This window comes from Nitratireductor pacificus pht-3B (genome assembly GCF_000300335.1).
GTDB classification, from domain to species: Bacteria; Pseudomonadota; Alphaproteobacteria; order Rhizobiales; family Rhizobiaceae; genus Nitratireductor; species Nitratireductor pacificus.
On record NZ_AMRM01000008.1, the window covers coordinates 55368 to 110152 of the forward strand.

59 protein-coding genes and 1 pseudogene (2 of these 60 cut by a window edge) are annotated in these 54785 nt (G+C 66.7%); 29 read left to right on the forward strand and 31 right to left on the reverse strand.

From position 1 onward, the window contains the following. Positions 1-799, reverse strand: partial view of an adenosine deaminase gene (locus NA2_RS08790; RefSeq protein WP_008596272.1) — the 5' portion only. The gene continues 188 nt to the left of window position 1, outside the view; the window shows 799 of its 987 coding nt (coding positions 1-799); it begins with the start codon at positions 797-799; its stop codon lies off the left edge, out of view. A gap of 108 nt (positions 800-907) precedes the next feature. On the opposite strand from NA2_RS08790, the gene ubiE reads away from it, so the two are divergent. The 5 genes from ubiE to NA2_RS08815 all read left to right on the forward strand — a co-directional run bounded on the left by ubiE (position 908) and on the right by NA2_RS08815 (position 6257). Continuing rightward, on the forward strand, positions 908-1684 hold the full coding sequence (ubiE, locus tag NA2_RS08795; RefSeq protein WP_008596273.1) for a bifunctional demethylmenaquinone methyltransferase/2-methoxy-6-polyprenyl-1,4-benzoquinol methylase UbiE: 777 nt from the start codon (positions 908-910) through the stop codon (positions 1682-1684). A gap of 10 nt (positions 1685-1694) precedes the next feature. Next, complete coding sequence (gene ubiB, locus NA2_RS08800; RefSeq protein WP_008596274.1) at positions 1695-3269, forward strand: 2-polyprenylphenol 6-hydroxylase; 1575 nt, start codon at positions 1695-1697, stop codon at positions 3267-3269. Positions 3270-3399: 130 nt separating this feature from the next. After that, positions 3400-4644: a bifunctional phosphopantothenoylcysteine decarboxylase/phosphopantothenate--cysteine ligase CoaBC gene (gene coaBC / locus NA2_RS08805; protein WP_008596276.1), complete on the forward strand. Its 1245-nt coding sequence runs from the start codon at positions 3400-3402 to the stop codon at positions 4642-4644. After that, positions 4641-5171: a GNAT family N-acetyltransferase gene (locus NA2_RS08810; RefSeq protein ID WP_008596278.1), complete on the forward strand. Its 531-nt coding sequence runs from the start codon at positions 4641-4643 to the stop codon at positions 5169-5171. The genes coaBC and NA2_RS08810 overlap by 4 nt, the downstream gene beginning before the upstream one ends. A 168-nt stretch (positions 5172-5339) precedes the next feature. Then, complete coding sequence (locus tag NA2_RS08815; RefSeq protein WP_008596279.1) at positions 5340-6257, forward strand: pirin family protein; 918 nt, start codon at positions 5340-5342, stop codon at positions 6255-6257. A gap of 23 nt (positions 6258-6280) precedes the next feature. Here NA2_RS08815 and NA2_RS08820 read toward each other — a convergent pair whose 3' ends face one another. From NA2_RS08820 to NA2_RS08845, 6 genes are all read right to left on the reverse strand, one after another. Next, on the reverse strand, positions 6281-6772 hold the full coding sequence (locus NA2_RS08820) for an SRPBCC family protein (protein WP_008596280.1): 492 nt from the start codon (positions 6770-6772) through the stop codon (positions 6281-6283). Next, positions 6765-7331, reverse strand: a complete 567-nt coding sequence (locus NA2_RS08825) for an SRPBCC family protein (protein WP_008596282.1) — start codon at positions 7329-7331, stop codon at positions 6765-6767. Before NA2_RS08825 ends, NA2_RS08820 begins: the two co-directional genes overlap by 8 nt. Positions 7332-7373: 42 nt before the next feature. After that, positions 7374-7727: an ArsR/SmtB family transcription factor gene (locus NA2_RS08830; protein ID WP_008596284.1), complete on the reverse strand. Its 354-nt coding sequence runs from the start codon at positions 7725-7727 to the stop codon at positions 7374-7376. Positions 7728-7787: 60 nt separating this feature from the next. Further along, complete coding sequence (locus NA2_RS08835; protein ID WP_008596285.1) at positions 7788-8138, reverse strand: MliC family protein; 351 nt, start codon at positions 8136-8138, stop codon at positions 7788-7790. A gap of 137 nt (positions 8139-8275) precedes the next feature. After that, entirely contained in the window at positions 8276-8935 is a 660-nt protein-coding gene (locus NA2_RS08840) for a peroxiredoxin (RefSeq protein WP_008596286.1), read from the reverse strand. A 182-nt stretch (positions 8936-9117) separates the two neighbouring features. Further along, on the reverse strand, positions 9118-10707 hold the full coding sequence (locus NA2_RS08845) for a peptide chain release factor 3 (RefSeq protein WP_008596288.1): 1590 nt from the start codon (positions 10705-10707) through the stop codon (positions 9118-9120). A gap of 191 nt (positions 10708-10898) precedes the next feature. On the opposite strand from NA2_RS08845, the gene dut reads away from it, so the two are divergent. The 4 genes from dut (at position 10899) to NA2_RS08865 (ending at position 15133) form a co-directional block, all read left to right on the forward strand. Then, on the forward strand, positions 10899-11384 hold the full coding sequence (gene dut / locus NA2_RS08850; RefSeq protein WP_008596289.1) for a dUTP diphosphatase: 486 nt from the start codon (positions 10899-10901) through the stop codon (positions 11382-11384). A gap of 233 nt (positions 11385-11617) precedes the next feature. Beyond that, positions 11618-12574 (forward strand): TAXI family TRAP transporter solute-binding subunit, encoded by a 957-nt coding sequence (locus tag NA2_RS08855; RefSeq protein WP_008596290.1) that lies wholly within the window; start codon positions 11618-11620, stop codon positions 12572-12574. An 82-nt stretch (positions 12575-12656) separates the two neighbouring features. Beyond that, positions 12657-14777, forward strand: coding sequence for a TRAP transporter permease (locus NA2_RS08860; RefSeq protein ID WP_008596292.1), 2121 nt, complete (start codon positions 12657-12659; stop codon positions 14775-14777). Continuing rightward, complete coding sequence (locus tag NA2_RS08865) at positions 14774-15133, forward strand: DUF1850 domain-containing protein (RefSeq protein WP_008596293.1); 360 nt, start codon at positions 14774-14776, stop codon at positions 15131-15133. The genes NA2_RS08860 and NA2_RS08865 overlap by 4 nt, the downstream gene beginning before the upstream one ends. A gap of 106 nt (positions 15134-15239) precedes the next feature. On the opposite strand, the gene NA2_RS22390 is transcribed toward NA2_RS08865, so the two are convergent. From NA2_RS22390 to NA2_RS08875, 3 genes are all read right to left on the reverse strand, one after another. Then, on the reverse strand, positions 15240-15374 hold the full coding sequence (locus NA2_RS22390) for a hypothetical protein (protein ID WP_008596295.1): 135 nt from the start codon (positions 15372-15374) through the stop codon (positions 15240-15242). A gap of 212 nt (positions 15375-15586) precedes the next feature. Next, positions 15587-16633 (reverse strand): M42 family metallopeptidase, encoded by a 1047-nt coding sequence (locus NA2_RS08870; RefSeq protein ID WP_008596296.1) that lies wholly within the window; start codon positions 16631-16633, stop codon positions 15587-15589. Positions 16634-16742: 109 nt separating this feature from the next. After that, entirely contained in the window at positions 16743-17432 is a 690-nt protein-coding gene (locus NA2_RS08875; RefSeq protein ID WP_008596297.1) for an ArsR/SmtB family transcription factor, read from the reverse strand. Between the two features lie 67 nt (positions 17433-17499). Between NA2_RS08875 and NA2_RS08880 the strand changes: the two genes are divergently transcribed. From NA2_RS08880 to NA2_RS08890, 3 genes are all read left to right on the forward strand, one after another. Then, positions 17500-17739, forward strand: a complete 240-nt coding sequence (locus NA2_RS08880) for a DUF1127 domain-containing protein (protein WP_008596298.1) — start codon at positions 17500-17502, stop codon at positions 17737-17739. A gap of 68 nt (positions 17740-17807) precedes the next feature. Next, complete coding sequence (locus tag NA2_RS08885) at positions 17808-18140, forward strand: NIPSNAP family protein (protein WP_008596300.1); 333 nt, start codon at positions 17808-17810, stop codon at positions 18138-18140. Next, entirely contained in the window at positions 18137-18484 is a 348-nt protein-coding gene (locus NA2_RS08890; RefSeq protein ID WP_008596301.1) for an antibiotic biosynthesis monooxygenase family protein, read from the forward strand. Before NA2_RS08885 ends, NA2_RS08890 begins: the two co-directional genes overlap by 4 nt. Positions 18485-18490: 6 nt before the next feature. Here NA2_RS08890 and mbfA read toward each other — a convergent pair whose 3' ends face one another. The 5 genes from mbfA to NA2_RS08915 form a co-directional block, all read right to left on the reverse strand. Next, positions 18491-19474, reverse strand: coding sequence for an iron exporter MbfA (gene mbfA, locus NA2_RS08895; RefSeq protein ID WP_008596302.1), 984 nt, complete (start codon positions 19472-19474; stop codon positions 18491-18493). Between the two features lie 99 nt (positions 19475-19573). After that, positions 19574-20707 carry an ABC transporter permease gene (locus NA2_RS08900; protein WP_008596303.1) on the reverse strand — a complete coding sequence of 378 codons (1134 nt, stop codon included), beginning with the start codon at positions 20705-20707 and terminating at the stop codon, positions 19574-19576. Further along, complete coding sequence (locus tag NA2_RS08905) at positions 20704-21621, reverse strand: ABC transporter ATP-binding protein (RefSeq protein ID WP_008596304.1); 918 nt, start codon at positions 21619-21621, stop codon at positions 20704-20706. Before NA2_RS08905 ends, NA2_RS08900 begins: the two co-directional genes overlap by 4 nt. Before the next feature lie 117 nt (positions 21622-21738). Next, entirely contained in the window at positions 21739-22707 is a 969-nt protein-coding gene (locus NA2_RS08910) for an HlyD family secretion protein (RefSeq protein ID WP_008596305.1), read from the reverse strand. Beyond that, positions 22707-23414, reverse strand: coding sequence for a CerR family C-terminal domain-containing protein (locus tag NA2_RS08915; RefSeq protein ID WP_008596307.1), 708 nt, complete (start codon positions 23412-23414; stop codon positions 22707-22709). The genes NA2_RS08910 and NA2_RS08915 overlap by 1 nt, the downstream gene beginning before the upstream one ends. A 293-nt stretch (positions 23415-23707) precedes the next feature. On the opposite strand from NA2_RS08915, the gene NA2_RS08920 reads away from it, so the two are divergent. The 5 genes from NA2_RS08920 to NA2_RS08940 all read left to right on the forward strand — a co-directional run bounded on the left by NA2_RS08920 (position 23708) and on the right by NA2_RS08940 (position 29211). Then, complete coding sequence (locus tag NA2_RS08920) at positions 23708-24523, forward strand: YiiX/YebB-like N1pC/P60 family cysteine hydrolase (protein ID WP_008596308.1); 816 nt, start codon at positions 23708-23710, stop codon at positions 24521-24523. Further along, entirely contained in the window at positions 24523-25731 is a 1209-nt protein-coding gene (locus NA2_RS08925) for a cation:proton antiporter (protein ID WP_008596310.1), read from the forward strand. Before NA2_RS08920 ends, NA2_RS08925 begins: the two co-directional genes overlap by 1 nt. Positions 25732-25863: 132 nt before the next feature. After that, a complete protein-coding gene (locus NA2_RS08930; RefSeq protein WP_008596311.1) occupies positions 25864-26655 on the forward strand; it encodes a DUF2189 domain-containing protein in 792 nt (263 codons plus the stop codon). 140 nt (positions 26656-26795) lie between these two features. Continuing rightward, positions 26796-28160, forward strand: a complete 1365-nt coding sequence (locus tag NA2_RS08935) for a cytochrome ubiquinol oxidase subunit I (protein ID WP_008596312.1) — start codon at positions 26796-26798, stop codon at positions 28158-28160. 46 nt (positions 28161-28206) lie between these two features. Further along, positions 28207-29211 carry a cytochrome d ubiquinol oxidase subunit II gene (locus tag NA2_RS08940; protein WP_008596313.1) on the forward strand — a complete coding sequence of 335 codons (1005 nt, stop codon included), beginning with the start codon at positions 28207-28209 and terminating at the stop codon, positions 29209-29211. A 6-nt stretch (positions 29212-29217) separates the two neighbouring features. Here the strand turns inward: NA2_RS08940 and NA2_RS08945 are convergent, their stop codons facing one another. Further along, positions 29218-29673, reverse strand: coding sequence for a MarR family winged helix-turn-helix transcriptional regulator (locus NA2_RS08945; protein ID WP_008596315.1), 456 nt, complete (start codon positions 29671-29673; stop codon positions 29218-29220). 171 nt (positions 29674-29844) lie between these two features. Between NA2_RS08945 and lepA the strand changes: the two genes are divergently transcribed. Further along, on the forward strand, positions 29845-31653 hold the full coding sequence (gene lepA, locus NA2_RS08950) for a translation elongation factor 4 (RefSeq protein WP_008596317.1): 1809 nt from the start codon (positions 29845-29847) through the stop codon (positions 31651-31653). 33 nt (positions 31654-31686) lie between these two features. On the opposite strand, the gene NA2_RS21920 is transcribed toward lepA, so the two are convergent. The 4 genes from NA2_RS21920 to NA2_RS08965 form a co-directional block, all read right to left on the reverse strand. Beyond that, positions 31687-31839: a hypothetical protein gene (locus NA2_RS21920; protein WP_157188175.1), complete on the reverse strand. Its 153-nt coding sequence runs from the start codon at positions 31837-31839 to the stop codon at positions 31687-31689. 25 nt (positions 31840-31864) lie between these two features. Beyond that, positions 31865-32218 (reverse strand): hypothetical protein, encoded by a 354-nt coding sequence (locus NA2_RS08955; protein WP_008596318.1) that lies wholly within the window; start codon positions 32216-32218, stop codon positions 31865-31867. Positions 32219-32338: 120 nt separating this feature from the next. Continuing rightward, entirely contained in the window at positions 32339-32854 is a 516-nt protein-coding gene (locus NA2_RS08960; protein ID WP_008596320.1) for a hypothetical protein, read from the reverse strand. Next, positions 32851-33552 carry a CGNR zinc finger domain-containing protein gene (locus NA2_RS08965; RefSeq protein ID WP_244423617.1) on the reverse strand — a complete coding sequence of 234 codons (702 nt, stop codon included), beginning with the start codon at positions 33550-33552 and terminating at the stop codon, positions 32851-32853. Before NA2_RS08965 ends, NA2_RS08960 begins: the two co-directional genes overlap by 4 nt. A 107-nt stretch (positions 33553-33659) precedes the next feature. Between NA2_RS08965 and NA2_RS08970 the strand changes: the two genes are divergently transcribed. Continuing rightward, on the forward strand, positions 33660-34163 hold the full coding sequence (locus tag NA2_RS08970) for a cytochrome b (protein ID WP_008596324.1): 504 nt from the start codon (positions 33660-33662) through the stop codon (positions 34161-34163). Positions 34164-34189: 26 nt separating this feature from the next. Here the strand turns inward: NA2_RS08970 and gyrB are convergent, their stop codons facing one another. Then, positions 34190-36637 (reverse strand): DNA topoisomerase (ATP-hydrolyzing) subunit B, encoded by a 2448-nt coding sequence (gyrB, locus tag NA2_RS08975; protein ID WP_008596325.1) that lies wholly within the window; start codon positions 36635-36637, stop codon positions 34190-34192. Positions 36638-36961: 324 nt separating this feature from the next. On the opposite strand from gyrB, the gene NA2_RS08980 reads away from it, so the two are divergent. After that, the gene (locus NA2_RS08980; protein ID WP_008596326.1) at positions 36962-37936 is read left to right on the forward strand and encodes a complex I NDUFA9 subunit family protein; all 975 of its coding nucleotides are present in this window, start codon (positions 36962-36964) and stop codon (positions 37934-37936) included. An 8-nt stretch (positions 37937-37944) separates the two neighbouring features. Continuing rightward, positions 37945-38712, forward strand: a complete 768-nt coding sequence (locus NA2_RS08985) for a sulfite exporter TauE/SafE family protein (protein WP_008596327.1) — start codon at positions 37945-37947, stop codon at positions 38710-38712. A gap of 22 nt (positions 38713-38734) precedes the next feature. Here the strand turns inward: NA2_RS08985 and NA2_RS08990 are convergent, their stop codons facing one another. The 9 genes from NA2_RS08990 to NA2_RS09030 form a co-directional block, all read right to left on the reverse strand. Beyond that, positions 38735-40078: a bifunctional folylpolyglutamate synthase/dihydrofolate synthase gene (locus NA2_RS08990; protein WP_008596328.1), complete on the reverse strand. Its 1344-nt coding sequence runs from the start codon at positions 40076-40078 to the stop codon at positions 38735-38737. A gap of 34 nt (positions 40079-40112) precedes the next feature. Continuing rightward, positions 40113-41066, reverse strand: coding sequence for an acetyl-CoA carboxylase, carboxyltransferase subunit beta (gene accD, locus NA2_RS08995; protein WP_008596330.1), 954 nt, complete (start codon positions 41064-41066; stop codon positions 40113-40115). A 54-nt stretch (positions 41067-41120) separates the two neighbouring features. Continuing rightward, a complete protein-coding gene (gene trpA / locus NA2_RS09000) occupies positions 41121-41960 on the reverse strand; it encodes a tryptophan synthase subunit alpha (RefSeq protein WP_008596331.1) in 840 nt (279 codons plus the stop codon). 111 nt (positions 41961-42071) lie between these two features. After that, positions 42072-42314, reverse strand: coding sequence for a hypothetical protein (locus NA2_RS09005; RefSeq protein WP_008596333.1), 243 nt, complete (start codon positions 42312-42314; stop codon positions 42072-42074). 3 nt (positions 42315-42317) lie between these two features. Further along, a complete protein-coding gene (gene trpB / locus NA2_RS09010) occupies positions 42318-43538 on the reverse strand; it encodes a tryptophan synthase subunit beta (RefSeq protein WP_008596334.1) in 1221 nt (406 codons plus the stop codon). Positions 43539-43548: 10 nt separating this feature from the next. After that, positions 43549-44214: a phosphoribosylanthranilate isomerase gene (locus NA2_RS09015; RefSeq protein ID WP_008596335.1), complete on the reverse strand. Its 666-nt coding sequence runs from the start codon at positions 44212-44214 to the stop codon at positions 43549-43551. Between the two features lie 76 nt (positions 44215-44290). Continuing rightward, positions 44291-45052: a M48 family metallopeptidase gene (locus NA2_RS09020; RefSeq protein ID WP_008596336.1), complete on the reverse strand. Its 762-nt coding sequence runs from the start codon at positions 45050-45052 to the stop codon at positions 44291-44293. A 99-nt stretch (positions 45053-45151) separates the two neighbouring features. Further along, positions 45152-45583 (reverse strand): DUF2852 domain-containing protein, encoded by a 432-nt coding sequence (locus NA2_RS09025; protein ID WP_040677302.1) that lies wholly within the window; start codon positions 45581-45583, stop codon positions 45152-45154. Between the two features lie 163 nt (positions 45584-45746). Then, positions 45747-46520 (reverse strand): alpha/beta hydrolase, encoded by a 774-nt coding sequence (locus NA2_RS09030; RefSeq protein WP_008596339.1) that lies wholly within the window; start codon positions 46518-46520, stop codon positions 45747-45749. A gap of 179 nt (positions 46521-46699) precedes the next feature. Here NA2_RS09030 and infC point away from each other — a divergent pair, with 179 nt between their 5' ends. The 7 genes from infC (at position 46700) to NA2_RS09065 (ending at position 53765) form a co-directional block, all read left to right on the forward strand. Next, a complete protein-coding gene (infC, locus tag NA2_RS09035) occupies positions 46700-47239 on the forward strand; it encodes a translation initiation factor IF-3 (RefSeq protein ID WP_040677305.1) in 540 nt (179 codons plus the stop codon). A gap of 285 nt (positions 47240-47524) precedes the next feature. Continuing rightward, on the forward strand, positions 47525-47725 hold the full coding sequence (rpmI, locus tag NA2_RS09040) for a 50S ribosomal protein L35 (RefSeq protein ID WP_008596341.1): 201 nt from the start codon (positions 47525-47527) through the stop codon (positions 47723-47725). A gap of 38 nt (positions 47726-47763) precedes the next feature. After that, complete coding sequence (rplT, locus tag NA2_RS09045; RefSeq protein ID WP_008596342.1) at positions 47764-48165, forward strand: 50S ribosomal protein L20; 402 nt, start codon at positions 47764-47766, stop codon at positions 48163-48165. Positions 48166-48251: 86 nt separating this feature from the next. Beyond that, positions 48252-49133, forward strand: coding sequence for a BUD32 family EKC/KEOPS complex subunit (locus tag NA2_RS09050; RefSeq protein ID WP_008596343.1), 882 nt, complete (start codon positions 48252-48254; stop codon positions 49131-49133). 5 nt (positions 49134-49138) lie between these two features. After that, positions 49139-50224 (forward strand): phenylalanine--tRNA ligase subunit alpha, encoded by a 1086-nt coding sequence (gene pheS / locus NA2_RS09055; protein WP_008596344.1) that lies wholly within the window; start codon positions 49139-49141, stop codon positions 50222-50224. 12 nt (positions 50225-50236) lie between these two features. Further along, positions 50237-52642 (forward strand): phenylalanine--tRNA ligase subunit beta, encoded by a 2406-nt coding sequence (gene pheT / locus NA2_RS09060; RefSeq protein ID WP_008596345.1) that lies wholly within the window; start codon positions 50237-50239, stop codon positions 52640-52642. 136 nt (positions 52643-52778) lie between these two features. Continuing rightward, positions 52779-53765 (forward strand): Gfo/Idh/MocA family protein, encoded by a 987-nt coding sequence (locus tag NA2_RS09065; protein ID WP_008596346.1) that lies wholly within the window; start codon positions 52779-52781, stop codon positions 53763-53765. 54 nt (positions 53766-53819) lie between these two features. Here NA2_RS09065 and NA2_RS09070 read toward each other — a convergent pair. Next, positions 53820-54230: pseudogene (locus NA2_RS09070) on the reverse strand (cell wall hydrolase); the annotation flags it as partial. A gap of 455 nt (positions 54231-54685) precedes the next feature. Here NA2_RS09070 and dnaK point away from each other — a divergent pair. Continuing rightward, positions 54686-54785, forward strand: the start of a protein-coding gene (gene dnaK / locus NA2_RS09075) for a molecular chaperone DnaK (protein ID WP_008596348.1). 1814 nt of this gene lie beyond the right edge of the window; the window shows 100 of its 1914 coding nt (coding positions 1-100); its start codon is at positions 54686-54688; the stop codon falls past the right edge of the window.

Below are 54785 nucleotides of genomic sequence, written 5' to 3' on the forward strand. Positions count from 1 at the left end.
CGGAGTTCAGCGTCACCCGGCATCCGGCCGCCAGCAGTTGCGGCAGGGGATGGCTGGCGAGGTCGGCGAAGACCTTCAGCGTCACGTTCGAGACGGGGCAGACCTCCAGCACGACGCCCTCCTCCGCGAGCCGCCGCACCAGGTCCGGATTCTCGATGGCGCGGACGCCGTGGCCGATGCGCGCCGGGCGGATATGGTCGAGCGCCGCGGCGACGCTTTCCCAGCCGGCGAGCTCTCCGGCATGGACGGTGATGCCGAGGCCGGCCTCGCGCGCGAGGTCGAAGGCGGCCGCATAGTCGCGTGGATGGCCGAACCGCTCCTCGCCCGCCATGCCGAAACCCGTCACGAGCGGATGGCCGCAGCGGACCGCGAAACGCGCGGCCGCTTCCACGGAGGACGCGCCGAAATGGCGGATGCCGGTGACGATCATGCGCCCCTCGATGCCGGTCGCGGCGCGCGCGCGGGCGATCCCCTCGCCGAGCGCATCCGTGTAGGCGTCGGGCGACAGGCCGGCCTTCACCGCGTGGTCGGGCGAGATGAAGATCTCCGAATAGACCGCGCCGTCGCGGGCGAGGCCGGTCAGATAGTCCTCGGCGAGGGCCGCATAATCCTCCTCGCTGCGAAACAGGCCGGCGGCTGCGTCATAGGCGGCAAGGAAGCCGGTGAAGTCGCCCCAGACATAGGCGCCGTCCCTGATGAAGGACGATGGATCGACGCCATATCTGCGTGCCTGCGCGAGCACGAGATCGGGTGACGCCGCGCCCTCGATGTGGCAGTGCAGTTCGGCTTTGGCGACCATTGCGGCTCCGTTCTCGACCGGCCGCCGGCGCGGCTCTTCATCGCATGATTGATCATAGCGCCCCGGCTGCCGATGGGCTATGGTCCCGGCGTTTTTGAAAGGCTTGCAATGTCGGAACAGCGTACCACCGCCGGGGGCGGCATGGAGACCGCCTATGGTTTCCGCCAGGTCGGCGAGGGCGAGAAGCAGGATCTGGTCAACACGGTCTTCCACCGGGTCGCCGAACGCTACGACACGATGAACGACCTGATGTCCGGAGGGCTGCACCGGCTCTGGAAGGATGCCATGGTGGCCTGGCTGGCGCCGTCGAAGCGGCCCGGCTACAGGGCGCTCGACGTGGCCGGCGGGACCGGCGACATCGCCTTCCGCATCGTCGACGCCTCGCGCGGCCATGCCGACGTGACCGTGCTCGACATCAACGGCTCGATGCTCGAGGTGGGCCGGGCGCGCGGCGAGAAACGCGGCATCGCCGACCGGCTGACCTTCGTCGAGGCCAATGCCGAGGAACTGCCCTTCGAGGATAATTCCTTCGACGCCTATACGATCGCCTTCGGCATCCGCAACGTGCCGCGCATCGACACGGCGCTGAGCGAGGCGTTCCGCGTGCTGAAGCCCGGCGGACGCTTTCTCTGCCTGGAGTTCTCCGAGGTGGACATGCCGCTGCTCGACAAGGTCTACGAGGCATGGTCGTTCCACGCCATTCCGCGCATCGGCAAGGCGGTCACCGGCGACGACGAGCCGTACCGCTATCTCGTCGAATCGATCCGCAAGTTTCCGAACCAGGAGAATTTCGCCGCCATGATCACGAGCGCCGGCTTCTCGCGCGCCACCTGGCGCGACTATTCGGGCGGCATCGCCGCGCTGCATTCGGGCTGGAAGATTTGACGGCGCGACCATGAGTGCCATCGGCGCATATTTCCGCCTTGTCCGCGCGGGCTGGATCCTCGTCCGCGAGGGCGTCGTCGCCGCGCTTCCCGGCGACCAGCTCGAAGGCATGCCGCGCTTCGGCTGGCGCATCGCGACCCTGATGTCGCGCCGCCGCTCGACGCGCCGCGCGCGCCCCGAGCGCCTTGCCAAGGCGGTCAACCGGCTCGGCCCGTCCTACGTCAAGCTCGGCCAGTTCCTGGCGACGCGGCCCGATGTGGTCGGGCACGACCTGGCGCGCGATCTGGCGAGCCTGCAGGACCGCATGGACACCTTCCCCGAGGCGCAGGCGCGCGCGGCCATCGAGGGTTCGCTGGGCCTGCCGGTGGAGGCGCTCTACAGTGAATTCGGCGCCCCGGTGGCGGCCGCCTCCATCGCCCAGGTTCACGAGGCGCGCATCGCCGACGAGAACGGGACGCGGCACGTCGCGGTGAAGGTGATCCGCCCCGGCGTCCGGCGGCGTTTCGCCAACGACCTCGAAAGCTATTTCCTGGCCGCCCGGATGCAGGAGCGGTTCATGCCCGCGGCGCGCCGGCTGAAACCGGTGAAGGTCGCCGAGATGCTGGCGCAGGTGACCAAGATCGAGATGGATCTGAGGCTCGAGGCCGCCGCCATTTCCGAGCTGCACGAGAACACCAGGGACGATCCCGGCTTCCGCGTGCCGGAGGTGGACTGGCAGCGCACCGGGCGCGACGTGATGACGCTCGAATGGGTCGACGGCACGAAGATGTCGAATGTCGAGGCCCTGCGCGAAGCCGGGCACGATCTGGAAGCGCTGGCCCGCACGCTGATCCAGTCCTTCCTGCGCCACACGCTGCGCGACGGGTTCTTCCATGCCGACATGCATCCCGGCAATCTGTTCGTCGAGGCGGACGGAACCATCGTCGCCGTCGATTTCGGCATCACGGGCCGCATCGGCAAGAAGGAACGGCATTTCCTGGCGGAGATCCTCTACGGGTTCATCACGCGGGATTTCCGGCGCGTCGCCGAGGTGCATTTCGAAGCCGGCTATGTTCCCGCGCACCATGACGTGGCGGCCTTCGCGCAGGCGCTGCGCGCCATCGGCGAACCGATTCACGGCCAGTCGGCCGAGACGATCTCCATGGCCCGCCTGCTGACGCTGCTGTTCGAGGTGACGGAGCTGTTCGACATGCAGACGCGGCCGGAGCTTCTGCTGCTGCAGAAGACCATGGTCGTGGTCGAGGGCGTCGCGCGCACGCTCGACCCGCATTTCAACATGTGGAAATCGGCCGAGCCGGTGGTGTCCGACTGGATCGCCGCCAATCTCGGCCCGCGCGGCATGCTGAACGACGCGCGCGACGGCATCACCGCCATTGCGGCCTTCGTCCGCCAGGCGCCGGAGCTGGCGGCGCGGACGGAGCGCCTGTCGCGCGAGATCGACGGCATGGCCGAGCGCGGCCTGCGCTTCGACCCGGAGACGGCCGAGGCTATCGGCCGCGCCGAGGCGCGCCATACGCGCAGCGGCCGGCTCGCGCTGTGGACGATCGCGGTTCTGCTCGCCGTGATCGCCTGGCAGGTCTCCTGACGGGCGTCGCGAGGCGCCGCCGCCGGCCTGGACCAAGCCACCCGGCGCCAGCGCTTCTTTTCAAGAACGGCGAATTCGTCCATACCGGTGCGGAACCCGCCCCGAAACCGGCGTGAGAGAACTTGGTGCCATGCCTGACGAAACGCTTGGGACAAAGCGCATCCTGCTGATCATCGGCGGCGGGATCGCGGCGTATAAATGCCTCGACCTGATCCGCCGCCTGCGCGAGCGCGGCGCCGCGGTTCGCTGCGTGATGACCCAGGCCGCGCAGGAATTCGTGACGCCGCTTTCGGTCGGTGCGCTGTCGGCGGACCATGTCTTCACCGATCTCTTCGACCGGCAGGACGAGCAGGATGTCGGCCATATCCGCCTGTCGCGGGAGGCGGACCTGATCGTCGTCGCGCCGGCAACGGCCGACCTGATGGCGAAGCTCGCCGGCGGCCTTGCCAACGATCTGGCCTCCGCGGTCCTTCTGGCGACCGACAAGCCGGTGCTGATGGCCCCGGCGATGAACCCGCGCATGTGGCAGCACCCCGCCACAAGCCGCAATCTGGCGACGCTGAAGGGCGATGGTGTCGCTTTCGTCGGACCGAACAGCGGCGAGATGGCCGAGAGCGGGGAGGCCGGCCCCGGCCGCATGGCCGAACCGCTGGAGATCGTCGCGGCAATCGAGGCCATGCTGGGCAAGCGGTCCGGTCAGCTTGCCGGGCGCAGGATCATCGTCACCTCCGGCCCCACCCACGAGCCGATCGACCCGGTGCGCTATATCGCCAACCGGTCGTCTGGCCGGCAGGGCCACGCGCTGGCCGGCGCGCTGGCGCGGCTGGGCGCGGAAGTCCATCTGGTCTCCGGCCCGGTCTCGATCGCCGATCCGGCAGGCGTCTCCGTCACGCATGTGGAGAGCGCCCGCCAGATGCGCGATGCCGTCGAGGGGTTGCTGCCCGCCGATGCGGGCATCTTCGTCGCCGCCGTCGCCGACTGGCGGCCGGAAACGGAAACCGGCGAGAAGATCAAGAAGAAGAAGGGCGAGGCGGCACCCGCCCTGCAGCTTACCGAGAACCCGGACATCCTCGCCGGCGTCGGGCACCACGGGAAGCGGCCGGCGCTGGTGGTCGGCTTCGCCGCGGAAACGCAGGACCTGCTCGACAACGCCCGCGCCAAGCTCGACCGCAAGGGTGCCGACATGATCGTCGCCAACGACGTCTCGCATGACAGCGGCGTCGGCCCCGGCGGCGTGATGGGCGGCGCGCGCAACCGCGTCGTCATCGTCGGCCGGGACGGGCACGAGGCCTGGCCCGAGATGAGCAAGGACGAGGTGGCGTCGCGGCTTGCCGCGCTGATCGCCGAAACGCTGGAAAAGAAAACCGCCCGATGACCCTGACGCCCGTGCTGGAAACCGAGCGGCTGGTGCTGCGCGCCCACCGCATCGAGGACCTCGACGCCTTCGCCGAGATGTGGACCCATCCCGAGGTCGCGCGCTTCACCTCCGGCCAGCCGCTGAGCCGCGAGGACGCCTGGCGCCGTCTCGTCGGCCACCGGGGCATGTGGAGCCTGATGGGCTTCGGCTATTTCGCCATCGAGGAGAAGGCCAGCGGCGCGTTCGTCGGCAGCGCCGGCGTGCAGGAGTGCCGCCGCGCCATCACGCCCTCGCTCGAAGGAACGATGGAGGCGGGCTGGATTCTGGCGCCGCAGGCACATGGCAAGGGCTACGCCCGCGAGGCGATGGAGGCCGTGCTCGCCTGGTGCGGCGAGGCGCATCCCGGCCGGGCCGTCACCTGCATCATCAACGAGGAGAACACGCCGTCGCAGAAGCTCGCCACACGCCTCGGCTTCCGCGAGCGGGCGCAGACCCACTACAAGGATCGGCCGACCACGGTCTACGCCTATGGCGATGGCGCCTGACCTTCGTGGAATTGTGTAGGAACGGGGAGAGGGAGTGTCCGGATGGACGCCTGCCACTCCAGTTCCTGCCGGTTGTTTCAAAATAGTGAACACCGCGTCACCGCCGGTGCCGATGCGCCGGGGCAGGGGAAGGCCTATGTTTGCCGCAAGCAACCGATGGAGGTTCCCATGTCCATACGACCCGTAAAGCAGATCTCCCAGGCGCAGCCGACGCTGGAAGGCGCCGGCGTACGGCTCGACCGTGCGTTCGGCTTCGGCGATCCGAAGCTCGCCGATCCGTTCCTGCTGTTCGACGACTTCCGCAACGACCGGCCGGAAGACTACCGGGCCGGCTTTCCGTGGCATCCGCATCGCGGCATAGAGACGATCACCTATGTGCTGGCCGGCTCGGTCGATCACGCGGACAGTCTCGGCAATGCCGGATCGCTCGGCGCCGGCGACGTGCAGTGGATGACCGCGGGCAGCGGCATCCTGCATCAGGAAATGCCGCAGGGCGACCAGAAGGGCCGCATGCACGGCTTCCAGCTCTGGGCCAACCTGCCGGCGAGCCAGAAGATGACGCCGCCGCGCTACCAGGACATCAAGTCGGGGGAGATCCCCGAGATCGTCGATGACGACGGCACCCGCGTGCGCGTCGTGATGGGCGAATTCTGGGGCAAGCGCGGCCCGGTCGACGGCATCGCCGCCGATCCGCAATATCTCGACATCTGGGTGCCGCCCGGCAAGCGCAAGGTGCTGCCCGTCGACACCTATCGCAGCGCCTTCGCCTATATCTTCGAGGGATCGGGCACGTTCCGCGACGCCTCGAAACCGTTCGGCGTCCTGCTGGAGAAGGAGCTGGACGGGCAGGAGATCCACCTGCGCGACCTCTCCGGCGACCGCACGCTGGTGGTGTTCGACACGGGCGACGAGGTGGTCGTGCAGGCCGGCGAGCGGGGTATACGCTTCCTGCTGGTTTCCGGCAGGCCGATCCAGGAGCCGGTCGCCTGGCACGGGCCGATCGTGATGAACACGCGCGAGGAGCTGATGCAGGCCTTCTCGGAGCTGAACGCCGGGACGTTCATCCGCGAGCGCGCCACGACATAAGCCGCAATACCGCAGGGCGCTGTTCAATCGATCGCGGAACCGTTTCCGATCACGCGGTCGAGCTGTTCGAGCACCAGCGGCCAGGCGCGCTGATGGTTTCCGGCGGCGGCCTCGTCGGCGAAGCCCGCATGCGTGAGGCTGAGATGCGTGCCCTTGCCGCGCGGCGTCAGCTCGACCGTGACGACCGTTTCCGCACCGCCCGTGCCCTCCGCACCGGTCACCCAGGTGAGTTCGACGAGGCGGCCGGGACTGAGCCGCAGGAACCGGCCATAATGCGGATATCGCGTCGCGGGCTTTCCCTCCTCCATGTCGATCACGGTCTCGAAGAAGAACGGCATGCCGACCCGCGCCTGCATCACGACCGAGCCCGGCGCGGCGAACCAGCGGTCGAGCTGTTCCGTCCAGGCGCGATAGAGCGCCTCCGGCGGCGCTCTCATGACCCGCGAAACCGCAAGGCGATGGGGACGCCGCGAAAGCTCCGGCGGCGCGGCGCGGATGACCGGATGATCATTCACCGGTCGTTCCTCCGGAATCCCTGCCGTAGCGCTGCGAATAGTCGGCTTCGAGGCGTTCGATCCGGCTCCAGAAGGGCGGCGTTTCCGCGCCTTCGAGCAGTGCGGCGAGCACGTCCAGATGCGCGTGCCAGCCGCCCGAGACATTGGCCATCTCGGCGCGGCCGGCAAGCCGCCTGTGGGTGATCACCAGCAGCACGTTCTTGCCTTCGGGGAACAGCTCGAAGACCACTTCGCTGTCCACCCCGTCGCCGGGCCAGGTCATCCCGAGCACGCGCGGCGGATCGAACGCGGTGATGCGGCCGTGGGCGTGAAAACCGTCGGCAATGTCCCTGAAGCGCTCCGGCACCGGCTCGTCGGTGAAGTCGGAATGGCGGAAGAACAGTTCCGCCCGGCCGCCAAGCCTCGGTTCCATCTCTCCGCCCGCGAGCCACTGCCGGCGCTTGCCGGCCTCGGTCAGATAGGCCCAGAGCCGTTCGGCGGAACCGGGCAGAAGGCGCTCGAAGCGCACCGTGTCGGGCGCTGCGACAACGCCGTAGTCGTCTCGATCGCTTGTGTTCATCTGTTCCTCCCAGACGGTTCGATCGCCACAAGGTCCTGCGGGTTACCCTTTGCCGTCGCGTTTCTGCCGGTCCTCCGCCACCAGCAGCGCTTCCAGCGCATCGAGCCGCCCGGCCCAGTAACGCTCATAGCGGCGCAACCAGGCCTGCGCCTCCGCCAGGTGCTGCGCCTCCAGGCGGCAGTAGTGGGTCCGGCCGGCGACGCGGCGGCGCACCAGCCCGGCGGTTTCCAGCACCCTGACGTGCTTGGATGCGCCCGCCAGCGACATGTCGAACGGCTCGGCGAGCTGCGAGACGCTCTGTTCGCCATCGGTCAGCCGGTGCAGCATGGAGCGCCGTGTCGGATCGGACAGGGCATGAAACACGGCGTCGAGATGCGGGGATTGAAATTCAACCATATGGTTGAATTATAGGGTCGGGCGAAAAATGTCAACCGATTGGTTTAATATGGGCGGCGGTCACTCCCGGACGGTGCAGGAGACCGGATCGGCGTCGTCTCCCTGGGAGACATCGTAGAGGTCGCCCCGATCGCCCTTGGTCCACCAGACGAGCGTGCCGCCGGCATATTTCGCGCCCGAGGCGGAGAGCACGTTGACCATCACCACGCTGCGGTCCTCGAAGGCCAGCACAGCAAGCGCGTTCTCCCCGGCGTTGTAATAGGTCACGTCGAAGCTCTGGTGCGGGCAGGTATAGGACGCGGCCTTGGTCTCGACCGCGTCCGCGAAGGGCAGGTCGATTTCCAGCATGGCGGCGCGGGCGCCGGTTGCGGCAACCAGGGCAATGGAAAGGATGGAGAAGAATCGGCGCATGGCAACGGGTTCCTGAAACGGCGTCAAAACGGCAACCGAACCCCGCAAGGTGGCCGTTTCAAGGCTATGCCGATGCGCACCTGCCGCATGACCCCGCGGCGTGCCGCGGGGCTGCGTTCATCGCCTTCTGCCGGGCGTCAGGACGAAGGCTGCTTGGTCTTGCGCAGATAGGGCAGGATCGTCTCGAAGGAGCCGAAGCGTTTTACGGCGTCCTCGTTCGACACGGCCGCCGTGATGATGACGTCCTCGCCCTGCTGCCAGTTCGCCGGTGTCGCCACCTGGTGCTTGGCGGTAAGCTGGATCGAATCGATGGCGCGCAGGATCTCCGCGAAATTGCGCCCCGTCGTCATCGGGTAGGTCAGCACCAGCTTGATCTTCTTGTCGGGCCCGACGACATAGACCGAGCGCACCGTCTGGTTGTCGGCTGGCGTCCGGCCCTCGGACGAGTTGCCGGCGTCGGCCGGCAGCATGTCGTAGAGTTTGGCGACCTTGAGATCCTTGTCGCCGATCATCGGGTAATCGACGCCGTGGCCGGTGGCCTTCCTGATGTCGTCCTTCCAGCGCACATGGTCCTCGACCGGATCGACGGAAATGCCGATGATCTTGGTGTTGCGTTTGGTGAACTCGCCCTCAAGCCCGGCCATGGTGCCGAGTTCGGTCGTGCAGACCGGGGTGAAATCCTTGGGGTGGCTGAACAGGACGGCCCAGCCGTCGCCGATCCAGTCATGGAAGCTGATCGTGCCTTGAGTGGTCTCGGCGCTGAAATCGGGCGCCGTATCGTTGATACGCAGACTCATCGTTCTCTCCTCTGGTAAGACAAAACGCGGATGACCGTGCCTGACCGCACAGGATAGTGAGGTAAGCACGGGCCGTGGAGCCTGATCTAGGGTTAAATCGACGCATCCGCCTGGAATCTCATTCCCAAAGCGCGCTCCTGAAGGGAATATCCTTCCTCGGCGCGCGCGGCGGGCGGTTCCGCTCAGGCGGCCTTGCGCGTCTGGTAGTCCTTGACGGCGGTGAAGGTGACCGCCTTCCAGCGGTCCGCCTCGTAGTTGAGGCCGAATTCATGCGGCGCCAGGAACACCGGGTCGTCGTCGAGATCGCGGGCGATGTCGCCGCGATGGGCGGCGATGAAGCGGTCCACCTCGCCCTTCTCCTCCGACGCGATCCAGCGGCAGACGGAGAAGCGCGCCATCTCGAAATCGACGGGCAGCGCATATTCGATCTTCAGCCGTTCCTTCAGCACGTCGAGCTGCAGCGCCCCGACGACGCCGACGATGGCCGGTGATCCGTCCTCCGGCAGGAAGAGCTGGACGACGCCCTCCTCGGCCATCTGCTGCAGCGCCTCGCGCAGCTTCTTCGCCTTCATGGCGTCGCCGAGCCGCACGCGGCGCAGGATCTCCGGCGCGAAGTTCGGCACGCCGCGGAACAGGAGCTCCTCGCCCTCGGTCAGCGTGTCGCCGATCCTGAGCGTGCCGTGATTGGGGATGCCCACCACGTCGCCGGCGAAGGCCTCGTCGGCGGTGATGCGGTTCTTGGCGAAGAAGAACTGCGGCGCCGACAGGCTGATCGGCTTGCCGGTGCGCACCAGCTTGGCTTTCATGCCGCGCTTCAGCCGGCCCGAGCACACGCGCACGAAGGCGATGCGGTCGCGGTGGTTGGGGTCCATGTTGGCCTGGATCTTGAAGACGAAGGAGGTCATCTTGTCCTCCGTCGCCTCGACGCGGCGCGAATCCGCATCCTGGGCGCGCGGCGCCGGCCCGATGGCGCCGAGCGCCTCGATCAGGTCGCGCACGCCGAAATTCCTCAGCGCCGAGCCGAAATAGACCGGCGTCAGATGCCCCTCGCGAAACGCCTGCATGTCGAACGGCCGGCAGGCCTCGCTCGCCAGCATCATCTCCTCGAGCAGCGCCTCGCGTTCGTTCTCCGGCAGCAGGCCGGCGACCCTGGCGTCTTCCGGGCCGTCCACGGCGATGGGCTCCACGTCGTCGTCTGAGCGGCGCATCGTGCTGTTGGCCAGATGATAGGTGCCGGCGAAGCTCTTCCCGCGGCCGATGGGCCAGGTGACGGGCGCGGTGTCCAGCGCCAGCTTCTGCTCGATCTCGTCGAGAATCTCGAAGGGATCGCGGCTCTCGCGGTCGAGCTTGTTGACGAAGGTGACGATCGGGATGTCGCGCAGCCGGCAGACCTCGAACAGCTTCAGCGTGCGCGGCTCGATGCCCTTCGCCGCGTCGATGACCATGATGGCGCTGTCGACGGCGGTCAGCGTGCGGTAGGTGTCGTCGGCGAAGTCCTCGTGGCCCGGCGTGTCGAGCAGGTTGAAGACATGGTCGCCATATTCGAAGGTCATGACCGAGGTGACCACCGAGATGCCGCGCTCGCGCTCGATATTCATCCAGTCCGAGCGGGTCTGCACGCGGTTCTTCTTCGCCTTCACCTCGCCGGCGAGCTGGATCGCGCCGCCGAACAGCAGCAGCTTTTCGGTCAGCGTCGTCTTGCCCGCGTCGGGATGCGAAATGATGGCGAAGGTGCGGCGGCGCGCCACCGCATCGGAGATTTTGTCGGTCATCTCAGCTTGAATGTGTTTGAGGCCGGGCGCTTTTAACAATTGCCCGCTCCGCTGTCGAACGGAAAGTGGACCGCGCGGCGCGGCCAGATAGCGGTGAAGAGATGACCCCTTTGCCACGCTGGCGGTTGAATTCCGGCGCAAAAAGCGCGAGACGATCATGACGTCCCGCTCGCCGAAACAGGATCACCGTCATGTCCAGCCCCTCCTCTTCCATGCCCGTGATCGGAACCACGCTCGGCGTCATCCGCCTGCCGCACGGCGAGGGGCTGCCGCTGCCGGCCTATGAATCCGCCGGCGCTGCCGGCATGGATCTGCGCGCCGCCGTTCCCGAGGACCGCCGCATCGTCCTCCTGCCGGGCCGCCGGGTGCTGGTGCCGACGGGTTTCACGCTGGAGATTCCGGAGGGTTTCGAAGGCCAGATCAGGCCGCGCTCGGGCCTGGCGCTGAAGCACGGCATAACCTGCCTCAATGCGCCGGGCACCATCGATTCCGACTATCGCGGCGAGGTGCAGGTGCTCCTGATCAACCATGGCGAGGACGATTTCGCCATCACGCGCGGGCTGCGCATCGCGCAGCTCCTGATCGCGCCGGTCTGCCGGGCCGTCGTCGAGGAGCGGACCGAGGCGGGTGAGACGGCGCGCGGCGCCGGAGGATTTGGCTCGACGGGCGTTGCCTGACGCCTCCGGGTCATTCGTCTGCCGTACTATACTATTGTACTACAATGATGCTGAAACTGCCGCGGCGTAAGGCTTTGCGCCGCCTCGGACAGGTCGTTTTTCGCGTTGAAATTGTCTTCGAGGCCCGTTATTCGCCCCTTTTCCGGTTGGCAAGGGCGCAGCGTGCTCTACAGTCTTCCGATGGCTTGGGCCCGCGGGCTTGCCAGCAACGTTCGACACTGGAGGAGACAATCATGTTTCACACAAGCAGGAAGATCTTAGCAGCCGGCGCTGTCGCGCTGTCGCTGGGCATCGCGCAAGGCGGCGCCGTGGCGCAGGAGTTCATCAACGTCCTGACCGGCGGCACGTCGGGCGTCTACTATCCGCTCGGCGCGCAGCTCGCCAAGATCTACGGCGAGAAGATCGATGGCGTGCGCACGCAGGTGCAGTCGACCAAGGCTTCGGTCGAGAACCTCAACCTGCTCCAGCAGGGCAAGGGGGAGATCGGCTTCGCGCTCGGCGATTCCGTCAAGTCGGCCTGGGAAGGCGACGCGGAGGCGGGCTTCTCGGCCAAGCTCGACAAGCTGCGCGGCATCGCCGCCATCTATCCCAACTACATCCAGATCGTCGCCTCGCAGGAGTCCGGCATCAAGGACTTCGCCGACCTGAAGGGCAAGGGCCTGTCCGTCGGCGCGCCGAAATCCGGCACCGAGCTCAACGCGCGCCGCATCTTCGAAGCGATGGGCATGAGCTATGAGGATCTCGGCCAGACCGAATACCTGCCCTTCGGCGAATCGGTCGAGCTGATCAAGAACCGCCAGCTCGACGCCACGCTGCAGTCGGCTGGCCTCGGTGTCGCCTCGATCAAGGACCTTGCGCTCTCGCTGCCGGTCACCGTCGTGTCGGTTCCGGCCTCGGTCGCCGAGACGCTGGGCGCGCCGTTCCTCGCCGCGACCATTCCGGCCGGCACCTATGAGGGCCAGGCCGAGGACGTGCCGACGCTGGCCATCACCAACATCCTGGTCACCCATTCCGACGTGTCGGACGACGTGGCCTACGAGATGACCAAGCAGCTCTTCGAGAACCTGCCCGACATGGTGGCCGCGCATGCCGCCGCCAAGGCGATCGCGGCCGAGAACGGCGCCAAGGGCCTGCCGCTGCCGCTGCATCCGGGCGCCGAGCGCTACTACAAGGAAAAGGGCCTCCTGTAGAGGCTCCGAAACGAGCCCCGCCCGGAATCCGGGCGGGGCTCATTCGTCTGATCAGCCCACTCGACACAGGTAGCAGCGTCCGATGACGAATATTCAGCAGGGCCAGGCGGAAAGCCCGGCCGCGCCAGAACTCTTAGAAACCGGCCATGGCGAATTCGGCACGGACCAGATGGGGCGCATTCTGTTCTGGATCGCGGTCGCCTTCTCGGCTTACCAGATCGCCACCGCCGCCCATGTGCTGAACCTGCCGAGCCAGGTCCAGCGCGCCTATCATGTGGGCTTCCTGATGCTGCTGGTGTTCCCGCTGGTGGTGCAGGCGCGCGACAAGGGCAGGGCGCTGAAAGCGCTGGCCTGGGCGCTCGCCGCCGCCGGCGTCGCGGTCGCGCTGTACCAACATATCGAGTACAAGCCGCTCCTGCTGCGGGCCGGCGATCCCCTACCGCTCGACATCGTCTTCGGCGTGGTCGCGCTGGTGACCGTCTTCGCCGCCGCCTATGTGCTGATGGGTCCGGCGCTGCCGATCATTTCGGGCGCCTTCCTCGCCTACTGCCTGTTCGGCGAATACCTGCCGGCGCCGCTCAACCATCGCGGCTACGATTTCGCGCAGGTCATCGACCACATGGCCTACGGCACGGAAGGCATCTACGGCATCCCGATCTACGTGTCGGCAACCTACATCTTCCTGTTCATCCTGTTCGGCTCCTTCCTGGAGCGGGCGGGCATGATCCGCCTGTTCACGGACGTCTCGCTGGGTCTCGTCGGCCATGCGCGCGGCGGCGCGGCCAAGGTGTCGGTCATCTCGTCGGGGCTGATGGGAACGATTTCCGGCTCGGGCGTCGCCAATGTCGTCACCACCGGCCAGTTCACCATTCCGCTGATGAAGCGCTTCGGCTATCGCGCCGCCTTTGCCGGCGGCGTCGAATCGACCGCGTCGATGGGCGGACAGATCATGCCGCCGGTGATGGGCGCCGTCGCCTTCATCATGGCCGAGACGCTGGGCATCGAATATTACGAGGTGGTCAAGGCGGCGATCATCCCCGCTTTGCTCTACTTCGCCTCGGCCTTCTGGATGGTCCATCTGGAAGCCGGCAAATACGGTCTGTTCGGCCTGCCGCGCTCGGAACTGCCGTCGCCCCGCGCCGCGCTGCGCAGGGGCTGGTATCTGATCCTGCCGCTGGCCGTTCTCGTCTATCTCCTGTTCACCGGCTACACGCCGCTGTTCGCCGGCACGATCGGCCTGTCGCTGACGGTGCTGCTGATCCTCGGCGGCTCGGTGGCGCTCGGCCTGCCGTCGCAGGTGCTGCGCATCATCTTCTGGGTCGGCCTCGGTGTGGTCGCCGCCAGCTTCTTCCGCTTCGGCATCCAGCCGATCCTGATCGCCGCGGTGCTGCTGATCCTCGCCAATGTCTTCGTCGACGGCGGCCGCAGGACGCTGGCGCTGTGCCGGGATTCGCTGGCCGAGGGCGCCAAGACGGCGCTGCCCGTCGGCGTGGCCTGCGCGGTTGTCGGCATCATCATCGGGACGATGACCCTGACGGGCGTGGCCAACACGTTCGGCCAGTTCATCGTTTCGGTCGGCGAGACGAGCCTGTTCCTGTCGCTGGTGCTGACGATGATCACCTGCATCGTGCTGGGCATGGGCATCCCGACCATCCCCAACTACATCATCACCTCGACCATCGCCGGGCCGGCGCTGCTGGAGCTGGGCGTGCCGCTGATCGTCAGCCACATGTTCGTGTTCTATTTCGGCATCCTCGCCGACCTGACGCCGCCCGTGGCGCTGGCCTGCTTCGCCGCGGGGCCGATCGCCAAGGAGAGCGGGCTGAAGATCTCGATGGAGGCGATCAAGGTCGCCGCGGCGGGTTTCGTCATCCCGTTCATGGCGGTCTACACTCCGGCGCTGATGCTGCAGGATGGCGGCCCGCTGGCGGAGGCCATCGGCTACTATCCGGCGGTCGCCTACATCGTCTTCAAGACACTGGTCGCGATCGCGCTGTGGGGCGCCGCGGTGATCGGCTTCCTCCGCGCCAGGCTCGCCATCTGGGAACGCCTGCTGGCGGCCGTCGCCGCGTTCACCCTGGTCGCCGCCCTGCCGATCACCGACGAGATCGGTTTTGCGCTGGCGGCCCTGTTTGCCGGGGTGCACTGGTACCGCACGCGCGGCCGGGCGGCTGAACCGGCGGTGGAACGGACGCCCGAATGAGCCTCTGCGTCCTGGCGGGCGGCAAGGCGGCGACCATCGCCGCCACGCTGTTCACCCTGTCCTGGACGCATTCGGTGGAGAAGATCCGCTGGGAGGAGGACTGGCGCGTCTCGCCCGCCGGGCTGGAGATCGTTGAGGCGCGCGTGCAGGGCTCCGGCGCGGGCATGGAGCCGCCGCCCGAGGCGCGCTTTTCGGAAGGCTGGTGGCGCTATCGACCGCCGCTGCCGCCGCAGGCCGAGCTCGTGCTGGCCGCATCGGGTGCGACCGGCTCCGGCTGGCGGCTCTGCGCTGCCGGGACCTGCCACGAGATCGGCGCCGAAGCCGGCAAACCGGTGATCCTCAGATACTGCGGGTAGGGAGCCGGACTGAAAGTGGAATCCGGTTTTCGGTTGTTCCGATGCCCGTCTATGATTCAGATCGTCCTTTGTGCGTCCGAAGGGATGCGCGGCGATCCAGCCGGCGTCAGGCGGCTTTGGGCGAGCCGTCGCTGCGCTTGCGGCAAGCCGGGCCGGGACCACGCATGTAGTGGCGTTCCGGGTGATAGCGCGGCGCGATGAATTCGCGAAGAACGGCAAGGAGGCGAATGATGAGTGCCATGGTTCATGTCCAACCGGTGGCGGCTCCTCCAAAAACCGCCTGTTTGATTTATAGGGTCATAAGTACACGCACGAAGTGAACGCTCCGTGAATGCCGGCCGGATTTCGCTGTGATTTGTGCCGCTTTGATGGCGCAATTCGGGTCTTGTTGCAGCAAGGATGGATGGTGTGGCCGCCGCGCCACAGTCGGCGCGGCGCGGCGGCGGTCGGGATTCACTTCTCGCCGAGATAGGCGACGATGATGTCGAGCGCGGCCTGAAGGTCGTTGCGGTCGACCATCTCGGTCACCGTATGGATGTAGCGCGTGCCCACCACGATGCCCACGGCGCGCGCGCCGGCCGCCGCCTGCTGCGCCGCCGCGCCATCCTGCCCGCCGCGGGCCAGAATGGTGCGCTGATAGGGGATCGCCTTCTTCTTGGCGAGCTGCTCGACCTCGCGCACCAGCGCCTGGTCGGCGATGAAGGACGAATCCTTCACATGCAGGCCGAAACCCTGGCCCTGCCGCGTCACGGCCTCGTGCTCACCGATGCCCGGCGTGTCGCAGGCGAGCGTCGTGTCGATGCCGAGGCCGATGTCGGGTTTCACCGCATAGGCGGCCGTGCGGGCGCCGCGCAGGCCCACCTCCTCCTGCGCCGTGAAGGCCACGTGGATCTCGCAGGCGTGCTTTGCGCCCGCCTTGTCGAGCGCCCGGATCGCCTCGATGCCGAGCCAGCAGGCGACACGGTTGTCGAGCGCCTTGGAAACGAACTTCTCGCCCATCTCCAGGAATGGCTCGTCCATGACGACGAAGTCGCCGACCTGCACCAGATCGCGTGCCTTTTCGCCAAGCCCCATGTCGACGATGAACTCGCCGGGCTCGGGCACCTTCTTGCGCTCGTCCGGTCCCTGAATGTGGATCGGCTTGCCGGCCGGGTTCATCACGCCCTTGTGGTCGCCGCTCTCGGTGCAGACGAGCACGCGGCGGGAAAACAGGTTGCGCGGATCGAAACCGCCGACGGGGTCGAGATGGAGGAATCCCTTCTCGGTCACATGGGTGACGAGAAAGGCGATCTCGTCCATGTGGCACAGAAGCATGACCTTGAGCGGGTCGCCCTTGGTTTTCTTGCGCGGCTTGCGCACGCACAGGAGAGAGCCCATCGGATCGGTCCGCACCTCGTCGAAAAGGCCGTCGATCTCCTTTTCGATGAGGGCACGGACGCGCGTTTCATGACCCGGCGCACCCGGCGTCTCGCAGAGCCTGCGCAGCAGTTCGGTGTTCATCAGTGTCCCCGGCAGAGTTTTGTTGGAATCAATGGTGGACCGCGACCATGGCGCAGGGCGGCGCGGAAGGAAACGGCCACGTCCCCGTTTCACGCTGGCTCAGGGGCGGCTAACCCGCATCATCGCGCAGCATCCTCTCGAAGCCCGCGCGGCCGGGCGGCGTGAAGTGCATGACGCGCGAATTCTTCTCGCGGCGTGCCCATCCGAGCGCCACGAAGCGCTCGAGGACCGCGGCGCCGAGGCCGCCGGCCAGATGCGAGCGGCGCACGCTCCAGTCCAGGCAGGAGCGGCAGACCGGCCGTCGCCGGCCTTGCATGGCGGCGATGTCGATGCCGAAATCGCAGAAGAACGCGGTTCCCCGCTCCGTCAGGCCGACATCCTCGCCGCTGACGGCCAGAAGGCCGCGCCCGACGAACGCGTCGAACATGGCGACGCCCCTCTCGCCGGCCAGATGGTCGTAACAGACGCGCGCCTCGCGCATGGCGTTGTCGCGCGGTCCGGGCAACACCTTCTTCGGCCCGAGGGACGCCGCCACGCCCATGATCGATTCCAACATGCCGGCCACCTGATGGTCGGCGAGGGCGTAGTAGCGGTGCCGGCCCTGGCGCGTCATGCGCATCAGCCCGCCCGTGCTGAGCTTGGAGAGATGCGCGCTCGCCGTCGGCAGCGTGACGCCGGCCTCCGCCGCCAGTTCGCTGGCCGTCAGCGCGCCGCCGTTCATCAGCGCCGCCAGCATGTTGGCCCGCGCCGGGTCGCCGACGAGGCTGGCAATCTGCGCAAGGTCGGTTCCTGCTTTCATAGTTAGACGATAACCAAACTATGCCGGTCGATCAATTGCTATTCTGTCCTCATCGAAGGAGAGAGCGATGCGCAGCACCGGCCATTCCCCAAAACTGTCCGCCACCGGGCCCGACGCGCCTGCCCCCGGCCTTTTGCGCCGCATCGGCGCCCGGATTGGAACATTGTGCATCCGTCTCGCCAGGGCATCCGCCCGCTATCGCCAGCGCCGCCATCTGGCGGAACTCGACGACCATCAGCTTGCCGATATCGGCCTCACCCGGCGGGACGTGGAGCGCGAATGCGCAAAACCCTTCTGGAGAGCCTAGCGCGGATTGCCGCCGCATATTTCCATGCCGAACGAAGCATGGCAGCATCCAGAACCGGAGGACCATCCATGAGCATCACCTGTTTCATCCGCTACGAGATCGACCCGTTCAAGCGCGAGGCGTTCGAGGCCTATGCGCGCAACTGGGGACAGGCGATCCCGCGTGCCGGCGCCGGTCTCATCGGCTATTTCGCCCCGCATGAGGGGTCCGCGACGACGGCCTACGGCGTCTACACGATCGACAGCCTTGCCGCATACGAGGCCTATCGCGCGCGGCTGGCCGCCAGCCCGGAAGGGCGCGCGAACTATGAATTCGCGAAGCGGGAGCGCTTCATTCTGAGGGAAGACCGCATCTTCCTGAAGCTCGCCTCCGCGCCGCACGGCGAGAGGGTGGCGGCATGATCGCGGTCATCTTCGAGGTCGAGCCGGCGGAAGGCCGGCGCGACGCCTATCTCGGCATCGCCGCCGACCTGCGCCCGCTGCTCGACGGCATCGACGGGTTCATTTCCATCGAGCGGTTCCAGAGCCTCGCCGATCCGAACCGCGTCCTGTCGCTGTCCTTCTGGCGCGACGAGGAGGCGGTGAAGGCGTGGCGCAACACGGAAGAGCACCGGCAGGCGCAGCGGGCCGGCCGGGGTGGCATATTTGCCGGCTACCGGCTGCGCATCGCCCATGTGCTGCGCGACTACGGCATGGCCGAGCGCGCGGAAGCCCCGCAGGACAGCCGCGCGCTGCATGGCGCATGAGCGGCGTCAGGCATTGCCGATCAGCATGCCTGCGGCGAAGACCAGCGCGCCGCCGAGCACCACCTGGAAGGTGGCCCGGCTCCACGGCGTTTCCATGTAGCGGTTCTGGATCCAGGCGATCGCCCACAGCTCGATGAAGACGATGGCGAAGGCGATCACCGTCGCGGTCCAGAAATGCGGGATCAGGTAGGGCAGGGCGTGGCCGAGGCCGCCGAGCGTCGTCATCAGGCCGGTGGTGATGCCGCGCTTGATCGGCGAGCCGCGGCCCGAGATGACGCCGTCGTCCGAGGCGACCTCCGTGAAACCCATCGAGATGCCGGCGCCGATGGAGGCGGCGAGGCCGACCAGGAAGGTCTGCCACGTGTCGCCCGTGGCGAAGGCGGCCGCGAAGATCGGCGCCAGCGTCGAGACGGAGCCGTCCATCAGGCCGGCGAGGCCCGGCTGCACATAGGTGAGGACGAACTGCTTGTGCGCCGCCGTGTCTTCCTCGGCGCGCTCCTCCTCGCCCAGGTGCTTTTCCGAAAGGCGGCGGGCGAGCGACTCGTGGCTCTTCTCCGCCGCGGCGAGGTCGCCGAGCAGCTTTCGCGTGCCCGCATCCCCGGTGCGCCTGGCGGCTTCCAGATAGAAGCGGTGCGCCTGCTCCTCCATCGCCTCCGCCTGGACGCGCACCTTGTCGAGGCCGAGCGGCCGCACCAGCCAGTCGGGCTTGCGGTCGTAATAGCCGCGCACATGCTCGCGGCGGATCAGCGGAATGCGATCGCCGAAACGCTTCTGGTGCAGGGCGATGAGGGCGGCGCGGTGCCCGTCCTCTTCCTCCGCCATCTCGTCGAAGACCGCCGCCGAATGCGGAAAATCGTCGCGCAGGCCGTCGGCATAGGCGCGGTAGATGCGCCCGTCATCCTCCTCCGAGGAGATGGCGAGAGCGAGAATTTCCTGTTCGCTCAGGGACGAGAAGGGCCGCCGATGGGCGCCGAAAAAGCGGGACAGCATGGTTCGGGCAATTCCTTGTTTAGAATAATTCTAATATAAAAGGCGAGCGGTGCTGCGTCAATAACTTAGAATAATTCTAAAACTCATGATGCGCCGGTCTCAATCCAGCGTCCTGCGAAACCGCATCAGCGCGAAGCCGGCATAGATGACGATGAACAGCGCGAGAATGCCCGTCTCGAATGCCACCGTCGGAAAGTCCGCCCCTTTCAGCATCACGGCGCGGATGATCCGCAGGAAGTGCGTCAGCGGGAAAGTTTCTCCCAGCCATTGCGCCCATTGCGGCATGCCGCGGAACGGGAACATGAAGCCGGACAGCAGGATCGACGGCAGGAAGAAGAAGAAGGTGAGCTGCAGCGCCTGCATCTGCGTGCGGGCGATGGTGGAGATCGTGTAGCCGAGCAGGACGAGCGCCAGCACGAAGACGAGCACGGCCGCCAGCAGCAGCGACAGGCAGCCGACGAAGGGGATGGCGAAAAGAAGTTTCGCCGCGCCGAGGATGACGGCCACCTGCACCGCTCCCACCACGAGATAGGGCAGCACCTTGCCGAGCATGATCTCCAGCGGGCTTGCCGGCATGGCGAGCAGGTTCTCCATCGTGCCGCGCTCGCGTTCGCGGGTCAGCGCGATGGAGGTCATCATCACCATGGTCATCTGCAGGATGACGCCGAGCAGGCCGGGCACGATGTTGTACTGCGAGATGCCCTCGGGATTGTAGCGGCGGTGGACGATCACCTCGAGCCGGTCTTCGGGCGCCGCCTCCGATGCCGGCACGCCGCGTTCGCGCAGCAGCGCCTCCGAGGCGACCGTGCCCAGCGTCGAGATCGCCCCCGACGCGGCCGAAGGGTCGGTCGCGTCGGCCTCGATCAGGATCTGCGGACGCTGCCCCCGGTCGACCCGGCGGGCGAAATCCGACGGGATGGTGACGACAAAGACCACCGCGCCGCTCGCCATCAGCCGCTCGGCCTCCGCCGCGCTCCCCACCACGTGGTCGAAGCGATAGTAGTCCGTGTTCTCCAGCGCCGAGACCATGGCCCGGCTGTAGTGGTCCTGGCTGAGGGAAACCAGCGCCGCCGGCAGCGCCTTGGGATCGCTGTTGATCGCATAGCCGAACAGCACGAGCTGCATCAGCGGCACGCCCAGCATCATGCCGAAGGTGATGCGGTCGCGCCGCATCTGGATGAACTCCTTGATGAGCAGCGCCGCAAGCCGGCTGAACGAGAACAGTCCGCTCATTGCATGTTGTCCGTCGAATTGGCCATGAACTGGATGAAGACATCCTCGAGGCTCGTCTCGCCGCGCGACACCGTCACGCCCGCGCGGCCCTCAAGATCAGCGAGCGCGGCCTTCAGCGCCGCCTCGTCCGAACCCACCACATGCAGGCTGGCACCGAAGGGCGCCACCTGCTCGACGCCGGGGCGCTTGCGCAGTTCGGCGGCCAGCGTCTCCAGCTTCGGCCCGTCGACGAGATAGGTCACCAGCCCGGCATCGCGCACCACGTCGGTCACGGATCCCGTCGCCAGCATGGTGCCGTAGGAAATATAGGAGATGCGGTGGCAGCGTTCCGCCTCGTCCATGTAGTGGGTGGAGACGAGGACCGTCAGCCCGTCGGCGGCGAGCCGGTGGATCTCGTCCCAGAAATCGCGTCGCGCCTTGGGATCGACGCCTGCCGTCGGCTCGTCGAGCAGCAGCAGCTTGGGCTGATGCATGATGCAGGCGGCGAGTGCCAGCCGCTGTTTCCAGCCGCCGGAAAGCGTCCCGGCAAGCTGGTCGCGCCGCGAGGACAGGCCGAGATCCTCAAGCGTGCGGTCCACATGGGTGCCGACCGGCTTCAGATCGTAGAGCCGCGCGACGAAGGAGAGGTTCTCCGCGATCGTCAGGTCCTCGTAGAAGGAGAAGCGCTGGGTCATGTAGCCGACTTCGCGCTTGATCTTCAGACCCTCGGTCCGCAGGTCGAAGCCGAGCACGGTGCCCTCGCCCTCGTCCGGCGTCAGAAGCCCGCACATGATGCGGATCGTCGTCGTCTTGCCGGAACCGTTGGGACCGAGAAAGCCGACGATCTCGCCCCTGGCGACCTGCATCGTCACGTCGTTGACGACGGTCTTGTCGCCGAAGCGCTTGACGAGGCCGCGCACGTCGATGGCGTTCATTTCAGCTTGCATGGATCGGCTCCTCCGAACGGGCCGGACAAAAAGGTGAGCAGTGGGCGGAAGGCGCGGTTTGGGGAACGCGTCTTCTGAAGCAACGGGAGGCGGGGCGTGCTCCCGTTACGGCTCACTGCTCGCCATCGCATCCGGCGCCAGCCTGACATCGACGATCTGGCCGGGCTGCAGGGCCGCCGCCTCGCCCTCGGGCCGCGCCTCGACGAGGTAGACGAGCTTCTGGCGCGTCTCCAGCGAGTAGATCACCGGCGGGGTGAATTCCGGCTCCTGGGAGACATAGGAGACGCGCGCCGTCAGGCCGGGCGGGCAGCCGTCGCAATTGATCGACAGGCGCGTGTCGGGTGAGACAGCGGAAAACCGTTCCTGCGGCACGTAGAGTTTCAGCCTGACGCCGCCATCGGGGAGCAGGGACACCACCGGCGCGGACGGACCGGCGACGTCGCCGGCATTGCGGATGATGTCGTCGACACGGCCGGCGACGGGCGCCCTGATGCTGCGTTCCGAAAGCCGCCAGCGCGCCTGCGCCAGCGCCGCCTGCATCTGGTCGCGCCGCTTGGCGGCGGCGTTGATCGCCTCGGCGCGGGCGGGCAGGCGCGCGACGGCCAGATTGGCCTCGGCCTGGCCGATGCGCGTATCGGCCAGCACCTGCGCCGTCTCCGCCTTGTCGAGTTCGGCCTTTGTGGCGATGCCGCGCCGGAAGAGGTCGCGTGTCCGGGCAAGCACGCGGCCCGCTTCCGCCGCCTCGGCATTGGCTGAGGCGAGCGCGGCCTCGAGCACGGCGATCTCCTCGGGGCGCTTCGCCTTCCTCAGGTCGGCAAGCTGGGCCTCCGCCTCGGCAAGCGCCGCTTCCGCCTGGGTGACGGCGATCCCGGCGCCGGTGGCATCCATCGCCGCGACCACAGTGCCCGCCTCGACCCGGGCGCCGCGGTGCACGGAGACGGAAGCGACCTGGCCGATCTCGACGGGCGCCAGAAGCACGTACTCGCCCTCCACATAGCCGACCGCGAGCGGCGCGTCGCCGGCGCAGGCCGTGAACAGGCCCGCCATGAGCGGTATGGAGCAGAGAAGGCTCATCATGTGTTCTCCTCGCGGCCGCCGGGCGCGCCGTGCGCGGCCAGAATGGCGTCCAGATTGTTGCCGGCGATGGCGGCGATGGCGGTGGCCTCCCGCTCGCCGATCCTGCTCCAGCCCATGCGGCGGCGGACGGCCTCGTTGGCGATGCGGAAATAGACGATCTGGCCGATGAGGGTGAAGACGGTCAGCCGGGTCGATTGGCTGTCCGCCGGCGTGCCGGTGGCGGTCGACCAGACCTGGCACAAGCGTTCGTGGACCGGCGCGAAGACGCCGTCATAGATGCGGTCGAGCGCGACGGTCGGATGGGCCAGCTCGCGCAGCACGAACTGGACGATCAGTCCCGCCTCCTCGCTGGCGATGATGAAGCCGGTCATGCCCTGGAGCGCCCTGCGGAGCAGCGCCCGCGCCTCGGCGGGGGTATGCGCCGTTTCGCGCAGGTTGAGATCGAGCGCGTTACCGGCCGCCGTGCCGAGCAGGGCGACGATGTGGTCGGCGCAGGCGGTGCGCAGCCCTTCCTTGCCGCCGAAATGATAGGAGATGGAGCCGATGTTCGCCTTGGCGCGGGTGGCGATCTCGCGCGTCGTCGTCGCCTCGAAGCCCTTTTCGCCGAACAGCTTCAGGGCCGCCAGAACGAGGGAGCGCCGCGTGTGCTCGGCGGAGGTGAGGCGGCCGCGCAGGCCGCTATCGGGTTCGGTGGAACGGTTCATGGGTCTTCTTTAATCAATCGTTTGAATAAAGTCAACGGGAGTCGCAACCTGCGTGTTACCGCGGATCGCTGGATGCCCGGGTGCTCGGATGCTCCGGATGGCGGAAATGCGGGATGCGTCGAGGCATCCGGCATCGCCGCTTGGCGGCGTTGGGCTGTGGAGGGGTGGCATGCCGGGACCTGATCGCCCATATGCTCTCCTGGAAATGCGGAAGTGACTCCCGCCCTTTCTTGACCATCACGGATACTCTAAGTTCCGCCAGCGACGGGTCATCGAATCGAAGCGTGAGGCCGATGAGCGAACAAACCAGCAGTCTGCTAGACCGGTTCGGCCGCTTCCTGGCACGGCGTCTGCAGAGCGAATCGTCCGGCTACGAGCCCTACACGCCGTCCGACCCGGCGACGCTGCACCGGACGCTGCAGCCGGGCGACATCCTGCTGATCGAGGGCAACCAGCGCATCTCGGCGGCGATCAAGTATCTGACCCAGTCGACCTGGAGCCACGCCGCCCTCTATGTCGGCGACGCCCTGCCAGAACCGGAAGACGGGTCCGACCGGCCCCGCCTGATCGAGGTCAATCTGGGCGATGGCTGCATCGCCGTGCCGCTGTCCAAGTACCGCACCTACAACACGCGCATCTGCCGGGCGAGCGGGCTGACGCCGGACGACCGCGACGCCATCGTCAGCTTCATGATCGGCAAGCTCGGCCTGCGCTACGACATGCGCAACATCTTCGACCTCTTGCGCTATTTCATGCCGACCCCACCCGTCCCGGTGCGCTGGCGGCGACGCATGATCGCGCTCGGCTCGGGCGACCCGACACGCGCCATCTGCTCCTCGCTGATCGCCCAGGCGTTCCAGAACGTGCGCTACCCGATCCTGCCCGAGGTGACGCGCGCGCCCGGAAGGGCCTCGGCGCAGTCCACCTTCTCGCGCAGCGAGATCCTGCATATCCGTCACTACACGCTGTTCACGCCGCGCGACTTCGACCTGTCGCCCTTCTTCGAGATCGTCAAGCCGACGCTGGCCTTCGGCTTCGACTACAAGAAATTGCTCTGGGCGCGCGACCAGAACGGCGAGGCCACCGCCATTTCCGGCGGGAGCGACTGATGGACATCCATACGGCGCTGGTGCTCCTGTTCGCCTGCTTCACCGCCTATTCGCTGGTGGCGCGGCGGCTGGAAGCGTCGGTCCTGTCCGGCCCCATGCTGTTCACGGCGCTCGGCTATCTCTTCTTCAGCATCGACGCGACGCTGCTCTCGCCACTCGACAATGCGGTCGTCGAGTTCCTGGCCACGGCGACACTCGTCATCATCCTGTTCCGCGACGCGGCGAACATCCGCATTTCCAGCGTCATCGCCCGGCGGGCGACGGCGCTCATCTCGGCGCGGCTGCTGTTCATCGGCATCCCGCTGACCATCCTGGCGGGGACGCTGGCCGGGCTGGCGCTCTTCCCCATGCTCGGCCTGTTCGGCGCCCTGGTGCTCGCCATCGTGCTGACGCCGACCGACGCGGCGCTTGCGCAGCCCGTTTTCGGCAATGACGGGCTGCCGGAGATCGAGCGCGAGGCGCTCGACGTCGAAAGCGGGCTGAACGACGGCCTCTGCCTGCCGCTTCTGCTGATCACGCTGGCGCTGGCCGCCGACACCGGCGACGGCGAGGGCATGGCGGGTCATGCCACCTTCTTCCTGAAGCAGGTGGTCTTCGGGCCGGCCGTCGGGCTGGCGGTCGGTTATCTCGGCGCGGCATGCGCGGGTTTCGCCTTCGAGCGCGCGCTGTCGAACCCGGCCGGGAGGACGCCGATCATGGTCGGACTGGCGGGGCTGGCCTATCTCGCCGCCGAGCAGATGGGCGGCAACGGTTTTCTGGCCGCGTTCATGGCCGGGCTTGCCTTCGGCTGGCGCCTGCCGGCAGAAACGGTCGAGAAGGTGAGCAATTTCGCGATGACGGAAGGGTCGATCCTGACGAACCTCACCTTCCTGATCTTCGGAGCCGTCATGCTGCCGCGCGCCTTCGAGACGCCGCTGGCCCCGGCGCTCCTCTATGCGGTCCTCAGCCTGACCGTGGTGCGCATGCTGCCGGTGCTTGTCGCCATGTTCGGCACACGATCGACCGGCCGGGCGAAACTTTTCGTCGGCTGGTTCGGTCCACGCGGGCTGGCTTCCGTCCTCTATCTGATCCTGGTGGTCGACCAGTCCGGCTTCACCGCCGCCGGGCAAGTGACGAACATCGCCGTCTTCACCATTCTTCTGTCGGTGGTGCTGCACGGGGTGAGCGCGCCCTTCGCGCAGCGCCTGTTCTTCCCGGCGCGCGGCTGAAACGGCTCGAGCCCGCCTCACGGCAAGTTGTGACCCCGTCCGCCTCGCCGCTGGGCGCAGAACGCGCTATAATCCCCTTCGCTGTTGCCGGGCCGCATGCCCGCGGCCCGACCGTAATCCGGGAGGCCCGATATGGCTGGTTTTCACGTGATGGCCGGGACAGAGGACACGATGGCGCTGCCGACCGTCCGCAGCATCACCACTTCGGACGTGATCGATGCGCTTGGCCGCGGACTCGACGATTTCTGGCAAAAGCCGTCACATTACGCGTTTCTCTGCATCATCTATCCGCTTGTCGGCGTGGTGCTGATCTACTGGGCCTCGGGCGCCAATGCCCTGCCGCTGCTGTTTCCGCTCGCCTCAGGCTTCGCGCTGCTCGGCCCTTTCGCCGCCATCGGCCTCTACGAGATCAGCCGCCGCCGCGAACAGGGTCTCGACACCTCCTGGCGGCATGCCTTCGAAGTCCTGAAATCGCCGGCGATCCCGTCGATCATGGCGGTTGGCGGCATGCTGTTCATCATCTTCGTCGCCTGGCTGCTCGTCGCGCAGGGGCTTTACGTGCGCCTGTTCGGGCCGGAGGCACCGGTTTCGGCCTCGGCCTTCTTCGAGCGCGTCTTCACCACGCCCGAAGGGTCGATGCTGATGGTGCTCGGCAACGGGATCGGACTGATCTTCGCGCTGGCCGTGCTCATCACCACCTCGATCGCCTTTCCGATGCTGGTCGACCGCGATTGCGGCGCCGTCGCCGCCGTCCTGACCTCCATTCGGGCGGCGGGCAGGAACCCGCTGCCGATGCTGCTGTGGGGCATCGTCGTGGCGGGCGCGCTGATCGTCGGCTCGCTGCCCCTGTTTGCGGGGCTGGCGGTGGTGATGCCGATCCTCGGCCACGCCACCTGGCATCTCTATCGCAAGCTGGTCGTGTAGCCGGCATGACGTGACCGGGATTGCACCACGCTGCGCGCTTTGCCGCAGCGTGGCGGCTTGCCACAGCGACCGAGCGCCGCTTTGACGAAGCAGGCAGGCGGGACTACCTTCCCCCGTGTTGTCACAGCCGGGAGACCTCGATGGACCCGCTTTTGTTGTCGCGCATCCAGTTCGGCGCGAATATTTCCTTTCACATCCTGTTTCCCGCCATCACCATTTCGCTCGGCTGGTTCCTGCTGTTCTTCAAATGGCGTTACAACCGCACGGGCGACGAAGCCTGGATGCGTGCCTATTTCACCTGGGTGAAGGTGTTCGCCCTCTCGTTCGCGCTCGGCGTCGTCTCCGGGGTGACGATGACCTTCCAGTTCGGCACCAACTGGCCGGGCTTCATGGAGACGGTCGGCAACATCGCCGGGCCGCTGCTCGGCTACGAGGTGCTGACGGCATTCTTCCTCGAGGCCGTGTTCCTCGGCATCATGCTGTTCGGCTTCCGCAAGGTGTCGAACCGGGTGCACACGCTGGCGACCTTCCTGGTGGCCTTCGGCACGACCATGTCGGCCTTCTGGATCCTGGCGCTGAACTCGTGGATGCAGACGCCCGCGGGCTTCGAGATGCGCGACGGCGTCGCCTACGCCACCGACTGGTGGGCGGTGATCTTCAACCCGTCCTTCCCCTACCGGCTGATCCACATGCTGCTCGCTTCGGGCCTGACGGCGGCGTTTCTCGTCGCCGGCTTCTCGGCCCTGCGCCATCTGGCTGGCGACCGCTCGGAAAGCATGTGGAAGGCGCTCCGGACGGGCATCGCCGTCGGCGCGGTGCTGATCCCGCTGCAAATCTTCGCTGGCGACCAGCACGGTTTGAACACGCTCGAGCACCAGCCGGCCAAGGTGGCGGCGATGGAGGCCAACTGGGAAACGCGCTCCAACGTGCCGCTGGTGCTGTTCGCGCTGCCCGACGAGGCGGCAAAGGAGAACCGTTACGAGCTGGCCATTCCCAACGGGGCGTCGCTGATCCTCAGGCACAGCGCCTCCGGCGTCGTGCCGGGTCTCGATCAGTTCGAGGGCGAGCATCCGCCGGTCATGCCGGTGTTCTGGGCCTTCCGCATCATGGTCGGGGTGGGCCTTGCGATGCTCCTGTTCTCTTGGGCGGGCGCCTTCTACCTTTTCCGCCGCGGCACGCTGCCGAAGCCGCTGGCACTGGTCCTCGTCCCGATGGCGCTCTCGGGCTGGGTCGGTGTGCTGGCCGGCTGGTACACGACGGAGATCGGCCGTCAGCCCTGGCTGGTGACCGGCGTGCTCAAGACGGCGGACGCCGTCGGGCCGGTGGCCGGCGGCCATGTGGCGCTGACGCTGGCCGGCTATCTGGCGCTCTACGCGGTTCTGCTGGTCGTCTATCTGGGCGTCTTGATCCACATGGCGCTGAAGGCGGCCAGGGAAGGCGACCGCTCGCCCAGCCCCGCCAGCGGCGACCACGCCATGTCGCAACCGATGCAGGCGGGGGAGTGACAGCGATGACCAGGGCAAGCGCGACCACGGCGGAAGGAGCCCCGACATGATACTCGACTGGCCGACCCTGCTGCCGCTCATCTTTGCCGGGCTGATGGGCGTCTCGATCCTGCTCTACGTCATTCTCGACGGCTTCGACCTCGGCATCGGCATCCTGTTCACAGGCGCCGACGATGCCGAGAAGGACACGATGATCGCCGCCATCGGCCCATTCTGGGACGCCAACGAGACCTGGCTGGTGCTGGCCGTCGGCCTGCTGCTCGTCGCCTTTCCGGTGGCGCACGGCGTCATCCTGACGGCGCTCTATCTGCCGGTCTTCGTGCTCCTCCTCGGTCTGATCCTGCGCGGCGTCGCCTTCGATTTCCGCGCCAAGGTGCCGGTGCACCGCAAGGGGCGCTGGAACATGCTCTTCTTCGCCGGGTCGCTGCTGGCGGCCCTGGCGCAGGGCTACATGCTCGGCATCTACGTGCTCGGCCTGCAGCAGGGCCTGCCGGCGATGGGCTTCGCGCTTCTGACTGCGATCTGCCTTACCGCCGCCTATGCCGCGATGGGGGCCGCCTGGCTGATCTACAAGACGGAAGGGGCGCTGCAGGAAAAGGCGGTGCGCTGGCTGCGCCGGGCGCTGGTGCTGACCGTGGCCGGCATGGGCGCGGTTTCGCTCGCCACGCCGCTCGCCAGCCCGCGCATCTTCGACAAATGGTTCGCCTGGCCGCAGATGGCCCTGCTGGCGCCGCTGCCGGTCGTCTCGGGACTGCTGTTCCTGTGGCTGTGGCGCATCAGCGGGAAGCTGCCGGCCGAAGGCGACGCCCATTCGCTAAAACCGTTCATCGCGCTGGCGCTGATCTTCGCCGCCGGTTTCGGTGGGCTTGCCTATTCGTTCTATCCCTATGTGGTGCCCGAGCGCATGACGATCTGGGAAGCGGCGGCGGCGACCGACAGCCTGGCCTTCATCCTGATCGGCACGGCCTTCGTCCTGCCCGTCATCCTCGGCTACACGATCTATGCCTACCGGGTGTTCGGCGGCAAGGCGGTCGACCTGTCCTACGACTGAGGCGCGTCAGGCCGGGCGCGGTTCGAGCAGGTTCAGATTGTCGGCCATCTTCTGCAGAGCGCCGACCACGGCGCGACGCTCGTCGCCGCTCATGCCGCTCAGCGCCTCGTCATAGATGTCGCTGCCGATGTCCCTGATCGCCTGGTAGGCGGCCTGCGCCTTCGGCGTGGCATAGATCATCCGCACGCGCCGGTCCGTGCGCGCCGCGCGGCGCTGGACCCAGCCGGCCTCGGCCATGCGGTCGACCAGGCGCGAGACGCTGATCGGTTCGATCTCGAGAAGCTCGGCGAGGCGGCTCTGCGGCACGCCTTCGGTGGCAAGCAGGCGAAACAGCAGCTGCCACTGCGCCGGCGTCAGGCCGTATTCGCTGCCGTGCTCCTGCAACCGCCTGCGCATCAGGCGCGCCACGTCGTGAATGAGGAAGCCCAGCTTCTCGATGTCCTGATTTTCCATGCGCGGCATATATGGTCGGCGCCGGATGGCTTCAACCTGATCGGCCGGGCAAGCTCGCCGGCTCCTGCCGCCTACCGACAAAATTGCGGATCGCCCTGACCGCCCTGCAATGCCCGTCCCGCAATGCCCGCCTTGCAATGCCCGCTTGTCGAAGGAATGGCCGCCTGCTAGAGCCTGCGCATGACAAACACGCCCCTTTCACGAATCCGCAATTTCTCCATCGTCGCCCATATCGACCATGGCAAGTCGACGCTTGCCGACCGGCTGATCCAGATGACCGGTTCTCTGGAAGTGCGCGAGATGAAGGAGCAGGTGCTCGATTCCATGGACATCGAGCGCGAGCGCGGCATCACCATCAAGGCGCAGACCGTTCGGCTGGAGTATGACGCCAAGGACGGCCAGCACTATGTGCTGAACCTGATGGACACGCCCGGGCATGTGGACTTCGCCTACGAGGTGTCGCGTTCGCTGTCCGCCTGCGAGGGCTCGCTGCTCGTCGTCGACGCCTCGCAGGGCGTCGAGGCGCAGACGCTGGCCAATGTCTACCAGGCGATCGACAACAATCACGAGATCGTCACCGTGCTCAACAAGGTGGACCTGCCCGCCGCCGACACGGACCGCGTGAAGGAGCAGATCGAGGAGGTGATCGGTCTCGACGCCTCCGAGGCGATCCCGATCTCGGCCAAGACCGGCGTTGGCATCCCCGATGTGCTGGAAGCGATCGTCACGCAGCTTCCGGCGCCGCAGGAGGGCGATGCCGATGCGCCGCTGAAGGCGCTGCTGGTCGACAGCTGGTACGACGCCTATCTCGGCGTCATCGTTCTCGTGCGCGTCATTGACGGCCGGCTGAAGAAGGGCCAGACCATCCGCATGATGGGCACCAACGCCAAATATCCGGTCGACCGCGTCGGCGTGATGACGCCGAAGATGGTGATGGTCGATGAACTCGGCCCCGGCGAGATCGGTTTCATCACCGCCTCGATCAAGGAAGTGGCCGACACCCGCGTCGGCGACACCATCACCGAGGACAAGAAGCCGACGGCGGCCGCCCTGCCCGGCTTCAAGCCGGCGCAGCCCGTGGTGTTCTGCGGCCTGTTCCCGGTCGATGCCGCCGATTTCGAGGATCTGCGCGCCGCTATGGGCAAGCTGCGGCTGAACGACGCCAGCTTCTCCTTCGAGATGGAAACCTCCGCCGCACTCGGCTTCGGCTTCCGCTGCGGCTTCCTCGGCCTCCTGCATCTGGAGATCATCCAGGAACGGCTGGAGCGCGAGTTCAATCTCGACCTGATCGCCACCGCGCCCTCGGTCGTCTACCGGATGAACCTGACCTCCGGCGACGTGGTCGAGCTGCACAACCCGGCCGACATGCCGGACGTGGTGCGCATCGCCTCGATCGAGGAACCCTGGATCAAGGCGACGATCATGACGCCGGACGAGTACCTCGGCGCGATCCTCAAGCTCTGCCAGGAGCGGCGCGGCATCCAGACCGACCTGTCCTATGTCGGCAAGCGCGCGCTGGTGACCTATGAGCTGCCGCTCAACGAAGTGGTGTTCGACTTCTACGACCGGCTGAAATCCATCTCCAAGGGCTATGCCAGCTTCGACTACACGTTGACCGGCTATCGCGAGGGCGACCTGGTGAAGATGTCGATCCTGGTCAACGAGGAGCCGGTCGACGCGCTGTCGATGCTGGTGCACCGCCAGGCGGCTGAGAAACGCGGCCGCGTCATGTGCGAGAAGCTGAAGGACCTGATCCCCCGGCACATGTTCAAGATACCGATCCAGGCCGCCATCGGCGGCAAGGTGATTGCGCGCGAGACCATTTCGGCGATGCGCAAGGACGTGACGGCGAAATGCTATGGCGGCGACGTGACCCGCAAGCGCAAGCTGCTCGAGAAGCAGAAAGAGGGCAAGAAGCGCATGCGCCAGTTCGGCAAGGTGGAGATTCCGCAGGAAGCCTTCATCGAAGCCCTGAAGATGAGCGACTGACGCCACCCCGGAGGCCTCGTCCCCGGCGCTCCCTCACAGCGGTGCGGGAGCGGGCGGGACGCTGCCAAGGAGGAGCGGTCCCGCCCTGGACGCCGCAAAGTTCGGGTTGCCCCGTCCGCCCGTGTCGAGCGGCGCCGTCCAGAAATCCTGAAAAGAGGGAGGCATGCTGCGGCGCTGTTTCTTCATGGCGGCATCCTCCCCCCAGATGACGTCAACGGGCTTTCAGCTTGAAACCGCCGCACTCGACGATCTGCTTGCCGGACATGTGATAGGCGGAGTCCCAGGAAACCTTCACCTGCTTGGGGCAGCCATTGTAGCTCTTGTTGACGAGGTTGACGGACCCCTGGGGCGTGTTGGCGGTGATCTTCACCAGCTTGAGGCCCTTGGTGCTGCTGATCGTACAGACGACGGCGTTGGGGATCGAACAGTTCATCGTCGCGCCGGCTGCCTGCGGGGCGAGGGCGAGTTGGCCGGCGACGCTGGCGGTCGACAGGCCGGACAGGGCAAGCATGGCCAGCGACGTGGCGGCGACGGCGAAGCGGCGGGAGGTGTTGAAAGAGGTCATTTCAGTTCTCCAATCGGGTTCTTGTTGGGCGGGCTCGCAGGCCCGATACCCCTCAGTCGCCGTGGTCTGGAGATAGGTTCACGAAAAATGCGGGCGCGGAAAACGGGTGGCGCGGCGGCGTCAGCCGGGCTGCCCTGCGGTCCGGTTCACCGGGTTGTCCGGATTGAGATTGTAACCGGGGCCGATGGTCAGCGGCTTGTCGGGAACGATGGTGTCGCTGATGACGCTGGCATAGCTGTGCTCGACGCTCCACAGCAGCGTGTTCCGCTCGCGGTCGTAGACCCGGATCGACACCTGATAGGGCTTTTTCGCCTCGACGCCGCGGACAGGGGGCGTGCGCAGGGAATAGCGGTCGGTCATGGTGCTGACGCGCTCCGATACCACGAGCGGTTCCCCGCCGCCGGGATTCTCGAACGAGGCTTCGATGACCGACCCGCTGGCCAGCGGACGGATCACCTGCGCGGTGAAACCATAGAAGACCTCGCCCTGGCGGTAGTTGAACATGAAGCCGCCGCCGAGGATCTTCAGATAGGGATCGCCTGACGGGTCGTCGCGCCAGTACCAGCCGAAGGCGAACAGGACCGCGCACAGGAGGATCGCCGAGATCAGCACGTTGCGCACCGAGAAGATGGTCATGCCGGGGCCTCCCCTTTCCTTGCGCCATGGCGCGCGGCGTAACGGCGGGCCTTCGCCGCGCCACCACAATGATCCATGCTACACCAGCGGCGCGAGCCGTTCCTGGTTTCGTCGAGGAACAGCCAGCCGCAGCCGTCCGGTCCGGGGCATTCCTTGACGCGGGCCAGGTCGTCGCCCGTCAGGAGGGCGTCTGCCGAAAGGGCGACCGCGTGAAGCGGCGCTAGAAAGTCGAGCTGCGCGGCATCCCAGCGCCACACAAAGCCGCCCCCCTCTTGCACCAGTACTTGCCGGCGCCGCGCCTCGCGCAGCACCGCATCGAGATGTGCAAGCTGATCCGCAGGTGCGGGAATTGCCTCGATGACGCTGCGGAAGACCCGGTACAGCGCCTCACGCAAAGCCATGGCGCGGGCATGTGCCTCGGCCGCGCGTGTGCTGCCGGCATTTGCCTCAAGGTGTGCGATGAACTGTGTACCGAACAGCGCCTTCTGCCGGCACCAGCCGAGCAGCGCAGCGTAGTCAGGCAGATAGTCGCGTGTGGCGGGACGCGAAAGGCTGTTCACCGTGTTGATGAAATCGAGGCACAGCCGGCCGCCGAAGAAGAATGGGACAGGCCAGTCGCGTTTCGTCCCGGTGGAAGCTCTAGTGCGCATCGGCTTCTCCTCCCTTAACCAGCTAAATCTATTTTGCCGGTTGGTCAAGAATGAGCCGTTCGTCGCTGCCTTGCTTCTCCACGCGGCGGCTCGGCGGAAAGCTGCTCTTAATGGTTTCGATGCAGATTCCGCGATCGATTGAGGGGAGCTGAGACATGACCGGACCTCGCCTGAACAACGCTGCGGCGCCTGCCACTCGCTATTCCGCCATGCAGATCGGCCTTCACTGGCTCGTCGTTGTGCTGGTCCTGTCACAATGGCTGACATCCGGATCCATCGAGCGAACCCATAATCCGCTTGTTCCGCCCTCCTCGACGGACCTGTTGCTCCACGCAATGCATAATTACGGAGGCATGACCATCGGTGCCCTTATGGGTCTGCGCCTGCTGATGCGCATCTTCCGGCCGGTCCCGCCGGCAGGGGGCCTGCCCCCCTGGCAGAACGCCGCCTCGATGATCGTTCACTGGGGACTCTATGCGTCGCTGCTCGCGCAGGCTGCCACGGGATTTGTCGCGTCATATCTGTGGAACGCGGTGGCGCCGGTGCATGCCCTGCTGTGGAATGTCACGCTGGCGCTCGTCCTGACGCACGTCGCGGCTGCGGCGTTTCATGCCGCAAAGCGCGACGGCGTGGTGGATCGGATGACGCCGTTCTCCTGACGCCAGGACGCCGCCGGATTCGGGATCTAGATATCCAGGTTGGCGACCGACAGGGCGTTTTCCTGGATGAACTCGCGGCGCGGCTCCACCTCGTCGCCCATCAGGCGCGAGAAGAGGGAATCGGCGTCCGTCGCGTCCGGCACCTTGACCTGCAGCAGCGAGCGTGCATCGGGGTCGAGCGTCGTCTCCCAGAGCTGTTCGGCGTTCATCTCGCCCAGCCCTTTGTAGCGCTGCATGGTGAGGCCCTTGCGCCCCGTCGCGAAGACGGCGTCGAGCAGCGCCATCGGGCCGGAGATGACCTCGGACCTGTCCTTGCGGCGCAGCACGGGCGGCTTGCCGTAGACCTCCTGCAGGCGCGACGTGTAGCGGTCGATGGCGCGCGCGTCGGCCGAGCCGATGAGACCCGCGTCGAGGACGATGGCCTCGCGCACGCCGCGCACGGTGCGCTCGAAGAGGTAGCCGCCGGCGCCCTCGTTGGAGGTAGTGACCCGGCCTTCCCAGCCACGTTCGGTGTCCTCGGCGATCATGTCGAGGCGGCGCGCCACATAGGCGGCGGCCTCGTCGGCGCGGCCCGGATCGGCGAGAACGGCGGCGTTGAGCGCGCCGGCGATCGCCGCCTGCTCGACGACCGAGCGCTGGTAGCGCGTGTGCAGCCCGTTGATCAGCCCGCGCACGGCGCGGGCGTCCTCGATCGCCGCCTTCAGGTCATGGCCGCCGCGCACCTCGCCGGTCGACAGCTCCAGCGTCGCCTCTTCGAGACCGGTGTCGATCAGGAATTCTTCGAAGGCGGCCTCGTCCTTGATGTACTGGACCGACTTGCCGCGCGTCACCTTGTAGAGCGGCGGCTGCGCGATGTAGAGGTTGCCGCGCTCGATCAGCTCCGGCATCTGCCGGAAGAAGAACGTCAGGAGCAGGGTGCGGATATGGGCGCCGTCGACGTCGGCGTCCGTCATGATGATGATCTTGTGATAGCGCAGCTTGTCGGCGTTGAACTCGTCCTTGCCGATGCCCGTGCCGAGCGCGGTGATCAGCGTGCCGATCATGTCGGACGACAGCATGCGGTCGAACCGCGCGCGCTCCACGTTGAGGATCTTGCCGCGCAGCGGCAGGATCGCCTGGTTCTTGCGCGAGCGGCCGGACTTGGCCGAGCCGCCGGCCGAGTCACCCTCGACGATGAACAGTTCGGACTTCGCCGGGTCGCGTTCCTGGCAGTCGGCCAGCTTGCCGGGCAGGGAGCTGATGTCCAGCACGCCCTTGCGCCGCGTCAATTCACGCGCCTTGCGCGCCGCCTCGCGTGCGGCGGCCGCCTCGACCACCTTGCCGACCAGCGTCTTGGCTTCCGCCGGATGCTCCTCGAGCCAGCTTCCGAGCGCTTCGTTGACGAGGCTCTCGACGACCGGGCGCACTTCCGACGAAACGAGCTTGTCCTTCGTCTGCGAGGAGAATTTCGGATCGGGCACCTTGACCGACAGCACGGCCGTCAGCCCTTCGCGGCAGTCATCGCCGGTGAGGGAGACCTTCTCCTTCTTGGTCAGGCCGGATTTCTCCGCATAGCCGGTCACCTGGCGCGTCAGCGCGCCGCGGAAGCCGGCCATGTGGGTGCCGCCGTCGCGCTGCGGGATGTTGTTGGTGAAGCACAGCACGTTCTCGTGGTAGGAATCGTTCCACCACATGGCGACTTCTACCGTGATGCCGTCGCGCTCGCTGCGGATGGCGATCGGCGTGTCGATGAGCGCCTTCTTCGAGCGGTCGAGATATTTGACGAACTCTTCCAGTCCGCCGTCATAGAGCAGTTCCTGGCTCTTGACGTCGGCGTGGCGCCTGTCGGTGAGGATGATGCGGACGCCGGAATTCAGGAAGGCGAGTTCGCGCAGCCGGTGCTCCAGCGTGCCGTAGTCGAACTCGACCATGGTGAACGTGTCCGGCGAGGGCAGGAAGCTGACCTCCGTGCCGGTCTCGTCGCCGGCAGTGCCGGTGACTGCGAGCGGCGCATCGGCCACGCCGTGCGTGAAGCTCATCTCGTGGATCTCGCCCTTGCGGCGGATCTTCAGCTTGAGCCAGATCGACAGCGCGTTCACCACGGAGACGCCGACGCCGTGCAGGCCGCCGGAAACCTTGTAGGAGTTCTGGTCGAACTTGCCGCCCGCATGGAGCTGCGTCATGATGACCTCGGCCGCCGAAACGCCCTCGCCTGCATGCAGGTCGGTCGGAATGCCGCGGCCATTGTCGGTCACCGTGCAGGAGCCGTCTGGATTGAGCGTCACGGTCACCAGCGTCGCATGGCCGGCCAGCGCCTCGTCGATGGCGTTGTCGACCACCTCGTAGACCATGTGGTGCAGGCCGGACCCGTCATCCGTATCGCCGATATACATGCCGGGCCGCTTGCGGACCGCATCCAGACCCTTCAAAACCTTGATGGATTCAGCGCCGTATTCGGCTGGTTCGCCGGGGAGTGTTTCTGGCGTATCGCTCATCAGTTTCTTTCGTTCAGGAAGCGCTTGGGACCCGGTCCCGCGACGGCGGAATTCAGCGCCGCGAATCATCCGGCGCGCACTGCCTAAGATATAGGCGTTTCAAGCGCTTTTTCCAAGTTTTGCGGTGATTCGCGGCTGGGGACGAAATCTCTCCGACACGGGACTTTGCCTTTGCCGAGAAACCGACTATGTAGCCCCTGAACCGGTTCATCGTTTCCAGGAAGCGATGCCGCTTCGAACCGTTCGTCACGCCCGCATCCGCGCGGACGCCAGGCGGGAGCGCCCGGCAACCCCGATGCTACAGGCAACCGGAGACCGAGGCACATGGCCACCATCAGCCAGAAACCAAAGCTCGTCACCATTTTCGGCGGCTCCGGCTTCGTCGGCCGTCATCTGGTGCAGGCCCTGACGAGGCGCGGATACCGCGTCCGGGTGGCGTGCCGCAACCCCAACCTGGCCATGCATCTCCAGCCGCTGGGCAATGTCGGTCAGGTTCATGCCGTGCAGGCCAATCTGCGCAACCGCGCCTCGGTCGACCGGGCCGTGGAAGGCGCCGATCACGTGGTCAATCTCGTCGGTATCCTGCATGAATCGGGACGCCAGACCTTCGACGCCGTGCAGGATTTCGGCGCGCGCGCCGTGGCCGAGGCCGCCCGTGCGGCGGGGGCCGGTCTGACGCAGGGTTCCGCCATCGGCGCGGATGCGGATTCGGTCTCCGACTATGCCCGCACCAAGGCGCTCGGCGAGCAGGCGGCGCTGGAAACGGTCAAGGATGCCGTCATCATCCGCCCGTCCATCATTTTCGGGCCGGAAGACCAGTTCTTCAACCGCTTCGCCAACATGGCGCGGTTCTCGCCCTTCTTGCCGCTGATCGGTGGCGGCGAGACGAGGTTCCAGCCGGTCTATGTCGGCGATGTCGCCGAGGTTTATGCGCGTTCCGTCGACGGCACGCTGAAGGGCGGCAAGGTCTACGAGCTGGGCGGCCCCGAGGTGCTGACCTTCCGCGAATGCATGGAGCAGATGCTGGAGGTGATCCACCGCAAGCGCTGGTTCGTCTCCATCCCGTGGTCCGTGGCGCGGCTGCAGGGGCGCATTCTCGGCAAGCTGCCGGGCCACCTGCTGACGCTCGACCAGGTGGAGCAGCTCAGGCACGACAACGTCGTTTCCGAAGCCGCCGCAAAGGACAAGCGGACGCTGGCCGGCCTCGGCATCGCCCAGCATTCGCTGGCGGCGATGCTGCCCGCCTATCTGTGGCGCTTTCGCCCGGCCGGACAGTTCACCCGCAAGCAGCTGCTTTAGGTCGCCCGTTGGGCGGCTGGGACAGTCTTCTGCCCGAAACGCTCGGCGCGCTGCCGGCGCTGCTGCTGATCGTCGCCAGTTTCTTCACCTCGGCCCTGACCGCCGCGTTCGGCGTCGGCGGCGGGCTGGCCATGCTGGCGCTGCTCGGCCTGTTCATCCCCGTCGCGGCGCTCATTCCGGTGCACGGGGCGGTCCAGCTCGGCTCCAACACTGGCCGCGCCTGGCACCAGCGGGCGCATATCCGCTTCTCGATCGCCACGCCCTTCATCATCGGCAGCCTGATCGGCGCCGCCGTGGGCGCCTATTTCGTCGTGCAGCTGCCCGACGCCGTGCTGAAGCTGCTGCTCGGCCTGTTCGTCATCGTGGTCACCTGGGCGAAGGTCCTGGGCGTCGCGCGCCTCAGCCATGCGGGGCTTGCCGCCGGCAGCGCGGTGATCGCGCTCGCCACCATGTTCGTCGGTGCCACGGGGCCGCTCCTGTCGGCATTCTTCGCGCAGATCATTCCCGACGACCGCCGGGCGCTGGTCGCCACCCATGCCGCCGGCATGACCGTGCAGCATGCCCTGAAAGTGGTCGCCTTCGCCCTTGCCGGCTTTGCCTTCTGGCGCTGGCTGCCCTTCGTCGCGGTGATGGTCGGCTCGGGCTATCTCGGCACGATCTACGGCAGCAGGCTACTCGAGACGATGCCGGAAGAGATGTTCCGCCGCTGGTTCAGGATCGGCCTGACCCTGCTCGCGCTCGACCTGGTGCGGCGCGGTATCATGGGTTTGGCGTAAGGGCGGGCCGGAGACCGCCGCCTCAGCGCGGCGGCGTGCCGTTTTCGGCAAGCACGGCGCCGATCAGGTAGAGCGACCCGCAGATCAGGATGCGCGGCGGCGGCTCGGTGCCGTCGCGACCCCTGTCCAGCGTGTCGCGCAACAGTTTCAGCGCATTGGCGACGGAATGGACCGGCTCGGCGGACAGGCCGGCGGCCGAGGCACGGGCGGCCAGCTCGTCGTTCGGCACGCTGGCCTCACTCATCTGCACCGGCACGGTATAGACATGCCGCGCCATGCCCTCGAAGGCGCGGAAGAAACCCGTCTGGTCCTTGGTGTTGATCATGCCGGCGATGAGGAACAGCGGACGCGGCGAGCGGTCTTCCTCGGTCGCCAGCGCCTCGGCGATGGCCTCGCCTGCGCCGGGATTGTGACCGCCGTCGATCCAGATCTCGGCGCCCGCCGGCGCGAGGTCGGCCAGCGGGCCGCGCGCCAGGCGCTGCAGGCGGCCGGGCCAGGCGACGCGCTCGACGGCGGCCTCCGCCGTCCGCAGGTTGACCGGAAAGCCGGCCGCCTTGACCGCGGCGAGCGCGGCCGCCGCGTTGGCGATCTGATGCCGGCCGGTAAGCTTCGGCAGCGGCAGGTCGAACAGGCCGTTGTCGTCCTGATAGGCCATGCGGCCGTTTTCCTCGAAGGCGAGGAAATCCTCACCGTAGACGGCCATGGGGCAGCCGAGCCTTTCGGCGGTGTCGACCAGCACTTCGCGCGCCGCGTCGAACTCCTGCTGGCCGATCACGACGGGGCAGCCGCGCTTGATGATGCCGGCCTTCTCCGCCGCGATCAGCTCCACCCGGTCGCCGAGATAGGCTTCGTGGTCGAGCGAGATCGGCATGATCAGCGTCGCGGCCGGCTGCTCGATCACATTGGTGGCGTCGTAGCGCCCGCCGAGGCCGACCTCGACGATCGCCGCGTCGGCCGGGTGCTCCGAGAACAGCACGAACATCACGGCGGTGAGGATCTCGAACACCGTGATCTGCTCGCCGCGATTGGCCTCTGCCACGCGCGCCACCGCTTCCGCCAGCACCGCGTCCTGCACCAGCCTGCCGCCGCCTTCGGCGCCCAGCCGGTAACGCTCGTGCCAGTTCACCAGATGCGGCGAGGTGTGGACATGAACGATGCGGCCCGATGCCTCCAGCGCGGCGCGCGCGAAGGCGGTGGCCGAGCCCTTGCCGTTGGTGCCCGCGACATGCAGCACGGGCGGCAGCCTGCGATGCGGGTTGCCGAGCCGGTCGAGCAGCCGCGTGATGCGGTCGAGCGACAGGTCGAATCCCTTGGGATGGAGCGCCATCAGGCGCTCGATCTCTCCCTCGGCGGACAGGAGTGTCATGGCGGCTGTTATCCGATCCGTGGCGTGGGGCGCATCAGGTGCCGGGCTGTGCCGGCGTCGCCTCGTCCACGGCGGGAGCCGGCAGCGCCTCGGCCTCCTGCTTGCCCTCTTCCGTTTGCGTTTCCGGCTTCAGGACGGCCTTCTCCTTGAGCAGGATGCGCAGCAGGCGGGCGATGGTCTCCTTCATCTCCAGGCGGGAGACGACCATGTCCACCATGCCGTGATCCTTCAGATATTCGGCGCGCTGGAACCCTTCCGGCAGCTTCTCGCGGATGGTCTGCTCGATGACGCGCGGGCCGGCGAAACCGATCAGCGCGCCCGGTTCGGCGATGTGGACGTCGCCCAGCATGGCATAGGACGCCGTGACGCCGCCCGTCGTCGGGTTGGTCAGCACGACGATATAGGGCAGGCCGGCTTCCTTTAGCCGGTCGAGCGCCACGGTGGTGCGCGGCAGCTGCATCAGCGACAGGATGCCCTCCTGCATGCGCGCGCCGCCGGAGGCCGCGAACAGGACCAGCGGCAGCTTGCGTTCGACGGCGGTCTCGAAGCCTTTGATGATGGCCTCGCCCGCGGCCATGCCGAGCGAGCCGCCCATGAAGGCGAAATCCTGCACGGTGGCGAGCAGCTCAAGCCCCTCGATCCGGCCGACGGCGCTCAGCACCGCGTCGTCCATGCTGGTTTTCGCCTTGGCGTCGCGCAGCCGGTCGGTGTAGCGCCGCTCGTCGCGGAACTTCAGCGGATCGACCGCGACCTTCGGGCTCTCCAGCGCCTGATACTCGCCGTCGTCGAAGAACGACTTCAGCCGCTCGCGCGCCGAGATCTTCATGTGATGGCCGGAAGACGGGATGACCCAGAGATTGTCCTCGAGGTCCTTGTGGAAGACCATTTCGCCGGTCTCCGGGTCCTTGATCCAGAGATTTTCCGGCATGTCGCGGCGGCCGAGCATCGAGTTGATCTTTGGCCTGACGTAGCTGGTGATCCAGTTCATTGCAGATGCTTTCCGTTCTACTGGCTTTTCGACTGAGTGGGGAGGATGGTCCGATTATCGGGCAACAGCAAGGCGGGCCTCGCGCACGCCCGCGGCCAGCCCGCGCACCAGCGTGGCGACGGCCTCGGCCGGGTCGGCCACCTGTGCGCCCTTGGCGTCATAGCATTGGGCGATGGCGGCGACGATGGCCGTGCCGACGACGACTCCGTCCGCGGCTTCGCCGATGGCCCTCGCCTGGCGCGCCGTCTTGACGCCGAAGCCGACGCAGACCGGCAGGTCCGTATGCTTCTTGATGCGCGCGACGGCGCCGGAGACCTTGCTCGTGTCGGGCAGTGCCGCGCCGGTGACGCCGGTCATCGAGACGTAGTAGACGAAGCCGGACGTGTTCTGCAGAACCTTCGGCATCCGCTCCTCGTCGGTGGTCGGCGTGGCGAGGCGGATGAAGTTCAGCCCGGCCTTCAGCGCCGGCACGCACAGCTCCTCGTCCATCTCCGGCGGAAGATCGACGATGATCAGCCCGTCGATGCCGGCCTTCTTCGCATCGCTGAGGAAGCGCTCGACGCCGTAGATGTAGATCGGGTTGTAATAGCCCATCATGACGATCGGCGTGTCGTCGTCGCCGGCGCGGAAGTCGCGCGCCATCTGCAGCGTCCGGGAGAGCGTCTGGCCGGCCTTGAGGGCCCTGAGGCCCGCCGCCTGGATGGCCGGGCCGTCGGCCATCGGGTCGGAGAAGGGCATGCCCAGCTCGATCACGTCGCTGCCGGCCTCGGGCAGCGCCTTCATGATCGACAGGGCGGTTTCATAGTCGGGGTCGCCTCCCATGAAATAGGTGACGAGGGCCGGCCTGTTCTCTTCCTTCAGCCGGGCAAAACGGCGGTCGATGCGGGTGGTCATTTAGGTATTTTTTCCTCGTTCATCCAGCGCGGCGCCCCCGCCGCCTTGCGTTCGTGCGGTTGCAGCGGCCTCAGCGTCGGGCGACGACCCTGCGAGAAGACGATGCCCCGGTCATCCCTCGGCGTGCTCGCGGATTTCGATCGTGACGGCGAAGGCGTAGAAGCCGTCGCGCGCGATGCGGCTCTTCGCCTCGTTCGGATCGAAGGCGATCCGCGGCTCCCCGTCATCGGCGACATGGGTCAGAAAGGCGAGGTTCTGGCTGTTGCGAATGCCCTGGGGGTTTTCCCTATCGTCGTCCTGGCGGATCGCCACATAGTGGTGCTGATTGTGCTTGGAACGATAGATTTCGAACATGTTTCAGATCTCCATGCCGAGCATGCCCGCGACCGTATGCACATCCTTGTCGCCACGGCCGGAGAAGTTGACGATCATGATCTGGTCTTTGCCCATGGTCGGCGCGAGCTTCACGGCATGGGCGATCGCGTGGGCCGATTCCAGCGCCGGGATGATGCCCTCGATCTTCGTGGTTAGCTGGAACGCTTCCACCGCCTCGTCGTCGAGGATCGGCGAGTAGACGACGCGGCCCGCATCCTTGAGCCAGCTGTGCTCCGGTCCGACGCCCGGATAGTCGAGGCCGGCCGAAACCGAATGACCGTCGAGAATCTGACCGTCCTCGTTCTGCATCAGATAGGTGCGGTTTCCGTGCAGGACGCCTGGCGATCCGGCCGTCATCGAGGCGCAGTGCTCGACCCCGTCCAGCCCGCGCCCGCCCGCCTCGACGCCGTGGATCGCCACCTGGCTGTCGTCGAGGAAGGGATGGAACAGGCCGATGGCGTTCGATCCGCCACCGACGGCGGCGACGATGGCGTCGGGCAGGCGTCCCTCGAGCTCGAGAATCTGCGCGCGGGCCTCGATGCCGATCACCGACTGCAGGTCGCGCACCAGTTCGGGATAGGGATGCGGGCCGGCGGCGGTGCCGATCAGGTAATAGGTGTCCTCGACATTGGTGACCCAGTCGCGCAGCGCCTCGTTCATGGCGTCCTTCAGTGTGCCGTGGCCGGCCGTGACCGGCCTCACCTCGGCGCCGAGCAGGTTCATGCGGAAGACGTTCGGCTTCTGCCGCTCCACATCGGTGGCGCCCATATAGACCACGCAGGGCAGGCCGAAACGCGCCGCGACGGTAGCCGAGGCGACGCCGTGCTGGCCGGCGCCCGTCTCGGCGATGATGCGGGTCTTGCCCATGCGCCTGGCAAGCAGGATCTGCCCGATGCAGTTGTTGATCTTGTGCGACCCCGTGTGGTTCAGGTCCTCGCGCTTGAAGTAGATCTTCGCGCCGCCCAGATGGTCCGTCAGCCGCTCGGCGAAATAGAGCGGCGAGGGGCGGCCGGTATAGTGCTTGCCGAGGAAAGCGACTTCCGCCTGATAGGCTGGGTCTTCCTTGGCCTCGTTCCAGTGCCGTTGCAGGTCGAGGATCAGCGGCATCAGGGTTTCGGCGACGAAACGGCCGCCAAAAATGCCGAACATGCCCGCTTCATCGGGGCCGACGCGGAAGGAATTGGGTGCAGGCGGCTGGTTCATCGCCGTCTCCTCATGTTAGGGCCGCGTCATTCGCGTGCGCCGAGCGCACGGCGCGGAAGAAATCGCGTATCAGGTCCGGGTTCTTCTCGCCCGGCGCGCATTCTACGCCCGACGAGATGTCGATTCCGCGTGGCGACACGACGCCCAGCGCCGCACCGATATTGCCCGCGTTCAGGCCACCGGAAAGCATGTAATCCACATCAGCGTCAAGCTCGGCGAGCACCCGCCAGTCGAACGCTATGCCGTTGCCGCCCGGCAGTTCCGCACCGCGCGGCGGCTTGGCGTCGAACAGGAAGCGGTCGGCGACGCCGCGATAGGGGGCGATTTCGGCGAGGTCGGCCGCCTCGCGGATGGCGAAAGCCTTCATGACCGGCAGGCCGTAGCGTGCCTTGACCGCTTCCACCCGTCCGGGGCTTTCGCCCCCGTGAAGCTGCAGCATGTCCGGGGCCATCGCCTCGACGATGGCGTCGAGCGCCGCATCGTCCGCATCGACGCTGACGGCGACCGCCTGGGCGCGCCCGCGGGCCGCCTGGCGCAGCACGCCGGCGGTCTGCGCGGACACGTGCCGCGGGCTCTTCTCAAAGAAGATGAAGCCCACATGGCTTGCGCCGCCGTCCAGCGCGGCGGCAACCGCTTCCGGCGTCTTCAGGCCGCAGATCTTGATGTCGAGCGTCATCAGGGGGAAGTGACACGAAACGGCTGCGGAGTCGAGGGAGATGGCGGTCAGGACGCCTGGCGCCTGCCTCCGGCAGCTATTCGAAGCCGATCGCCTGCAGCGCCGCGCCGTTGCGCTTCAGCCAGTCCTTGCAGCGCTCGGTTTCGGGGCACAGCTCTCGGCATGTCTTCCAGAAGCGCGCGCCGTGGTTCATCTCCTTGAGATGCGCCACCTCATGGGCGACGAGATAGTCGATCACCAGGGGCGGCGCCATCATGATGCGCCAGGAGAAGGAGAGCACGCCGTCGGAGGTGCAGGAACCCCAGCGGCTCTTGGTGTCGCGGAAGCGGATCGCGCGGGCGCGCTTGCCGAGCGTCACCGTGTGCTTGGCAACCAGCGCCTCGATGTCGCGCTTCGCCTCGCGCTTGAGGAAATCGGAAACACGGCGCGGCAGATGGCGGATGTCGCCGCGTACGACCAGCACCGGTTCGCCGTCGCGGACGGTGGTGTCGGCGGCGCCCTGGCCGCCCGGCTCGTGGACGATCCGGTGCGGCAGTCCGCGCACGGGAATCTTGATCCCCGGCCGCACCAGCGGCCGCTCGGGCAGCTTCTTCAGACGTTCCTCGAGCCAGCCCGTGTGCCGGGCGAGAAACTCGTCGACCTCGCGCGAACGAGACAGGCCGCGCGGCACGGTCACGCGCAGCCCCCTGCCGCCCGGCTCGATGCGCAGGGTCAGACGCTTGGCGCGGGCGTTCTCGACGATGCGCAAAGGCAGTTCACGTCCGGCGACGTGATGAATCCGCTCCGTCGGGGGAGCCGTGACCTTGAGCCCAATCATCTGCAGAATACCGAGCGCCATGGAGGGGAGAGTAGTCGATTCGCCGTCAGGCGTGCCGAAAAAGAGAAACGGCACCTCGCTGGAGATGCCGTTTCCATCGTTTACCTGCCGTACAGGAGATTACGCCTCGTCCGTCACGTCCGGCACGGACTTGCCGCGCCCGGTCTTGCGACCCTTGTTGCGCTCGTTCATGAAGCGGTCGAACTCTTCCTGATCCTTGGCGCGGCGAAGCTCGCGCGCATAATCGTCGAATTCGTCGCGCATCTCGTCGAGCTTGCGGCGCTCTTCTGCGAGCCGTTCCAGCTCCTTCTCGCGCCAGTCGTCGAAGGCCACGTTGCCGGTATACGCGTGCCGGCGCGAGGCGCGGCGGCAGCTGGCGAACATGTCGTCCGTCTTGCGGTTGACGTCGCGCTTGAACTCGCCAAGCCGGTCACCCCAGAGGATGTAGGCGAGCATGGCCAGGCCGAGGGGCCAGAAAACCATGAAACCCACCACCATCAGGGCAATTGTCGCAGGCGTCCAAGCGGGACGGATAAGTGCAGTGTTGGTCATCGTCACCCGTTCCTTTGTTTGAGCGTGCAACCCCCGGGCAGTTGCATGAATTCGAGATGGGAAGACCTTTTCGCCGTTTCAAGGACAGCGTAAACAGGATTCGGATAAACGGCTGTTTTCGATGATGTTTTTTCGCGCGAGCCGGCGCTTCGGGTGAAAATGGCTAAACGCCGCGTGCGATCAAACCTTCCAGCGACCGTAGGATCAGCGCGATGTCCTGCGGGCGCGACAGGCGGTGGTCGCCGTCGCCGATCAGCGACAGCGTGACGTCGTCGGCGGGCAGATGTTCCGTCAGGCGCATGGCATGGGTGTAGGGCACGTCGGGGTCGGCCTTGCCTTGCAATATGTGCACCGGGCAATGGGTGTCGATGATGCCGTCGAGCACCAGATTGGCGCGGCCATCCTCGAAAAGCGCCCTGGTATAGATGTAGGGTTCGTCGGAATAGTCGGACGGCTCCTCCATGTAGCCCTTCGTTTCGAGGTCGCGCCGGTTTGCCTCGCTCAGCTTCGGCTCGACGAGAGCAGCGGTGAAATCCGGCGCCGGCGCCAATAGCAGCAGACCGGCCAGGCGCGCGCCTTCGCCGGACCTGTTCAGTTCCTGCGCCATGCGCAGCGCGATCCACGCGCCCATCGAAGAGCCGACGAGAACCTGCGGCCCATCGCTGAAGGCGCGCAGGACGGCCAGGCTCTCGGCGAGCCAGCGCGAGATCGTGCCCTCGGCGAAGGCGCCGCCGGACTCGCCGTGGCCCGAATAGTCGTGCCGCAGGAAGGCATGCCCCGTCTCGGCGGCCCACGCGTCGAGCGCCTCGGCCTTGGTGCCGAGCATGTCCGACCGGTAGCCGCCCAGCCAGACCACGCCCGGCGCGGCCCCCTGCCGCCGGCGATAGGCGATGGCCGCGCCGCCGACATCGATGAAGCTGGGTTTGCCGTCCGACATGCGTTCTCTCCTGTCTCTCTCGCGCCACAACGGCCCGTTTACCGCAAAAGCCGAACATGCGGCGTGATTCTTTCGCCCTTATATGCTATTGACACCTCGCCTGCAGAGACGACATACGCCTCCGCCGGTCGGCTTTTGCCATTTTTACCGCTGGTTCAACAATTGAGGAGACCACGACCATTCGCAGACCATTCAAAGCGCCGCCGCAAGTCAAGGAAGGCCCGCGCGCCAATCGCGACATCCGGGCAGCCCGGGTGCAACTGATCGACGGAGACGGAAACAATCGCGGCGCAGTCCCGTTCGAGGAAGCGCTCGCCGCGGCAGAGGAAGCGGGCCTCGATCTCGTCGAAATCGCCTCCAATGCGGAAATGCCCGTCTGCAAGATCACCGATCTCGGCAAGATGAAGTATCAGAGCCAGAAGAAGGCTGCTGAAGCACGCAAGAAGCAGAAGACCATCGAGATCAAGGAGATCAAGATGCGTCCGAACATCGACACCCACGACTACGAGGTGAAGATGCGCGCCGTGCGGCGATTCTTCGAGGAAGGCGACAAGGTCAAGCTGACCCTGCGCTTCCGCGGCCGCGAGATGGCGCACATGGAACTGGGCATGCAACTGCTCAACCGCGTGCGCGAGGAAGTCGAGCCGATCGCCAAGGTCGAAGCCGAGCCGAAGCTCGAAGGCCGTCAGATGATGATGGTTCTGGCGCCGCGCGGCTGAGCCCCGGCCCCATCGCGTGAATTCGAAACGGACTGCCTCGCCGGCGGTCCGTTTGTCTTTGCGGATCGGCGTTCGCATGAATGCCGGAAAGTGACGGTTGCGCAAACCGGGAAGTGCGATTATAAGGCCGCGTTCCCGAACCGTCCGGCAGGGCATGCCGTGGCGGTTCTTAATGCTGAATGAGCTCATGCCGCACAGCACGCGACGCCGGCACGACCCTTGCGGGTCCGGCGCAGCGATGTTTGCCAGGCAAACCGGCGTGAGCCACAAGAACGGAGAAGCAAAATGCCCAAGATGAAGACAAAGTCTTCGGTCAAGAAGCGGTTCAAGGTAACCGCGACTGGCAAGGTCAAGGTCGCCGCCGCCGGCAAGCGCCACGGCATGATCAAGCGTTCCAACAAGTTCATCCGCGACGCGCGGGGCACGATGGTTCTGTCCGATTCGGACACGAAGATCATCAAGAAGTTCATGCCCTACGGTTTCTGATCGCTGAGACCCCGGAACAGTTTTAAGGAGATCATGTCATGGCACGCGTAAAGAGAGGCGTTACCGCCCACGCCAAGCACAAGAAGGTCATGAAAGCCGCCAAGGGCTTCTACGGCCGTCGCAAGAACACCATCCGCATCGCCAAGCAGGCGGTCGAGAAGTCGCTGCAGTACGCCTATCGCGACCGCAAGAACCGCAAGCGCAATTTCCGCGCCCTGTGGATCCAGCGCATCAACGCCGCGGCGCGCGAGCACGGCCTGACCTATGGCCGTCTTATCGACGGCCTGAACAAGGCGGGCATCGAGATCGATCGCAAGGTCCTTTCGGACATGGCGATCCACGAGCCGCAGGCTTTCGCCGCCCTGGTGGGCAAGGCGAAGGAAGCGCTCGTCTATCTGAAGGACACGACCCCGAATGCTTTTGAAAGCGCAGTGGCTTAAGTCCAGCGCTTCCCGAAGCATCAAGTTTTAGTTCGGGAAACCCGCGCTGGCAGGGCTGGCGCGGGTTTTTCTTTGCGATGACGACAATGAACGACGAGACGAAGAGCGAAGGGGGGCTCCTGTCGCCGAAAGCGACCGAGGCGTTGTTGCGCCTGCTGGTCGGCGGCGCGCGCGAGCGCGTCTCCTCGGCCCTGATCGACGGACGGACCGTCTGGATCAAGCGCCACGATGTCGGCCGCCAACGGCTTGCCCGCTGGCTTCACGAGGCGGTCAGCCCCCTCGTGCCGGCCATGTTCCTGCGCGCCTCGCCGAGGGTCGACGCCGCCGGCGCGGTCGACCGCGAAGTGCGCAAGACCGAGGCCTTCCATGCCGCGGGCTTCCCGACCGCGAAACTGCTGTTCCGCAACGACAGGGTTCTGGTCCTGTCGAATGTCGCGCCCATCGTGCAGGGCGAGCTCGACCGCCTGGCGCGGGAGGGCGCGGACGCGGTGCACGACGGGCTCCTGGTGGACGCCGCGACGGCCCTGCGCAGCGCGCACCGGCTCGGTCTTTGTCACGGGCGCCCGCATCTGCGCGACATGTTCATCACGGGCGACGGCGCCTGGGGCTTCGTGGATTTCGAGGAGGAGCCGGAAGCCGCCATGCCGCTCGACGTCGCCCAGGCGCGCGATGTCTGGCTCCTGTTTCTCCAGGTATGCATGCAGGCCAGGCGGCCCGGCACGCCGCAGGCGGCCTTCGACGCCTATTTTACCGACCCGTCCCCGCGGGTTGCGGACGAGCTCCGGCGGATCATCCGATTCTCCGCCCCGCTCATCCCGCTTCTCGGCGCAATCGAGCACAGGGGGCTTGGCAGCGACGGCCGCCGCGTGCTGAAAGCGACACGGTTCCTCAAAGCCGCGCTCGAAGGGGCAGCCAGCACACCGGTGAGCGATTCACTGGCGGAATATGAAAGCCGAAAGGGGCTATGACAGAGATGAGCGAACTCGACGAACTGGAAAAGACCATCTCCGCCGACATTGCCGCGGCTGCCGACGAGCAGCAGATCGAGGCCGTGCGCATCGCGGCCCTCGGCAAGAAGGGTTCCGTCTCGGAAAGGCTGAAGACGCTCGGCGCGATGAGCGCGGAGGAGCGCCAGGTGATGGGACCGGCCATCAACGGCCTGAAGACGCGCATCACCGAGGCGCTGACCACGCGGCGCGCCGAATTGCGCGACGCGGCGATCAACGAGCGGCTGGCGCGCGAGACCGTCGATGTCACCCTGCCCGTGCGCCGCGCGCCCGCCGAGCGCGGCCGCATCCATCCGATCAGCCAGGTGATCGACGAGATCACCGCCATCTTCGCCGACATGGGCTTCTCGATCGCCGAGGGCCCGGATATCGAGACCGACTATTACAACTTCACGGCGCTGAATTTCCCGGAGGGCCATCCGGCCCGCGAGATGCACGACACCTTCTTCTTTCCGCCGGACGAGAAGGGCGAGCGCAAGCTGCTGCGCACGCACACCTCGCCGGTGCAGATCCACACCATGGAGAAGCAGGAACCGCCGATCCGCATCGTCATTCCCGGCAAGACCTACCGGCAGGATTCCGACGCGACCCATTCGCCCATGTTCCACCAGCTCGAGGGGCTGGTGATCGACAGGACGGCGAACGTCGCCAACATGAAGTGGGTGCTGCAGGAGTTCTGCAAGACGTTCTTCGAGGTGCCGCATCTCAACATGCGTTTCCGCCCGTCCTTCTTCCCCTTCACCGAGCCGAGCCTGGAGGTGGACATCCAGTGCGACCGCTCGCAGCCGGGCGAGGTGCGCTTCGGCGAGGGCAACGACTGGATGGAGATCCTCGGCTGCGGCATGGTGCATCCCAACGTGCTGCGCGCCTGCAAGCTCGATCCGGACGAGTATCAGGGCTTCGCCTGGGGCATGGGCATCGACCGCATCGCCACGCTGAAATACGGCATGCCGGACCTGCGCGACTATTTCGACGCGGATGTGCGCTGGATCGAGCATTACGGCTTCCGCCCGCTCGACCTGCCGACGCTGTTCGGCGGGCTGAGCGCATAAGGAGACAGAACAATGAAATTCACCCTCTCCTGGCTCAAGGAGCACCTTGAGACCGACGCCACGCTCGACGAGATCGTCGAAAAGCTCACCATGATCGGCCTCGAGGTCGAGGAAGTGGATGACAAGGCCTCGCTGAAGCCGTTCGTCATCGCCAGGGTTCTGACCGCCGAGCAGCATCCCGACGCCGACCGGCTGCGGGTGCTTTCGGTCGATACGGGCGACGGCAAGCCGGTGCAGGTGGTCTGCGGTGCGCCGAACGCGCGCGCCGGCCTGGTCGGCGCCTTCGCCGCGCCCGGCACCTATGTTCCCGGCATCGACGTGACGCTTTCGGTGGGCAAGATCCGCGGCGTGGAAAGCCACGGCATGATGTGCTCGGAGCGCGAGCTGCAGATGTCGGACGAGCATGACGGCATCATCGACTTGGCCGAAGATGCGCCCATCGGCACCTCCTTCGCTAGCTGGGCGAAGCTCGACGATCCGGTGATCGAGATCGGCCTGACGCCGAACCGGCCGGATGCGACCGGCGTCTACGGCATCGCCCGGGATCTCGCCGCCGCCGGTCTCGGCACGCTGAAGGACGGGACGATCGCGCCCGTTACCGGCAGCGGACCCTGCCCGGTGGACGTGACCATCGAGGCGCCCGAACTCTGCCCGGGCTTCGGCCTGCGGCTCGTTTCCGGCGTGAAGAACGGCCCGTCGCCGAAATGGCTGCAGCAGCGGCTGACGGCGATCGGCCTCCGGCCGATCAACGCGCTGGTCGACATCACCAACTACGTGACCTTCGACCGGGGGCGGCCGTTGCATGTGTTCGACGCGGCCAAGGTGAACGGCAATCTCACCATCCGCCGCGCGAGGGACGGCGAGACGGTGCTGGCGCTCGACGAGCGCGAATATGCGCTGACGCCCGAGATGTGCGTGATCGCCGACGAAAAGGGCGTCGAGTCCATCGCCGGCGTGATGGGCGGCGAGCATTCGGGCTGCGACGAGAACACCACGGACGTGCTGATCGAATCGGCGCTGTGGGACGCCATGAACGTCGCCCGCACCGGACGCGCGCTCGGCATCATCACCGACGCGCGCTACCGTTTCGAGCGCGGCGCCGACCCGGAGATGATGGTCCCCGGGCTGGAGCTCGCCACAAGGCTGGTGATGGAGCTTTGCGGCGGCACGCCGAGCGAGAATCGCGTCGTCGGCTATCAGGGTTATGCGCCGCGCAGCATCTCCTTCCCGGTTTCCGAGGTGAAGCGGCTGACGGGACTGGAGGTCTCCGCCGAGGAAAGCGCCGCGATCCTCGGCAGGCTCGGCTTCGCCGCGACCGGCGGCGGCGCCGTCCTCGACGTTTCCGTTCCTTCCTGGCGTCCGGACATCGACGGCAAGGCGGACCTGGTCGAGGAGGTGATGCGCATCCACGGCGTCAACGAGATCGCGCCCGAGCCGCTTGCCTCGCACGGGGCGGTCAACGGGCAGATCCTGACCGTCCTGCAGAACCGGACGCGCGTGGCGCGCCGCGCGCTGGCCGTGCGCGGCATGCTTGAGGCCGTCACCTGGACCTTCATCGACGAGAAGCAGGCAAAATTGTTCGGCGGCGGCGATCCGAAGCTGAAGCTCTCCAACCCGATCGCCGCCTCCATGTCCGACATGCGCCCGTCGCTGCTGCCGGGGCTGGTCAGCGCCGCGCAGCGAAACGCGGCGCGCGGCATCGCCGACGTGGCGCTGTTCGAGGTGTCGAGCACCTACGAGAACGACAGCTATGAGGGCCAGCGGCGCGTTGCCGGCGGCATTCGCCGCGGCACGGCCAGGCTGGACGGCGCGGGGCGCCACTGGTCGGGCAACAGCAAGCCCGTCGACGTGTTCGACGCCAAGGCCGACGCCATCGCCGTGCTGGAAGCCGCGGGCGCGCCGGTGGACAAGCTGCAGGTCGTGGCCGGCGGACCGGAATGGTATCATCCGGGCCGGTCCGGAACGATCCGCCTGGGGCCGAAGATCGTCCTCGCCAGCTTCGGCGAACTGCATCCGCGCACGCTGGAGGCGCTCGACGCTGACGGGCCGGTCTGCGGCTTCGAGGTCTATATCGACGCCATTCCCGAGCCGAAGGCCAAGCCGACGCGCACCAAGCCGCGCCTCGACCTGTCGCCGTTCCAGCTGGTGCGGCGCGACTTCGCCTTCGTGGTCGACCGGACGGTGGAGGCGGCGAGCATCGAGCGTGCCGCCGCGGCGGCCGACAAGAAGCTGATCGCCGGCGTGCGGGTGTTCGACATTTTCGAGGGCGCCGCGCTCGGCGAGGGCAGGAAGTCCGTCGCCATCGAGGTGGCGATCCAGCCGCGCGAGAAGACGCTCACCGACGAGGATTTCGAAGTGCTCGCCAGCCGCGTCGTCGAGAATGTCGGCAAGCAGACGGGCGGTGTGCTGAGGGGGTAAGCATTCTGCGGTCAGGCGATATGGACGCAGGAAGGGCGGCCTGGTGGGCCGCCCCTTCTGTCTTTGATCCGTCTTTGCCTTTTCTTCCGGTCTTTGCGTCAGTAGGGTCAACGCGATGATCAGAATGGGAGAAATCATGTTCCGCTGGGGCATTCTTTCGACGGCGAAGATCGGCCGGGAGCAGGTGATTCCGCAGATCCAGGACGCCGAGAACGGCGTGGTGACGGCGATCGCCAGCCGCGACGCGGCGAAGGCCGAGGCACTGGCGGCGCGGTTCGGCATTCCGCGCGTCTTCCCTTCCTATGAAGCGCTTCTGGCATCGCCGGACGTGGATGGCGTGTACATTCCCCTGCCGACGTCCGACCACGTCGAATGGGCCGTCAGGGCGGCGGATGCGGGCAAGCATGTGCTGGTGGAGAAGCCGCTGGCGCTCGACGCCAGGGACATCGCCCGTGTGATCGAGGCGCGCGACCGCAACAATGTCGTCGTCTCCGAAGCCTTCATGGTGATCTACCATCCGCAATGGCTGAAGGTGCGGGATCTGATCGCCGAAGGCGCGATCGGCCGGCTGCGGCATGTGCAGGGCGCCTTCACCTATCACAATGTCGACCCGCAGAACACGCGCAACAGGCTGGAGACAGGCGGCGGCGGTCTGCCCGACATCGGCGTCTATCCAACGGTGACGACGCGCTTCGCCACGGGCCTTGAGCCCCTGCGGGTGCAGGCGACCGTCGAGCGCGACCCGGTGTTCGGCACGGACATCTATGCCAGCACCAAGGCGGATTTCGGGACCTTCGAGCTTTCCTTCTACGTCGCGACGCAGATGGCGCTCAGGCAGCACATGCTGTTTCACGGCACGCAGGGCTTCATCGAGGTCGCCGTGCCGTTCAACCCGCCCAATTACGGCGATGCGAGCGTCGCGGTGCACAATGCCACGCATTCCAGCGCGACGATCCACCGGTTTGCCGCTGCCAGACAATACCGCCTGCAGGCGGAGGCGATCGCGCGCGCTGCGTACGGCGAGGATGCGGCGATCTTCACGCTGGAGGATTCGGTGAAGAACCAGAAGCTGATCGACGCAATCTACCGGGCTTCCGCCCATGACGGCTGGGAGGACGTCTGAACTGAGGCCCGGACCCCGGATCGTCCCGTCTACGCCTGAAGGAACGCACACGATCTAGAAGGCGCAGTCCGTTCTTCGGTTGACGGCTCCTTCGACAAAGAAGACGTGCTGGCCGATGCGCCCGAGCCGGTCCATGCTGCGCGCCCAGGCGGGACGGACCCGGTCCGCGTGATAGTGGGTTGCGACGGCCTCCGGCATTCCGCTGCATCTCGACGGCACGGCGCTGGCGCTTGCGATGCGCAGCGCGCGGCTCCACGCCTCTCCTTCCAGCGGCAGCAGCGAGGCGCCGGCGCAGGCGAACGAGAACTGGCAGCGGTTCTTCCAGCGGGCGTTCTGAAACACCACGCCGCAGATCGTGGGCGGATAGCGCGGCGAAAGGACCCGGTTGCGGACCACCATCGTCACGGCAAGCTGGCCTGCCTCCGGTTCGCCGCGCGCCTCGTGATAGACCGCCAGCGCGAGACAGAGCTTCTCATGATGCCGGGCGACCGGGACGGCTTTCTGCTCCGGTCGGGGAGCGAGTCCCCGCATGGACACCTCCATCGGGATCTGCGGCGAGCCGGACAGCGACGCGACGAAAAGCCCCCCGAGCAGAAACACCTGGAACATCTGCAGACTCCCGAACCTTCGTCCGGCGTGCGCCAGCGGCGCCGCAGATGCCCCCGTGCGGGCTGTTTGCCATCGTGAGACCCGCGGTTCAAATCGGCTTTGAATCGCATGATCGGCAATTTTGTATCGATCGATTGGGCCAGTTCGGGCCAAATCCCGCCTTGCGTATGAAAAATGTCATTCTTATATACGCGTCGAAGCCGTTCGGCGCGTTCCTCTCCAGGGCGCTGCCACGGCACATTCGTGTGAACAGGGGCTGTCATCTGGAACGCCGGTATGGGTCCTGACGGTCTGCTTTGCGGAGAGAAGACATGGCTAAAGTAATCGGTATCGACCTCGGAACGACCAATTCCTGCGTCGCCGTCATGGACGGCAAGGATGCGAAGGTCATCGAGAACGCGGAGGGCGCGC

Bases quoted from the DNA above. Each gene is read 5' to 3' on its own strand.
- ubiE (WP_008596273.1), top strand. From the start codon at position 908: ATGTCGGAACAGCGTACCACCGCCGGGGGCGGCATGGAGACCGCCTAT.
- ubiB (WP_008596274.1), top strand. From the start codon at position 1,695: ATGAGTGCCATCGGCGCATATTTCCGCCTTGTCCGCGCGGGCTGGATC.
- coaBC (WP_008596276.1), top strand. From the start codon at position 3,400: ATGCCTGACGAAACGCTTGGGACAAAGCGCATCCTGCTGATCATCGGC.
- NA2_RS08810 (WP_008596278.1), top strand. From the start codon at position 4,641: ATGACCCTGACGCCCGTGCTGGAAACCGAGCGGCTGGTGCTGCGCGCC.
- NA2_RS08815 (WP_008596279.1), top strand. From the start codon at position 5,340: ATGTCCATACGACCCGTAAAGCAGATCTCCCAGGCGCAGCCGACGCTG.
- NA2_RS08825 (WP_008596282.1), bottom strand. From the start codon at position 7,331: ATGAACACAAGCGATCGAGACGACTACGGCGTTGTCGCAGCGCCCGAC.
- NA2_RS08830 (WP_008596284.1), bottom strand. From the start codon at position 7,727: ATGGTTGAATTTCAATCCCCGCATCTCGACGCCGTGTTTCATGCCCTG.
- NA2_RS08835 (WP_008596285.1), bottom strand. From the start codon at position 8,138: ATGCGCCGATTCTTCTCCATCCTTTCCATTGCCCTGGTTGCCGCAACC.
- NA2_RS08840 (WP_008596286.1), bottom strand. From the start codon at position 8,935: ATGAGTCTGCGTATCAACGATACGGCGCCCGATTTCAGCGCCGAGACC.
- NA2_RS08845 (WP_008596288.1), bottom strand. From the start codon at position 10,707: ATGACCGACAAAATCTCCGATGCGGTGGCGCGCCGCCGCACCTTCGCC.
- dut (WP_008596289.1), top strand. From the start codon at position 10,899: ATGTCCAGCCCCTCCTCTTCCATGCCCGTGATCGGAACCACGCTCGGC.
- NA2_RS08855 (WP_008596290.1), top strand. From the start codon at position 11,618: ATGTTTCACACAAGCAGGAAGATCTTAGCAGCCGGCGCTGTCGCGCTG.
- NA2_RS08860 (WP_008596292.1), top strand. From the start codon at position 12,657: ATGACGAATATTCAGCAGGGCCAGGCGGAAAGCCCGGCCGCGCCAGAA.
- NA2_RS08865 (WP_008596293.1), top strand. From the start codon at position 14,774: ATGAGCCTCTGCGTCCTGGCGGGCGGCAAGGCGGCGACCATCGCCGCC.
- NA2_RS22390 (WP_008596295.1), bottom strand. From the start codon at position 15,374: ATGGCACTCATCATTCGCCTCCTTGCCGTTCTTCGCGAATTCATCGCG.
- NA2_RS08870 (WP_008596296.1), bottom strand. From the start codon at position 16,633: ATGAACACCGAACTGCTGCGCAGGCTCTGCGAGACGCCGGGTGCGCCG.
- NA2_RS08875 (WP_008596297.1), bottom strand. From the start codon at position 17,432: ATGAAAGCAGGAACCGACCTTGCGCAGATTGCCAGCCTCGTCGGCGAC.
- NA2_RS08880 (WP_008596298.1), top strand. From the start codon at position 17,500: ATGCGCAGCACCGGCCATTCCCCAAAACTGTCCGCCACCGGGCCCGAC.
- NA2_RS08885 (WP_008596300.1), top strand. From the start codon at position 17,808: ATGAGCATCACCTGTTTCATCCGCTACGAGATCGACCCGTTCAAGCGC.
- NA2_RS08890 (WP_008596301.1), top strand. From the start codon at position 18,137: ATGATCGCGGTCATCTTCGAGGTCGAGCCGGCGGAAGGCCGGCGCGAC.
- mbfA (WP_008596302.1), bottom strand. From the start codon at position 19,474: ATGCTGTCCCGCTTTTTCGGCGCCCATCGGCGGCCCTTCTCGTCCCTG.
- NA2_RS08900 (WP_008596303.1), bottom strand. From the start codon at position 20,707: ATGAGCGGACTGTTCTCGTTCAGCCGGCTTGCGGCGCTGCTCATCAAG.
- NA2_RS08905 (WP_008596304.1), bottom strand. From the start codon at position 21,621: ATGAACGCCATCGACGTGCGCGGCCTCGTCAAGCGCTTCGGCGACAAG.
- NA2_RS08910 (WP_008596305.1), bottom strand. From the start codon at position 22,707: ATGAGCCTTCTCTGCTCCATACCGCTCATGGCGGGCCTGTTCACGGCC.
- NA2_RS08915 (WP_008596307.1), bottom strand. From the start codon at position 23,414: ATGAACCGTTCCACCGAACCCGATAGCGGCCTGCGCGGCCGCCTCACC.
- NA2_RS08920 (WP_008596308.1), top strand. From the start codon at position 23,708: ATGAGCGAACAAACCAGCAGTCTGCTAGACCGGTTCGGCCGCTTCCTG.
- NA2_RS08925 (WP_008596310.1), top strand. From the start codon at position 24,523: ATGGACATCCATACGGCGCTGGTGCTCCTGTTCGCCTGCTTCACCGCC.
- NA2_RS08930 (WP_008596311.1), top strand. From the start codon at position 25,864: ATGGCTGGTTTTCACGTGATGGCCGGGACAGAGGACACGATGGCGCTG.
- NA2_RS08935 (WP_008596312.1), top strand. From the start codon at position 26,796: ATGGACCCGCTTTTGTTGTCGCGCATCCAGTTCGGCGCGAATATTTCC.
- NA2_RS08940 (WP_008596313.1), top strand. From the start codon at position 28,207: ATGATACTCGACTGGCCGACCCTGCTGCCGCTCATCTTTGCCGGGCTG.
- NA2_RS08945 (WP_008596315.1), bottom strand. From the start codon at position 29,673: ATGCCGCGCATGGAAAATCAGGACATCGAGAAGCTGGGCTTCCTCATT.
- lepA (WP_008596317.1), top strand. From the start codon at position 29,845: ATGACAAACACGCCCCTTTCACGAATCCGCAATTTCTCCATCGTCGCC.
- NA2_RS21920 (WP_157188175.1), bottom strand. From the start codon at position 31,839: ATGAAGAAACAGCGCCGCAGCATGCCTCCCTCTTTTCAGGATTTCTGG.
- NA2_RS08955 (WP_008596318.1), bottom strand. From the start codon at position 32,218: ATGACCTCTTTCAACACCTCCCGCCGCTTCGCCGTCGCCGCCACGTCG.
- NA2_RS08960 (WP_008596320.1), bottom strand. From the start codon at position 32,854: ATGACCATCTTCTCGGTGCGCAACGTGCTGATCTCGGCGATCCTCCTG.
- NA2_RS08970 (WP_008596324.1), top strand. From the start codon at position 33,660: ATGACCGGACCTCGCCTGAACAACGCTGCGGCGCCTGCCACTCGCTAT.
- gyrB (WP_008596325.1), bottom strand. From the start codon at position 36,637: ATGAGCGATACGCCAGAAACACTCCCCGGCGAACCAGCCGAATACGGC.
- NA2_RS08980 (WP_008596326.1), top strand. From the start codon at position 36,962: ATGGCCACCATCAGCCAGAAACCAAAGCTCGTCACCATTTTCGGCGGC.
- NA2_RS08990 (WP_008596328.1), bottom strand. From the start codon at position 40,078: ATGACACTCCTGTCCGCCGAGGGAGAGATCGAGCGCCTGATGGCGCTC.
- accD (WP_008596330.1), bottom strand. From the start codon at position 41,066: ATGAACTGGATCACCAGCTACGTCAGGCCAAAGATCAACTCGATGCTC.
- trpA (WP_008596331.1), bottom strand. From the start codon at position 41,960: ATGACCACCCGCATCGACCGCCGTTTTGCCCGGCTGAAGGAAGAGAAC.
- NA2_RS09005 (WP_008596333.1), bottom strand. From the start codon at position 42,314: ATGTTCGAAATCTATCGTTCCAAGCACAATCAGCACCACTATGTGGCG.
- trpB (WP_008596334.1), bottom strand. From the start codon at position 43,538: ATGAACCAGCCGCCTGCACCCAATTCCTTCCGCGTCGGCCCCGATGAA.
- NA2_RS09015 (WP_008596335.1), bottom strand. From the start codon at position 44,214: ATGACGCTCGACATCAAGATCTGCGGCCTGAAGACGCCGGAAGCGGTT.
- NA2_RS09020 (WP_008596336.1), bottom strand. From the start codon at position 45,052: ATGGCGCTCGGTATTCTGCAGATGATTGGGCTCAAGGTCACGGCTCCC.
- NA2_RS09025 (WP_040677302.1), bottom strand. From the start codon at position 45,583: ATGACCAACACTGCACTTATCCGTCCCGCTTGGACGCCTGCGACAATT.
- NA2_RS09030 (WP_008596339.1), bottom strand. From the start codon at position 46,520: ATGTCGGACGGCAAACCCAGCTTCATCGATGTCGGCGGCGCGGCCATC.
- rpmI (WP_008596341.1), top strand. From the start codon at position 47,525: ATGCCCAAGATGAAGACAAAGTCTTCGGTCAAGAAGCGGTTCAAGGTA.
- rplT (WP_008596342.1), top strand. From the start codon at position 47,764: ATGGCACGCGTAAAGAGAGGCGTTACCGCCCACGCCAAGCACAAGAAG.
- NA2_RS09050 (WP_008596343.1), top strand. From the start codon at position 48,252: ATGAACGACGAGACGAAGAGCGAAGGGGGGCTCCTGTCGCCGAAAGCG.
- pheS (WP_008596344.1), top strand. From the start codon at position 49,139: ATGAGCGAACTCGACGAACTGGAAAAGACCATCTCCGCCGACATTGCC.
- pheT (WP_008596345.1), top strand. From the start codon at position 50,237: ATGAAATTCACCCTCTCCTGGCTCAAGGAGCACCTTGAGACCGACGCC.
- NA2_RS09065 (WP_008596346.1), top strand. From the start codon at position 52,779: ATGTTCCGCTGGGGCATTCTTTCGACGGCGAAGATCGGCCGGGAGCAG.